Origin of the sequence: Pseudomonas caspiana, from assembly GCF_002158995.1 — a bacterium.
Lineage (GTDB): Bacteria > Pseudomonadota > Gammaproteobacteria > Pseudomonadales > Pseudomonadaceae > Aquipseudomonas > Aquipseudomonas caspiana.
Genome location: NZ_LOHF01000017.1, coordinates 18,996 through 76,666, shown reverse-complemented (window position 1 = coordinate 76,666; position 57,671 = coordinate 18,996). Strand labels below are relative to the sequence as shown.

The window sequence follows — 57,671 nt, the reverse complement described above, 5'->3', positions numbered from 1 at the left end:
GCGACATGCAGCTCGAGGACGTGGTGCGCATCGCTGACGAAGCGTCCGAGGTGCTGCAGTTCAACCGTGCGCTGCTACAGGGCGCCATCGAGAACATTACCCAAGGCATCAGCGTGGTCGATCAGTCGCTGAAACTGGTGGCGTGGAATCACCGTTATCTGGAGCTGTTCAATTATCCGGAGGGACTGATCAGCATTGGCCGCCCGATTGCCGACATTATTCGCTACAACGCCGAGCGTGGTCTGCTTGGCCCCGGCGAGGCGGAAGTTCACGTGGCCCGGCGACTGCACTGGATGCGTCAGGGCCGCGCCCACACGTCGGAGCGGATGTTCCCCAATGGCCGGGTGATCGAGCTGATCGGCAACCCGATGCCAGGCGGTGGTTTCGTGATGAGCTTCACTGACATTACCGCCTTCCGCGATGCCGAGCATGCACTCAAGGGCGCGAATGAAAGCCTTGAACAACGGGTCGCCGAACGAACCCATGAGCTGTCGCAACTGAACCTCGCCCTGACCGAAGCCAAGGGCACGGCCGAAGCGGCGAACCAGTCGAAAACCCGCTTTCTCGCCGCAGTCAGCCATGACCTGATGCAGCCGCTGAATGCCGCCCGATTGTTTTCTGCTGCGCTGTCCCATCAAAACGACGGCATGCCCGCCGAAGCCCAGCAGTTGGTACAACATCTGGACAGCTCGCTGCGCTCGGCCGAAGACCTGATCAGTGATTTGCTGGACATTTCCCGCCTGGAAAACGGCAAGATCACCCCGGACCGACAGCCTTTCGCGCTGAACACGTTGTTCGACACATTGGGCGCAGAGTTCAAGGCGTTGGCTCAGGAGCAAGGCCTGGAGTTCCGGGTAAGTGGTACTGCGCTGCGGGTCGACAGTGACGCCAAATTGCTGCGGCGCATCCTGCAGAACTTCCTGACCAATGCCTTCCGTTACGGCAAAGGCCCGATATTGTTGGGCGTGCGCCGCCGTGGCACCTACTTGAGTCTGGAGGTCTGGGATCGTGGGCCGGGTATTCCGGAAGACAAACGACGGGTGATTTTCGAAGAATTCAAACGTCTGGACAGCCACCAGACCCGCGCCGAAAAAGGCCTGGGACTGGGTCTGGCGATTGCTGATGGTCTGTGCCGTGTACTGGGCCACACCTTGCAAGTGCGTTCATGGCCGGGCAAAGGCAGTGTCTTCAGTGTATGCGTGCCGCTCGCCCAGCATCAGACAGTTCCGGCCAGCGTCGTGCCCGACGCGAACCGCACTGCGCTGACCGGGACGCAGGTGCTGTGCATTGATAACGAGGACAGCATTTTGATCGGCATGAACAGCTTGCTGACTCGCTGGGGGTGTCAGGTCTGGACTGCCCGCAGCCGTGAGGAATGTCAGGCACTGCTGGATGAAGGCGTACGCCCGCAACTGGCGCTGGTGGATTACCACCTGGACAACGGCGAAACAGGCACCGAGCTGATGGCCTGGTTACGCACGCGTCTGGGTAAACCGGTACCGGGCGTAGTAATCAGCGCCGACGGCCGCCCGGAGCTGATTGCCCAAGTGCATGCTGCCGGGCTGGATTACCTGCCCAAACCGGTCAAGCCCGCAGCGTTGCGGGCGCTATTAAGTCGGCATGTGGTGTTGGGGTGAGGTCTTAGGAACTCACGAGCACCGCGAGGCAGCGATGACGTCCTGTCTGATACACCGCTATCGCGGCCTCGCGGTGCTCGTGCGCTCCTACAGATCAACCGTTTTGCTTCGCGACAGCGTGGTATCCGGAACACCGGGGCGTCTGTATCAAAAAATACACTACTTGATCTGGAATACGTTTTTGTAGGAGCGCACGAGCAATGCGAGGCCGCGATGGCGGAGTATCAGGCAGGACGCCATCGCTGCCTCGCATTGCTCGTGAGCTCCTACAGATCAACCGTTTTGCTTCGCGATCGCGTTGCGTCGAGCGACAAAGGGCGGTATCCCAGAGGAGATCATCAACAATGAGAGTAACGGTTAAACCCTTTCCACCGCCGCTGCCAATGCCTTGGCAAACCGTCTTGCCACTTCGTCGATCTGCTCGGCGGTAATAATCAGCGGCGGCAGGAAGCGTACGACGCTGCCGTGGCGGCCACCCAATTCCAGGATCAGCCCGCGCTTGAGGCATTCGTTCTGCACCAGTGGCGCCAGCTTGCCAAATGCAGGTGGATGACCAAGACCATCGAGCGCGCCCGTCGGGTCCACCAGTTCAACGCCGAGCATCAAGCCACGCCCCCGAATATCGCCCAACTGCGGGAAATCCCGCTGCAGCACGCGCAGGTGCTCGGTCAGACGTGCGCCCATGGCCGTGGCGTGCGCGGCGATGCCGTGCTGCTTCAGATAAGCCATCACCGCCGAACCTGCGGCCATCGCCATTTGGTTGCCACGGAAGGTCCCGGCATGAGCGCCCGGCAGCCACTTGTCCAGCCACTCGCGATAAACCACCACCGCCAGCGGCAGGCTGCCGCCGATGGCTTTGGACAACACGACAACATCCGGCACGATGCCCGCGTGTTCGAAGGCAAACATTTTGCCGGTCCGGGCAAAGCCGCTCTGGATCTCATCGACAATCAACGCCACACCGGCGTTTGCAGTGATGCGCCGCAAGCCACGCAACCAGTCCAGATCGGCCGGGATCACCCCGCCCTCGCCCTGCACCACTTCAACAATGACAGCAGCCGGCAGTTGCACGCCTGCTTCCGGATCGTTGAGCAGGTTTTCCAGATAACGCAAATTGACCTTGATGCCGTCAGCGCCACCCAGCCCGAACGGGCAACGGTAGTCGTAAGGGTACGGCAGGAACTGCACGCCGCTGTTGAGCAAAGCGGCCATAGGCTTTTTCGGCCCGAGGCTGCCCATCAGGCTCAACGCCCCCATACTCATGCCGTGATAACCGCCCTGGAACGACAACACGGTGCTGCGTCCGGTGGCGGTGCGAACCAGTTTCAGAGCGGCTTCCACTGCGTCGGTGCCGGTCGGGCCGCAGAACTGGATTTTCGCGTCGCGTGCGAACTCTTCAGGCAGTAACCCGAACAGATCCTGAACGAATTGATCCTTGACCGGCGTGGTCAGGTCCAGCGTGTGCAGCGGCAGGCCTTCGTCAAGCACCTTGCGAATCGCCGCGATCACCACCGGATGGTTATGCCCCAAGGCCAGCGTCCCGGCACCGGCCAGGCAGTCGATAAACGTGCGTCCTTCGACGTCTTCCACGTAAATACCCTGAGCGCTTTTGAGCGCCAGCGGAATACGTCTTGGGTAACTGCGGGCGTTGGATTCCTGTTGCTTCTGACGTTCCAGCAACGGTGAATCTTCGAAGTGATAGAGCACTTCTTCCGGCTCAGTGTTGAGCCGTGCGGATGAGTTTTCATTGCGACTGATGGCGACTGACATCCTTCAAACCCTCGATAACAGGAAATGGACATCTGCCAAGCCATCCTGCGCTGGTAGATTCCTGTTTAAGGAAACGCACCAGCGCGGTCGGGATTTAATGCCGAATATTACATCCAGCCCAGCCATTTCCAGTACGTGGCGCCGAACAGCAGCATTAACAGATAGCCGATCACGGTGACTGGAATGCCAACCCGCGCGAACTGACGGGCGGTGAAGGTTTCGGTGCCCAGACAGACCATGTTCTGTGGCGCATTGATCGGCAGGATAAAACCGTAACTGACCGCAAAACCAAGCAGCATGGTCATGCCCAAACGATTGAAATCACCGGGCAAGGTTTGCAGCACAGCAATAAGGATGGGCAGCATCGCCGAGGTCAGCGCCGTGGCGCTGGCGAATCCCAGATGGATGAGAATCAGAAATCCGGCGAGGATCGCAAACACACTCAACGGCCCGACCTGATCCAGCCCGGTGCGACTCACGACTTGCACACCCAGCCATTGCCCCGCCTGAGTGGTGAGTAACGCGGTACCGAGGCTGATGCCGACACCGAAGACAATCACCGTGCCCCAGGGAATGCGTGACTGCACGTCCTTCCAGGTCATCACGCCCCAGCCGGGCAACAACAGCAGAACCAGACCGGCATAGGTGGTCGATGTGGTGTCGAAGCTGTGCAGTTTGCCTTCCGTGGCCCACAGCAACAGCAAGCCAATAGAAACCGCCATCAAGCGTTTCTGCGCGCTCGTCATGGGCCCGATATCAGCCAGTGATTGCGCCACCGCCTCCTTGCCACCCGGAATATTGTCGCTTTCCGGCGGCAGTAATTTGAGCACCAGCACGATCAACACGCCGGACATGATGATTGCCCAGGGCGCACCGGCGATCAGCCAGTCGAGCCAGGACACTCGGGCACCGAGCATCTTGTCCATGAAGCCTGCGGTCAGGAGGTTTTGCGCAGCGGCAGTCTGGATACCGACGTTCCAGATACTGGTGCCCTGGGCAACGATGATCATGATCGCGGCGGCGACATTGGAGCGTTTGTCCATGCCGAACGCAGCAATCACGCCCATCATGATCGGCACCACACAAGCACTGCGCGCGGTCGCACTGGGCACCACTAAGCTGAGCAGGATGGTGACGAAGATTGCACCGAGCATGATCCTTCGCGTGCTGGTGCCGATGCGTGACAGCGTTACCAGAGCGATACGCCGATCCAGCCCGGTATGGGTCATGGCAGCCGCAATGAACAACGCGCCCGCCACCAGCGCCAATGCCGAGTTTGAGAATCCGGTCAGGGCCATGGTGATTGCGGCAGACGAGCCATAGATCACAGAGGGGTCTTTCAGCGTCGGCGCAGTACCAATCAGAAACGCCATCAGCGAAGTGATCATGATCGCGCTGGCTTCATAGGACACCGCTTCAGTGATCCACACCACCACAGCAAACGCCAGAATCGCCAGCATGCGCTGCCCGGCGATGGGCAGGTCCTCCGGGAATGGCAGCAACAGCACAGCCACCATGACCGCGATACCGACCAGCAAGCCCATGGGTAATTTGATCTTGACGGGTGGTTGTTCGGGAACGGTTGAAGAGGCGTTCATTGGGTTTCCTTGATCCGGCACAGCGCGAATCGGGAGTTCGCACGACTTGCATCATGCGCCCCTCTATCACAGCTGGCATTGAGGTGGATCAACGAATGGCCAACGACCCTGTTCTACAACACGGATGCCAGCCAGGCAGGAGAGTTGTCCCGGGCGAGTCTCGTGAGGTATCCGCAACTCGTGGGGCTACAAGTACCTATTGAATTGAAAAGCCGTCCCCCTGTGGGAGCGAGGCTTGCCCGCGATACATAAGACGCAGCTAAAAGGCATACCGCGTTATCGTTTATCGTCGGAATGCCGCCCAGACCAAGCCTCGCTCCCACAGGTCGGCATTCCAAATCCGGAATTGCGGTTTCGGGGGCCCACCCTTGCTCTACACCCTCATCAATCCAACGCCTCCAGTTGCGCCATCAAGTCACTCAACCGATCCACCTTCTCCTCCGTCATCTCGCTGGACTCAAGCCCCTCGATGTAAGCGGCCAGTTGCTCCACGGTGCTGCACTCGAACATCGCTCTTAGCGGCACATTGCGTTGCAGCGTGTTTTGCACGCGGGAGGCTATTTGCGTAGCCAGCAATGAGTGGCCGCCCAGTTCGAAGAAGTTGTCGTGAATGCCAACCTGGTCCACCTTCAGCACCTCTGCCCAGATACCCGCCAGTGTCTGTTCAAGTTCATTGCGCGGGGCGATGTAGGCCTGGCTTTGCAACTGGCCGATGTCGATCCCAGGCAACGCCTTGCGATCCAGTTTGCCGTTGGCGTTACGCGGCAGGCGTTCGAGTATCAACCAATGCAGCGGCACCATGTAGTCCGGCAGCGAGGCCCGCAGGCGCGCCTTGATGATTTCCGGCAGTTCGCCTTCTTGCTCCTCCACGGGCACCAGATAGCCCACAAGATACTTGCCATTCGGTCCTTCCTGGACCGCCACTGCAGCATCGCGGACTTGCGGCTGTTCGTGCAGGCGCGCTTCGATTTCACCCAGTTCGATGCGGAAACCGCGAATCTTCACTTGATGGTCGATTCGGCCGACGTATTCCAGCACGCCGTCGGCCCGACGCCGCGCCAGGTCGCCGCTGCGATACAACCGCTCCCCCGGCGCGCCGAATGGATGCGGCACGAAGACTTGCGCCGTGCGTAACGGGTCCTGCACATAGCCACGGCCCACGCCGACGCCTGCGATGCACAACTCGCCCACCGCCCCCGATGGCACCAGATCAAGCGCGTCATCCAGCAGGTACAAACGGTTGTTATCGGTCGGCGTACCGATCGGCAAATAGCTGCCTTCAGTGGACGCCTGATCGACGCGGAAGAACGCCACGTCGTCGGAACACTCTGCTGGCCCGTAAGCATTGACGAGGCCGATGTGGGGATAAGTCTGCAGCCATTGATGCGCCAGTTCTGGCGGCATGGCTTCCCCGGTCGGCAGCATCCAGCGCAGGCGTTCAAGTGGAGGATGATCCTCGGTCAACATGCCCTGAATCAACGACGGCACGCTTTCCAGCACAGTGATCCCGCTACTCTCCACATGCTTGAGCAAGCCCACTGGATCATGAGCGATGGTGTTCGGCACGATGTCGACCCGCGCGCCGAACAACGGTGCAGCCAGGAACTGCCAGACCGAAATATCGAAGCTCTGCGATGCGGTCTGTGCGATCACGTCAAACTGATCCAGATTGAGATACGGCGCTTTGCTCAGTTGGTTATTGAGCATGCCGCGCTGCTCGACCATCACGCCTTTGGGCTGCCCGGTGGAACCGGAGGTGAAGATCACGTAAGCCAGGTTGTCCGGCCCGGAATAGATCCCGAGGTTATCCAAAGAATGCCCGCGCTCCTGTACGTCTTCCCAGACCAACAGCCGAGGCTTGCCCGCGCACGAGAAGCCTTCCAGCAAGCTCATGGCCTGTTCTTTGTAGGCGGCCGTGCACACCAGCAATGGCGTGCGGCTCTGTTCGATGATGCCGCTCAAACGTTGCGCAGGCAGGCCCGGATCCAGTGGCAGATACCCTGCCCCGGCCTTGAAGCTGCCAACCATCATGCCCAGCAGATCCAGCCCGCGTTCGGCCAGCAACGCGACAGGCTGATCAACCTGCACACCAGCGTCGCGCAAGGCATGGCCGAGACGGTTAGCGTGTTGGTTGAGGTCTTTGAAGCTCCACTTCTGCTCAAGACAGGTCGCGGCGATACGTTGCGGATGAGCCTCGACCTGCGCTTCGAACAAGCGCACATAGCCCTGCTCCAACGGATATTCCCGATCGCTCTGGTTGCAGCCTTCCAGCAGCCATTCACGCTCGGAATCCGCCAGCAAAGGTAGCTCGGCCATATCGCCCTGAATGCCGTCCGCCAAGGCCAGCAACAGGCGTTTGAACTCACCCAGCAAGCGCTCAACCGTTTCGCCATCGAAATAACGCTGGTCGAAAGACAGATGCAACCCGAGGTCGTCGCCTGGATAACACACCGCCGTCAGCGGGAAGTTGGTGTGGGTGCGGCCCGAGTCCGAGCTAGCGCTCAGGCTCTGGGCGCGGTCCAGTACCGACACTTCGACCGGGGCGTTTTCGAACACAAACAGACTGTCGAACAGCGGCTGGCCCTTAGGCAGTTCGCTGCATTCCTGAATCTGCACCAGCGGCATGTATTCGTGCTCGCGCAGTTGCAGGTTGCTATCCAGCAGACCGTGCAGCCAGTCCAGCACCGTGCAATGCTGATCGGCGCCGGGCAGGCTGACCCGTAACGGAATGCTGTTGATGAACAGGCCCACCGTGCGCTGCATCTGTGGCATGTCCACCGGACGCCCCGCCACTGTGACACCAAATACCACGTCCGCGTCGCCACTCAAACGCCGCAGCACCAGCGCCCACGCTGCCTGAGCGAACGTGTTGACCGTTAACTGGTGACGCTGGGCCAAATCCTTCAAGCGCTGGCCGTCAGTTGCATCAAGGCGTGTGTAACGGTCGCCGACGATCATGCCGCCACTGTGCCCGGCATGCTCGCGCAGCAAGGGTCGATCGGTCGGAATGTAAGTGGTGCGTTCATAACCTCGCAGGTTGCTGCGCCACCATTGTTTCGACTGAGCAATGTCCTGGCGTTGCAGCCAGCCGATGTAATCGCGATAACGCGGTGGCAGCGCTAATTGCGCTTCACGGCCTTCGCCCAGCGCGGTGTAGATTTCGAAGAAATCGCTCATCAGCAGGCCACGGCACCAGGCATCGATCAGGATGTGGTGGTTGCTCATCATGAACCAGTAACGGCCCTCGCCCACCCGGATCAGACGCAGGTGGAAAGGCGCTTCGTGAAGCAAATCGAAACCGGCTTCGCGCTCGCTCTTGAGCAAGGTTTGCAGACGTTCTTCGTGCTGCGCTTCTGGCTCGTTGCTCCAGTCGACGAACTCGATCCGCGTACTGCCCGGCTTGTGAATGATCTGCAGCATCTGCTCGCCGCTGTCCCAGCAGAACGATGCGCGCAAGGCTTCGTGACGCGCCACAACGGCTTGCCACGCCTGAGCAAAACGCTGCGGGTCCAGTTCGCTGTTGATGCGATAACGGTCCTGCATGAAATAAATACCGGTGCCGGGCTCCAGCAGCGTATGCAGCAGCAGACCTTCCTGCATCGGTGTCAGCGGATAGACATCTTCGATGGCTGAAACGGGAACTGGCAGTGCATCCAGTTGCGACTGAGTCAGGCGCGCCAGCGGGAAGTCCGAAGGAGTCAGGCCGCCTGCGCTGTCGTCCAGGCAATGGGCGATCACACCTTGCAACTCATCAATGTAGGCGTTAGCCAGCGCTTCAATCGTCGTGGCATTAAAGCGCTCGCGACTGAAGGTCCAGCGCAGCACCAGTTCGCCGCCGTACACCTGGCTGTCGATACTCAAGGCATTCGGCAGTGGCGCGTTTTCGTCGTGGGTCGGGCCGACTGAAGCGTCCAGCGGTTTGAACAATGCGTCGTCAGCGAAGCTCTGATCGAACTGCCCGAGGTAGTTGAAGGTGATCGACGCTTCGGGCAATGCGGCCATGCTTTGACGGCTGACCTCGTCTGCCAGATAGCGCAGCACACCGTAACCCAGACCTTTGTGCGGCACCTGGCGCAATTGCTCTTTGATGGCTTTGATCGATGCTGCCCGGCCGGTTTCGGCGTTGACGTCCAGCGGGGTCAGACGCAGCGGATAAGCGCTGGTGAACCAGCCGACGCTGCGGGTCAGATCGATGTCATCGAACAGGGTTTCGCGGCCATGGCCCTCCAGTTGAACCAGCGCCGAATCGTCCCCCGTCCAGCGGCACACCACCCGCGCCAACGCGGTCAGCAGCAGGTCGTTGACCTGGGTGCGATACGCCGCCGGAGCCTCTTGCAGCAATTGCCGGGTATGCCGTGAATCCAGACGCACGCTCAGGGTTTGCGCCTGTGCTTGTTGCTGACGTCCGTGAGGCTGATCGAACGGCAACTCGCCGCTGCCAACCAATTGGCTCTGCCACCACTGAAGTTCTTCGCGCAACGGCTCGCTACTGGCGTAAGCCTGCAAACGTTGAGTCCAGTCACGGAACGCGCTGGTCTTGGCGGGCAGCGGCTGCTCGCGGTAAGCCGCTTGCAAATCATCGAGCAGAATTCGCCACGAGACGCCATCCACCACCAAATGATGGATCGCCAACAGCAGCTGTTGCGGCTCGCTGCCGTTGCTGATCAGTACCCCACGCAGCAGCGGACCTCGTTGCAGATTGAGGCTGCGCTGGGCGTCGGCGAACAGTCCCGGCGATGCCTCTTCTGCACGCCAGAGAACCGCGCAATCTTCCAGCTGTACATGCTCGGCACGCCATTGACCGTCATGCTCGGTGAAGCGCAGGCGTAACGCATCGTGCTGCACCAGCACCTGACGCAACGCTTGCTCCAGTCGCGCCGGATCAAGCGGTTCGACAGGTTGTAGGAGCACCGCCTGGTTCCAGTGCCGACGCTGGGGAATATCGCTTTCGAAAAACCAGTGTTGAATCGGCGTCAGTTGCGCGCCGCCTAGCACCGGTCCTTGTTCGGCAAGGATCTGCTCGGTTCGGGTTGCGACGCTGGCCAGGGTCTGCACGGTCTGATGCTGGAACATGTCCCGCGGGCTGAAATGAATTCCGGCTTGCCGGGCGCGACTGACGACCTGAATCGACAGGATCGAATCGCCGCCCAGCTCGAAGAAGTTATCCAGCAGCCCCACGCGCTCGACATTCAGCACTTCACGCCAGATCGCCGCCAGCGCTTGCTCGAGCTCATTTTGCGGGGCCACAAATTGCTGGCGGTTATGTTCAAGGTCCGGCGCAGGTAAAGCGCGACGGTCGAGTTTGCCGTTGGCGGTCAGCGGCATACTGTCCAGTACGATGAGTTGTGCGGGCACCATGTATTCCGGGAGCTGGCTGAGCAAATGCGCTTTCAGGGCATCGCGCAATTGCAGCGGGTCACCCTCGCCGACCACATAACCCACCAGCTGTTTGCCGCTCGGCGCATCCAGCGCCAGCACGATGGCTTCGCGTACCGCAGCGTGCTCCAGCAGACGGTTTTCGATTTCGCCCAGCTCGATGCGGAAACCACGAATTTTCACCTGATGGTCGATCCGGCCCAGATACTCAACCAGCCCGTCGGCGCGTTGCCGGACCAGATCGCCGGTGCGATACATGCGTCCGCCATTGGCTGCAAACGGATCGACCACAAAGCGCTCGGCGGTCATGCCGGGCCGTTGATGATAACCACCGGCCAAACCTGCGCCGCCGATGTACAACTCGCCGGTTGCGCCCTGAGGGACGAGGGTCAGGTCAGCGTCAAGAATGTAGGCACTGCGAGCGCCCACGATGCTGCCGATGGGCACTGTGGCCAGACCTTCGTCCAGTGTTTCGGGCGCCAGACAGGCCAAAGGCATGACAACCGTTTCGGTGGGGCCGTAGGCATTGAAGAACTGCTGCGGCTGAAACACTGCGCGGATTCGCTGCAAATGCTCGCCGGTCAGCGCTTCGCCTCCAGTGATGCACATGCGGATGGGCAACGTTTCGTTGTGGCTGGCCAGCCATTGCGCCAATTGGCTGCCATAACTCGGGGTAAAGCCGAGAATGTTGACCTGCTGTTCACGAATCAACTCGCAGATTTCCTGCGCCCCCCACTGTCCTTGGGCACGCACGACCACTCGTGCACCGCAGAGCAATGGCACCAGCAGGCGCTCGGTAGCGGCGTCGAAGTTGATCGAATAAAAATGCAGTTCGCAGTCATCGTTGCGCATGCCGAACCGTTGAATCACCGCACGGCAATGCATCGCGATCTCGCCATGACTGACCGCTACACCTTTAGGCTTGCCGGTGGAGCCGGAGGTGTAGATCAGATAGGCCTGATGTTGCGGCAGGTTGAGGTTGGGTAAGTCGGAGTCATCGTGTGCAGCATTCTCCTGTAGGAGCTCACGAGCACCGCGAGGCAGCGATCGCGGTGTGTCAGGAGAATCGCTATCGCTGCCTCGCGTTGCTCGTGAGCTCCTACAGGTATTCGATGTCATCGGGAATCGCGATACGCCCTCCGGCAACTCACCCAACGCCTCAAACAACTGCGCATCACCCAGCAGCAACGCAATGCCGCTGTCTTCGATCATGTAATGCAAGCGGTCCAGCGGGTATTCGGGATCCAGCGGCACATAAGCGCCCCCCGCCTTGAGAATCGCCAGCAAACCAATGACCATTTCATGGGAGCGCTCAAGCGCCAGCCCGACGCGCACTTGCGGGCCGACGCCCTGTTCGCGCAGGGCTCGGGCCAACTGGTTAGCGCGGCGGTTGAGCTGGTCGTAGGTCAATGTCTGCCCGGCGAACGTCAGCGCGCCCGCGTCCGGCGTTTTGCGAGCCTGTTCAGCAAACAGCTGATGAATGGAGTACGACAGCTCATGTTCGCCCGCCTCTTGCGCCAGACCGGCCAACAACTGATCGCGCTCAGCCGGTTCAAACAACGGCAGCTCGCTCAAACGTTGTTCAGGATCAGCGAGCAACCCGCGCAACAACGTACGCCAATGCTCGGCCATGCGCGCGATGCGCGCTTCGTCGAACAGGTCGCAGCTGTACGTCAGGCAGCAACCCAGACGCTGATCAAGATCAGTGACTTCCAGGTTGAGATCGAACTTGGTCGCCAGTGCATCGTTGACCAGATAATCCACGGTCATCCCGGCCAGGGTTCGGCTTTGCTGGAATTCCCAGCGCTGCACGTTGCACATCACCTGGAACAGCGGGTTATACGCGGCGCTACGAGGAGGTTGTAGCGCTTCGACCAGATGATCGAACGGCAAGTCCTGATTCGACTGGCCTTCGATGACCGTCTGACGCACCTGATCGATCAACTCGGCAACACTCATCTGCCCATTGAGCTGGCAACGCAGCACTTGGGTATTGAGGAATGCGCCAATCAGACCCTCGCTTTCCGGGCGAATGCGGTTGGCCACTGGCGCGCCGATGCGCAAGTCCTGCTGACCGCTGTAGCGATAGAGCAAGACCGCCAGCGCTGCCGTCATGGTCATGAACAAGGTCAGGCCATGTTCAGCGTTGAACTGACGCACCTGAGCCGCCAGTTCGTCGCCGAGATCGAAGCGGTACAGCCCGCCCCGATGGCTTTGTACCGGTGGTCGCGGCCGGTCACTGGGTAACTCCAGCAGCGGGTGTTCGCTGCCCAGTTTCGCGGTCCAGTAATCCAGCTGACGCTGGCGCTCCCCCGACTCCAGCCATTGCCGCTGCCAGACGCTGTAATCCAGATACTGCACCGCCAACGGTTCGAGCGGCGACTGACGATCATCGACAAAGGCTTCGTACAGCGCGCTGAGTTCACGGGCAAAGATGTCCATGGCCCAGCCTTCAGTGACGATGTGATGCAGGGTCAGCACAAAAAAGTGCTCCTGCTCGCCAGCCTTGACCAGACAGGCGCGCAGCAGTGGGCCGCGCTCAAGATCAAACGGCTCGTGAGCCTGTGCATCAGCAAAGGCCTGCAAATGCTGCTGGCGAGTGCTGACATCCAGCGCGGAAAAGTCCTGCCACTGCATACGCAGATTCAAGTCACTGTGTACCTGCTGCCAGGCCACGCCATCGACACTCGGGAAGGTGGTGCGCAGGGTTTCGTGGCGGTCGATCAAAGCGTGCAGCGCTGCTTCGAAACGGCTGATATCCAGCACGCCGCGCAACCGCGCCATGCCGCCGACGTTGTAGGCAGGGCTGTCCGGCTCCAGTTGCCAGAGGAACCACATACGCTGCTGGGAATAGGACAACGGCACGCGCTGGCTGCGGTCGACACGTTCAATCGGCAATTGGCGATTGCTGTCGCCCGCCAGTTGAATCTGACGCACTTGTTCGGCAAACGCAGCCAGCTCGCTGGCGTCGAACAACACACGCAACGGCAGCTCGACATCGCACGCCTGACGGGTACGGGAAACAATCTGGGTTGCCAGCAAGGAATGCCCGCCGAGGGCAAAGAAGTCGTCGTTCAGACCGACGCATTCGAGGCCCAGCACTTCACGCCAGATCGCAGCGATTTGCTGTTCCAGCTCAGTGCGCGGGGCTACATGTTCGCGCTGTTGCCAGTGCGGATCGGGCAACGCCCGGCGATCCAGTTTGCCAGCAGGGCTTAGCGGCATGCTGTCCAGGCGCATCAATTGCGCGGGCACCATGTATTCCGGAAGCTCAGCCGCCAGTGCTGCCTTCAATTGTTCGGCTGAGACCTCGTTGTCAGCGGTGTACCAACTGATCAACTGCGCGCCGCCAGGGCCTTCGCGCACCAGTACCGCCGCCTGACGCACACCCGGTTGCGCCAACAGGCGGGCTTCGATTTCTTCGGGTTCAATCCGGAAACCGCGCAGTTTGACCTGCTGATCGAGACGCCCGAGGTATTCGATTACGCCCTCGGCCGACCAACGCGCCCGGTCACCGGTACGGTACAAACGCGTGCCCGCCTCGCCCAAAGGATCGGGGACAAAGCGCTCGGCGGTCAGGCCCGGACGCCCCAGATAGCCACGAGCCAGGCCAATACCGCCAATGCACAGTTCACCCGGCACACCGGCTGGCACCGGGTTCAGTTCGCTGTCGAGAATCCGGCAGAGCACATTGCCCAGCGGCCGACCAATCGGCGAGCGCTCGCCGTCTTCGCGACGACAATGCCAATGCGTAACGTTGATCGCGGTTTCGGTCGGTCCATAACGGTTATGCAGCTGCACGTTTGGCAGTTGCTCCAGCACCCGGTTACGCAGTTCGGCAGGCAAGGCTTCGCCACCAGAGAACAGCCGTTTGAGACTGCAGCATTGCGCGATGTCGGCCTCCTCAATGAACAACTGCAAGAGCGGCGGCACGAAGTGCAACGTGGTGACGCTGAATTGCTGGATCAGCTCGACAAGACGTCGCGGGTCACGATGCTCGCCCGGCGCGGCGATCAGCAATCGGCAGCCGGTGATCAGCGGCCAGAAACACTCCCAGACCGACACGTCGAAACTGACCGGGGCTTTTTGCATCAACACGTCGTCGGCGTTCAGGCCGTATGTCGCCTGCATCCATTGCAAGCGTTCAGCCAGGGCCGCGTGGGTGTTGCCAACACCTTTGGGCTGACCGGTCGAGCCAGAGGTGTAGATCACGTAAGCAAGGTTGTCGCCAGACAGGTGCAGACCCGGCGCGCTGCGTGGCCAGTTATCCAGATGCAGGTTATCAAGCGTGATCGCGGTGACGGCTTCGCTGACCGGCAGGCTCGTCAACAGATGGCTTTGGGTCAACAGCAACTCGACGCCGCTGTCGTGCAGCATGTAGCTCAAGCGCTCGCTAGGGTAATCCGGGTCCAGCGGCACATATGCGCCACCGGCCTTGATGATCGCCAGCAGGCCGATCAGCAATTGCGGCGAACGCTCGGCGCAGATGCCCACGCAAACGTCCGGGCCGACGCCTTTGTCGCGCAAGTAATGCGCCAGACGGTTGGACTGTGTATCCAGGCTGGCGTAATCCAGCTGACCGCCCTCCCACACCAGCGCGATGCGCTCCGGGGTTAGCGCGGCCTGCTCGGCCAGACGCTCCGGCAACCAGCGACTGGCAGCCACACAAGGAGCCTGACTCCAGTCCTGCTGCAGGGTTTGCTCCACCGGGCTGAGCAGGTTCAGGTCGCCAATACACTGGCTCGGCTGATCACTGATCTGTTGCAACAACGCCGTGAAATGCTCAGCCATGCGCCGTACGGTCTGTACGTCGAACAGTTCTGCGGCGTAGTCGAAATGCAGGGCCAGACGCCCGCGATGGTCTTCTTCGCTGTGCAGTTGCAGATCGAACTTGGCCTCGCGGCTGTGCCACGGCAGTTCGTCAGCAAGCAAACCCGGCAGGCGGCGCAAGGCGCTCAAGTCCCGCTGCTGATGGTTGAACATCACCTGAAACAGGCCCTGTTCCCTTGCTTGAGGGAAGGCTTCGAGCAACTGCTCGAACGGCAAGTCCTGATGAGCCTGAGCCCCCAGGGTCGCATGCAGGGCTTCGTCGAGGAGCTGTGCAAAAGGTTTGCGGGCATCAACTGTCCCGCGCAGCACCAGGGTGTTGATGAAGAAACCTACCAGTCCCTGAGTTTCAAGGCGTGGTCGGTTGGCACCCGGCACGCCGATACGAATATCGGTCTGCCCGCTGTAGCGATGCAGCAAGCTCTGGAACGCCGCCAGCAAGACCATGAACATTGTCGCGCCATGTTCCTGAGCGGTGTAACGCAAAGCACTGCTCAGGCCTTCATCAAGCAACACGCTGTAGCGCGCCGCCTGATGAGTGCGCAACGCACTGCGCGGATGATCGGTGGCCAGACTCAAGGTCGGGTGCTCGTCGCCCAGTTGCTGCGTCCAGTATTCAAGTTGGCGCTGCGCTTCGCCGGCTGCCAGCCAGTCGCGCTGCCATTGGGCGTAATCGGCGTAATGCATCGGCAACGGCACGAGAGCAATAGTTTGCCCCTGGCTGGCAGCGGCATAGAGTCGTGAGAACTCGTCGATCAGCAGGTTAAGCGACCAGCCATCGGCGATGATGTGATGCAACGTGACCCACAGTTGATGCTCTTGCTCGTCGAGTCGAACCAATGTCACCCGTAGCAGCGGACCTTGCTCAAGATCGAAAGCGGTTTGAGCTTCCTGCTCGCGGGCTTGCAGAACCTGAGCGTCGCGCTCGGCCGACGATAACTGACTGAAATCCAGATGCTGCAAGGCGAAGGTTGCAGTGGGCTCAATGCGTTGCAGTGCCTGCCCGTCACGCTCAAGGAAACGCGTGCGCAGGGATTCATGCCGCTCGATCAACTGCTCGAAGCTTTTGCTCAAGGCGCGCTGATCGAGGTCGCCGCGCAAACGCAGCGCGGCGGGAATGTTGTAAGCGGCGCTTTGCGGGTCCAGTTGCCAGACAATCCACAGGCGGTTTTGCGCCAGCGATTGCGGCAGATCACGATCACGCGGCAGCAATGCAATGCTGTTCTGGCGAGTTGCACCCGACGCTTGCTGACGTGCGACTTCAGCGCAGAATTCAGCCAGCGACGGCGCTTCGAACAACAACCGCAGGTTCAGCTCAAGGCTCAAGGCTTCACGCAAGCGCCCCATCACCTGTGTCGCAGCGATGGAGTTACCACCGAGCAAGAAGAAATTGTCATCGATGGCGATATGCTCGACGTTCAGCTGTTCGCGCCATATCGCGGCGATGCGTTTCTGCAAGTCATCGGCAACCGTTGCCTGTTCGCCGGCAGGCTCATCCGCATGCTTGGTAACAGGGAAAAGCGCATAACTGTCGAGCGTGCCATCGGCCAGACGGGTTCGGCAGGCCGAGCGTTGCAGCTTGCCGCTTGAGGTCTTCGGCAAAGCGCCGGGATTGAGCAGCGCCACGACGCTGGGGGCTTCCTGAAAGGCCTCGGCGACGGTTTGTCGGATGGCCTTGATCAGGGCGTCCGGGGGCAGGATTTTCTGCACGCTGCGGCTGATTTCAGCGGCGATCCCAATACCGTCCACGCCATTTTCAGTCACGGCAAATGCCGCGACCCGGCCTTTGCGAACCACATCGACTTCGCGCTCGATGGCCTGCTCGATGTCCTGCGGGTAAAGGTTATGACCACGCACGATCAACATGTCTTTCAGGCGGCCGGTGACGAACAGCTCGCCGTGGCGCAGGAAACCCAGGTCGCCGGTGCGCAGCCAGGTACGGCCGTCACGTTCAACAAAGGTCTTGGCGCTGGCTTCGGGATTGCGCCAGTAGCCGTGAGCAATGCTCGGCCCGGCCGCCCAGATTTCCCCCACCTGATTGTCAGCCAGCAGCTTCCCGGTTGGCGCATCGACAATGCACACCGCATGCTCCGGCTGACTGCCACCGCAACTCATCAATACACTGCCCACACCCGGTTCGGCGCGATGCTGTGCCAACGACTGATCGCACACCTCCAGATTGGGAATGCCACGCCCACGCTGCCCACCCGTGACGAATAGCGTGGCTTCGGCCAGGCCGTAACAGGCAAAGAAGCTGTCGGCGGTAAAACCTGCGGCAGCGAACTTGCTGCTGAACAGATCGAGGCTGTCCTGACGAATCGGCTCGGAGCCGGAAAACGCCACACGCCATTTACTCAGGTCAAGCTTGTCCAGCGCCGAGTCGCTGACCCGCTCGCTGCACAGGCGATAGGCGAAGTCCGGGCCACCACTGATGGTGCCGCCGTATTCGCTGATCGCTTCCAGCCAGCGTAATGGACGCCCGAGGAAGTAACCCGGTGACATCAGCACACACGGCACACCACTGAAAATCGGCTGCAACAGACCGCCGATCAGGCCCATGTCGTGGTACAGCGGCAACCAGCTGACGATCACATCGTCAGGGTTGAGATCAATGCCGAAACCGCGACGAATCAACAGCTCATTGGCCACCAGATTGCCGTGGCTGACCTGCACGCCTTTGGGCAACGCCGTTGAGCCGGAGGTGTATTGCAGGAAGGCGATGTCATCGGCCTGCAAGGTCGGCTCGCGCCAGTGATCAGCCAGTTGGCTGTCAAGGGTGTCGACGCACAGCAGCTTTGGCGCATCGGCGGCATTGAGCTGCTCGCTCATTTGCAGCAGGGGTTCGCGCAAACTGCTGCGGGTCAGGATCAGCCGTGGCTCGGCGTCGGCGATGATCGACAGCAAGCGCTCCTGATGATGACGACGCGCCGATTCAGGCGGGTAAGCGGGCACCGCAATTACACCGGCATACAGGCAACCGAAGAACGCCGCGACATAGTCCGGACCACTCGGGAACAACAACACCGCACGCTCGCCGGGTTCAACCTGAGCCTGCAAAGCAGCCGCAATGGTGCGGGCGCGCTGATCAAGCTGGCGATAACTGAGCACCGCGCCTTCGCTGGCATCCTCCGCCAGAAAACGCAGGGCAATGCGATCAGGCTGGCCATCTGCACGTTGTTGCAGGGCCTGCACCAGAGTGTTGGGGAGTTCGAACGCGTCGTTCATGGTTGTTCCTGCCTGAGTCCGGCTTGCAATCGGGAATTCACGAAGAGGGGCGCGCCTGACGCGCGCCGGGTATAGCGGTCTGAATCAGCTGGCCGCCGCAGCGGGTGAGCGCTGGCGATTGGCGCGTGCCAGGTGCTGCTCGGCATAGCGCCGCAAGCAGCGCAATAACGGGGCTTCCTGGCTTTGCAGGAAAAAGTGGTGGCCTTCAAACATGTCCAGCGAGAAACCGACGGTGGTTTCATCCTGCCAGTCGAGCAGTTCCTCGACGCGCACGCTGTCCTGCTTGCCGCCGAACACATGGACCGGCATCGGTAACGGTTCGCGCGGCAGGTATTCAAAGCTGCCGCACATCAGAAAATCCGCACGCAGGATCGGCAGCATCAGCGCCATCAGATCCGGATCCGCCAACGCCACTTCCGAGGTGCCCTTGAGTGTGCGCAGACGCTCGATCAGCTCAGCGTCGGTCTTGGCCTGACGGTATTCGCTGACGTCACGTCGAGCCGGACCGGCCGTGGCCGACGCGAACAGACACAGCGGCGGCGGAACATCCAGCGCCAACAAGGCGTGGGCCAGCTCATAACCGAGCAAACCGCCCAGACTGTGACCGAACAACGCATAAGGCTGGCCAGGGCTCTGTCGCAACTGGCGAGCAACCTCACTGGCCAACTGCGCGGCAAGCTGGCGCATATCGGTCTGCAACGGCTCGCTCATGCGCATGCCGCGTCCCGGCAGTTCAAGCGGATGAACTTCGAGCCATTGCGGCAAGGTGCGCCGCCAGCGGCTGTAGACCATGGCGCTGGCACCTGAGTACGGCAGGCAGAACAAGCGCAGGCTGTTAAAGGCGCTCACTTCAAGCCACCACTTTGTCCTGATCCATCTTCTGTCGCAGGCTCAACGGACGCATGTCAGTCCAGTGCTGCTCGATGTACTCCAGGCATTCCTTCTTCAGGCCTTTCATGCCGACGGCACGCCAGCCATTGGGGATTGCCTTGTAATCGGGCCAGATCGAGTACTGCTCTTCGTGGTTGCACACGACTTGAAAGGTGAGGTCTTCGCGATCAAATACCATGTCATTCTCCTGCTGCATGGGGGCCGGGCCGGTAGCCAAGGCTGTCACCAAAGAGAACGGATGGAGGAGAGAAATAATTAGTAACGGCTGAACGGGCTGATCGCCAGACAGGGCAAGCGATAAAGCAAAACGCTATGAGAAAGGAATACCGATAGATATATTTCTCATTTGACAATCATTATCATCAAGCCTAATTTGTTGCCCGGTGTGTAGGGGGCTTCCCTACGAAAGCTTCATCTGCCCAATTGCTGCAAGGTGATTTCCATGCCGGAACAACTATCCACAAGTACGTGCGATTCACCGCTTCTCCAGGCGTTCGTCGAAAACCGCCTGACTCTGGTCAAGATTGCAGCGCGGATTACCGGCTGCCGATCACGAGCCGAGGACGTTGTGCAGGATGCTTTCTTCAGATTGCAGTCTGCGCCGCAGATCACATCCTCGATCAAAGCCCAGCTCAGCTACCTGTTTCAGATCGTGCGCAACCTGGCGATCGATCACTACCGCAAACAGGCGCTGGAGCAGAAATACTCAGGCACCGAGGAAGAGGGACTCAATGTGGTTATCCACGGAGCGTCCCCCGAAACCTCGCACATCAATTTCACCACCCTGGAAACCATTGCCGACGCCCTGACCGAACTGCCTAGCCGCACCCGCTACGCGTTCGAGATGTACCGGCTGCACGGCGTCCCGCAGAAAGACATTGCCAAGGAGCTCGGTGTTTCGCCAACGCTGGTGAACTTCATGATCCGAGATGCGTTGGTGCATTGTCGCAAGGTCTCCCTTCAGGAAGCGCGCGCTGTAAGGCGCTGAACACTGATCCTGTAGAAGCCGCCGAAGGCTGCGAAGCTTTTTTACTGCCCCCCCCCCCCAATCGCAGCCTTCGGCAGCTCCTACAGGTAAGGTGATCGACGCAATCCCGCGTTAAAGCCAGTCACACCGCTCAAAAAAACGCTTCCGATCCAGGGTCATCAGCGCGGCTCGCTTGTGCGGGAAATCGAATTCCTTTTCCTTCTCGAACCCCTGCCCTTGCATGTAGGCAATCATCTTCCCGTTGTCGGCGCGCGGTTCTGACACCAGTCGCTGGGTGCGCTCGTCATCGAGAAAAAGGTAATGCACCAGTGCAGAAAGCCAACTGGCGACTTTATGCGGACCCCGATGGCTTTCTTCGCCAACCAGCATGTGGATCCCGCGGTCGTAATCGCCTGGATTGCAGAACGGAGCGATGCGATCTTCCAGCGCCCAATAGGCTTCGAAGTAGGTAAATGGCTGGTCGTCGAAGCAGCCAATCAAGGTCAACGTGTGAGGGTCGGCAGCCTGCTTTTCCAGGTACTCCCGATGCTGTTCCAAGGTTCCACCCTCCTGCCAGAACTGCAGAACACGAGGATTGTTTTGCCAGCGGTTGAAGCGCTCAAGATCCAGATCGACATCCAGAGCGCGCAGGGAAATCGAGGCGCCAAGGCTGGCATCGAAACGTCGATAAACTTCACCGACAGGCTTGGCCGGGCGAATCAACGGCATAGCCGTCGCGGGTAATGACTGAGGCATGCTTTGGGCTCACGAATAAGGGCTGATTCAATGAGAAAACGTGCCCCGGGCGGGAAAATTTAAGTCTTTGTGCCGTCCAAAAAATGTGACCTTCCACGTTGAATCCAGTCATGTAGGAGCTCACCGAGGTTACGAGGCCAGCGATGGCGGAGTATCAGACAAACCGTGATCGCTGGCCTCGTAACCTCGGTGAGCTCCTACAGGTCCGGCGTTGTCGCGCGACCGCTGAGGAAATTTACGATCCGCGCCCCCCTCATCCATGTAAAATGTCAATCAACATATCAAGGCCCAAAGTCTCAGGAGGATTGCATGCGGTACGCGCACGATCACAAAGCCCAGACTCACGAACGCATCCTTCACGAAGCATCCGCACGCTTTCGTCGTGACGGTATTGGTGCCACCGGGCTGCAGCCGCTGATGAAGGCCTTGGGGCTGACCCATGGCGGCTTTTACGCGCATTTCAAATCCAAGGATGATTTGGTGGAGAAAGCGATGCGCTGCGCTGCGGACGAAGCCAACGAGCGCACCAGACAAGCCTTCGAAGAAGAGAATGGTCTGAGCGCTTTTATCGATATGTATTTATCCGAAGGACATCGCAATGCGCCCGAGAAAGGCTGCCCAATGCCGACAATGGCGTCGGAGCTCGGTCAGCGCGGCCAGGCCAGCCCGATCGCCGATGAGCTGATCGAGTCGCGTCTGGCGTTGTTGCAACAGGCACTCGGCGGACCGGATGCCGACGCGCAAAGCGTGGTGATGCTGTCCACTCTGGTCGGCGCTTTGATGCTGTCGCGCAGCACGCAGGATCCGGCTCTATCAGAGCGAATCCTGCACACCACACGTGACTTTCTGAAACAGCAGAACAGCGAGTCCTGATCAGTCCTGCCAGCGCTTGAACAACACGCTGGCATTGACGCCACCGAAACCAAAACCATTCGACAGGGCGTATTCAATAGCCATGGCCCGCGCTGCGCCGTGGACAATGTCGAGACCGGCCGCGGCTTCATCCGGATTGTCGAAATTGAGGGTCGCCGGGGCGATTTGATCGCGAAGCGCCAACGCTGTGAAAATGGCCTCGATCCCACCCGCAGCGCCCAACAAATGCCCGGTCGCGGATTTGGTCGATGTCACCGCGATGGATTTTTGATCACCAAACAACGCCTTGATGGCTGCCATTTCCCCCTTGTCACCTACCGGCGTGGAGGTGGCATGGGCGTTCAAGTGCTGGATTTCCCCTGGCTTGATCCCCGCCTGACGTATCGCTGCGCCCATGGCTCGCTGCGCGCCGCTACCATCCTCAGGGCCAGCCGTGAGGTGATAAGCGTCTGCACTGGTGCCGTACCCAACCAGCTCGACAATCGGTTTAGCTCCCCTGGCAAGCGCATGCTCCAGCGATTCAATCACCAGAATCCCGGCGCCCTCACCCATCACAAAACCGTCTCGATCCCGATCAAAGGGACGCGAAGCTCTTTCGGGCGTCTCATTGAAACCGCTGGACAAGGCACGTGCTGCGGCGAAACCGCCCAGACTGACACGATCAATGGCCGCCTCTGCTCCACCGCAAATAGCGATATCCGCCTCGCCACAACGAATCAGCCTTGCAGCATCACCAATGGCTTGCACACCGGCCGCACACGCCGTCACCGGAGCGCCCAGCGGCCCTTTGAATCCATGCTGAATGGAAACGTGACCGGCCGCCAGATTGACCAGAAACGAGGGAATCGTGAACGGCGACAAACGCCGCGGTCCACGGCTGTCGGTGGTGCGTACAGCGTCGGCTATCGCCCCGAAACCACCAATGCCCGAGCCAATAATCGTCGCCGTACGCTCCTTTGCCTCTTCGCTATCGGCTACCCAGCCGGCCTGCACAATTGCCTCTTTGGCAGCCGCCAGCGCAAACAGGATGAAACGATCCATCTTCTTTTGCTCTTTGGCGGGCACCGCGCTATCGGCATCGAAGCCGGCCTCAGGATCATCAACCAGAAGCGGTACGCGACCGCCTACTTTGCCTGGCAGGTCAGCGACTGTTTCTTCACTGAGTCGAACAATGCCGGAGCGACCCGACAGCAAACGCTGCCAGACTGGTTCGACGCCAGTGCCCAAGGGCGTGACCAATCCCATTCCCGTCACAACAATTCGCGGACCATTCATGGTGTTCTGCGCCTCGGTTTTCACGACTTCAAGCCTCTCGCATCGGTGTTACTCATTTTTTTGAAATCCTCTGATCTGAATCGAGCTTTATATTACGAGTGAAATTTAAATCATTGTATGTCGACTTACATTTAATGTGTCAAGAGGTGCGGAGGGAGCGCGAGGGTTGTCATTTGACAGATCATCGATGTCGCGAGGATTTAGCGGGGATAAAAAGAAGGCCGGTGCTGGACCGGCCTGACCAACTGAGGTTAGAGAGTTTACTCGACTGCGATTCTGTCCCTGTTTTTGTCCAGAAGGGCTTTGCCAATCCCTTTGACTTCGATTAATTCATCCACTGAGGTGAATTCACCGTTGGCTTCGCGATAGGCGACGATGGCGTCAGCTTTACCTTTTCCGATGCCTGACAGTTGCTTCTGCAGGGTTTCCGCTTCGGCAGTATTGATGTTGACCTTGGGTGCCACTTGATCCTGCATGACGACCGCGGCTGTGGATGTGTTTTTTTCCGAGGGAGTAATCGGTGCGGCGGTTACAGCAACCGATGCACTGGTTAAAAACGCGAATACCAACGAGGAAAGAAAAGCTCTACGCATGTGGAACACTCCGTAACATCATGATTGAGTGCGACATTCCTTATGTCGCCACTCAAACTTAGTTCAGGGCGTTGAGGTGTCAATTGAGGCAAGGGTGACCAGTTATTTCATGAGTAAGTTGACAAGGTTTCATTACACCTACCGCGACTATCGGGTAACACGAGGCAACAAACTGCCTTTTCCAAACAAACCATAACTTAGCGGGTGATTGCGTTATCCACCAACAAGGCTGTCAACCCGATCAATCTTCAAGGTGTAACGAAACTCGCGCCAGACAAACTTTTTGCCGCCGCCAACAATATGTTCGACGGGAATTACTGCCGGTTTTCAGCAGTCTGCTAGTGTGCAGCCGGGCTTTGGGACGGTATTAACTATCTGGCTCAGGAAATGGTTCGTTTGCCGCAACGGATAGCACAATGAATACCCCGGTACGAGCCAGGAATATGAACCTCGAATAGTGATCGCCATTGCAGGCGCTTCAGACAGGTCTGGTGAGTCGCGCTACAACCGCATGCCTTTGCAATGAAAAAGGCATGCGGTTACCGGACTGATTACTCAAGGAGTTCGATGTCGCTGCTGATAACTCCAATCTACGATTTCGCCGTCAGGAGCATACCCGTTTACCGTTTCCACCAGTATTTTCCTGACCCGCGCATAGTCATCCTCCGCAACGGCAACTAGCAACTGATCCAGATAACCTTTCATTTTTTCCCATGAAAGATAATCTTCATTAGCACTCATGATCATTGGATGCTGCGTTGAAACAACGTTATCGCCAATAAGTAACTCTTCGTAAAGCTTCTCACCGGGGCGCAAACCCGTGAACTCGATGGAAATATCACCGTGCGGATTCTTTTCGGATCGAATGCTCAGACCGGACAGATGCACCATTTTTTCCGCCAGGTCGACAATTTTGACCGGCTCGCCCATGTCCAGCACAAATACATCACCGCCCATGCCCATCGAGCCGGCCTGAATGACCAGTTGTGCAGCTTCAGGAATGGTCATGAAGTACCGGGTAATTTTAGGGTGGGTAACGGTTAGCGGGCCGCCCGACTGAATCTGCTTATGGAATAACGGGATAACAGATCCGGACGAGCCCAGCACATTGCCAAACCGAACCATGATGAATCGGGTCTTGTTGACCTGACGAATATTTGACGTATCGCCAAACATGACCGGTGAAACCTCTCGACTCAACGCTTGCAGCGTCAGTTCGGCAAGACGCTTTGTTCCTCCCATGACGTTGGTAGGACGCACCGCCTTGTCAGTGGAAATCAGCACGAAGTTGGCCACCCCGGCCTGAAGCGCAGCTTGAGCAGTATTAACCGTGCCCAGAACATTATTGATCACACCTTCGGCAATATTGTGTTCAACCATTGGGACGTGTTTATACGCAGCTGCGTGGTAAACCGTGGTCACGTTCCAGGTTTTTAGCGTGTCGTATAGCTTGGATTGGCTGCGCACCGATCCAAGAATCGGCAGCAGCTTTACCGGCAATAACTTGCTTTGAACAAAGGCCTCTAATTCGGAAAAAATCGTGTAGAGGTTAAATTCGCTGTGATCGAACAATAAAAGCGTCGTGGGTTCCAGCAATACGATCTGGCGGCACAGTTCCGATCCAATTGATCCTCCAGCCCCTGTGACCAGAACCGTCTGCCTTTTGATGCAGCGCTCTAGCAAGTGATCCTGAGCAGGCACCGGATCACGCCCCAGAAGGTCAGCAATATCCACTTCCTGAAGATCATCGACTTTTACTCGCCCAGCCGCCAGATCCATGAAACCTGGAACGCTTCTGACGTGCAGAGGGAAGCCCTCGAGAAATCCTAGAATTTCACGCCGACGCCCACGTGTCGAAGATGGAATGGCGAGCAGGATTTCCTGAGCACCGGTCATTTCCATCATTCGTTGAATATGTTGAGGCTTGTAAACCTGGAGCCCGGAGATGATCCGATTGGTAATGGACGCGTCATCATCGATGAAGGCTACGGGCCGCATGAGACGTCCCATTCTTAAAGCCGCCACTAACTGATTGCCTGCTGAACCCGCACCGTAGATAGCGACTTTAAGAATGCCATCATCCCGATTAGCGAACGGTACATGCTGCGACGCTGCAAACCAGTCGCCGAGAAAGTACTGGCGCATGGCAAGACGCAAGCCGCCGATCATGACCAGACTCAACCACCAGTAGTTGAACATGATGGACCGTGGAACCAGCGGCTTATGATTGCTGTAGACATAAACCAGGCAGCCAAGAATCAACGCAGAGAGGCTGACCGCTTTGATGATAGCGATGAGGGCATCATTACCGAAGTAGCGCATGACAGCCCGGTAAAGGCCCATTCGAATGAAAAGCGGGATGGCGACAATAGGGGCGCTGATGAATAGCCAAGTGTGTGATTGCAGGGGGTTAATCAAATCGTCGGCGCCCAGCCGGACGAAAAATGCCATCCACAGCGCAGCCCACACCAGAACAATATCAGTGGCTACCTGAATGATTCGTTTTTGACGGCGAGGCAGCGCTAACAAGAACGCTCTAAGTTTTTCCATGATTCCTTCAGTCCCCTTGATCCGCATCCTGGGTCATCTACGCAACCTGCAGAACATCAGGCGAGGATGAAGTCATGACGAGTTATCTCAAAAACGATGCAACAACGCCATCGATTATAGAGTCACGCCGTTAAATTTACGTTGAGACAAGACTACTTGTTCAGTGGTTCGGCAACTGATACAGGCATAGCCTTAAGCCATGCTTGTCACGATCCAATACTCTCGCCAACAGGTGGCACGTATTGGGGATCAGCACGTGTCTCTAGGTAGTTCCAGTCAACAATGTCGCCCTCTGGGGCGTAACCCACAACCATCTCGCCTAATATGCGCCTGACATCGGGATAGTCATCTCTGGAAACAGCATCGAGCAACAACTCCAGTTGCTCCTTGAGCTGGCTCCAGGGCAAGAAATCTTCCTGAGCACTCATTATCATGGGGTGGCGTGTCGAGACGACGTTATCGCCGATCAACAACTCCTCATAGAGCTTCTCACCCGGCCGCAATCCGGTGAACTCAATAGCGATATCACCGTGGGGGTTCCGCTCGGATCGAATGCTGAGGCCGGAAAGATTGATCATTCGCTCGGCGAGTTCAATGATCCTCACCGGGGCGCCCATATCCAGCACAAAGACGTCCCCACCCCGCCCCATGGAACCTGCTTGTATCACCAACTGAGCGGCTTCAGGGATCGTCATGAAATAGCGGGTAATGGCTGGGTGCGTCACGGTCAACGGACCACCACTCTTGATCTGTTGATGAAACAGTGGAATGACCGAACCTGACGAGCCAAGTACGTTACCGAAGCGCACCATAGTGAATCGTGTCTTATTGACTTGGGAAACATTGCTGCTGCCACGAAACAGTACAGGCGCAACCTCACGACTGAGTGCTTGCAGGACCATCTCCGCAAGCCGCTTGGTACTGCCCATAACGTTGGTCGGACGCACGGCCTTGTCGGTAGAGATCAACACAAAGTTGGTAACCCCTGCCTGCAAGGCTGCCTGTGCCGTATGCAATGTGCCCATGACATTGTTGAGCACGCCTTCGGCGATGTTGTGCTCAACCATAGGCACATGTTTATAAGCCGCGGCGTGGTAAACCGTATCCACGCCCCACGTATGCATGACATCGACCATTTTGCCGAAGTACCGAACCGAGCCGAGGATAGGCAGCACTTCGACGTCCAGCGAACTCGTTTGAACCTGTTGTTTCAATTCGCCGAGTATCGTGTAGAGGTTGAACTCGCCGTGATCCAGCAGCAGAAGTTTGGTGGGCTTGAGCATCAGGATCTGGCGACACAACTCAGAGCCGATCGAGCCGCCTGCCCCGGTAACCATCACTACTTTGCCAGTGATGCAGTGTTCCAGCAGATCGTCCTGCGCAGGCACCGAATCACGACCGAGTAAATCTGCGATGTCGACTTCCTGGATGTCATCCACCTTCACCCGGCCACTGGCCAGGTCCATGAAGCCTGGAACGCTTCGAACATGCAGCGGGTAACCTTCAAGGTACTCGAGAATCTCTCGACGACGCGCACGGGTCGCCGACGGCAACGCCAGCAGAATCTCTTCAGCACCGGTCGCGTCGATCATCTGCTGAATGTGCCGGGGTTTATAAACCTGTAACCCTGCAATAGTGCGCTTGGTGATCGTCTCATCGTCGTCGATGAACGCCACGGGACGCATGGAACGCCCCATGCGTAAAGCAGCAACCAACTGGTTGCCCGCCGAACCCGCGCCGTAAATCGCAACTTTAGGCAGAGCATCACTACGTGAAGCAAAGGGCACATGCTGAACTGCCATGAACCAGTCGCCCATGAAGTACTGACGCATGAACAGGCGTAAACCGCCGACCATGACCAGGCTCAACCACCAATAATTGAACACGATGGAGCGCGGGACGATTATCTTGTGGTCGCTGTACCAGTACACAAAGAAGCCTACCAGCAACGCCGAAAGGGTTACCGCCTTGCATATGGTAATGAGCGCATCGTTGCCGAAAAAGCGCATGACCGCTCTGTACATGCCAAAGCGGATGAAGATGGGAATAGTCAGCAAGGGAGTCGCGATAAAAAGCCACAAATGGGCAGAGAGGGCCGAATAAGCAACCTCGAGCCCGAGCCGCACAAAAAACGCGAGAGCGAGAGCCGTCCAGATAATGACGACGTCAGCAGCGACCTGCAGCATTCGTTTGTTTTGGCGCGAAAGACCGAGCATTCGCGAGCGCAGTGACATCTTTATCCCTCAACCCAACTAATCCATACGCCATTGTACGGACTGTCGTGGGACAGCGCTTAGTTGAAAACGACCTTTGTAGCATTTTTATTACAGACGGTTGGCATCATTGGATTCAAGCGCCCCCGCCCCTAGCACTAAAGCCAGTAACAGCAACGGTACATATGCAATGACCAACAGGGTTGCACCGTCAAATCCCCAGACGCCTGTCGCCATGGCCAGCGGCAACAGCCAGAACACGTTGATGGCCATCACCCACATGGTGACCGGCAAATGCCGACCAAAACGCCGTGACGCAAACTGGTAGGCATGGGAGCGATGTGCCTCATACACCTTGTCACCGCGTACGAGCCGGCGAATGAGTGTTGCAGTTGCATCGACAATGAACACGCCCAGCAAAATCAGCCAACTCCATAACAAGGACGGCTCAGCCCATGCGGCTTGCAGCGAAAGCAGCCCGATGATGACGCCGAGAAAACCGCTACCGGCATCGCCCATGAAAATACGCGCGGGTGGGAAATTCCAGAACAGAAAGCCTGACACGGCAGCAGCCAGCAAGAGCGGTAAAGCGATCAACGACCCATGGCCTGAAAGCACATAGATCAGAGAGGCGCCCAAGCATGCGCAAATCGCCTCCACACTGGCGATGCCGTCGATGCCATCCATGAAGTTATAAAGGTTGAGCATCCAGACCAGATAGAGCAACGTCAGGACATGCCCTACCCAACCGAGGTCGAACGTGGCGCCGAACAGGCTGAACGGTGGCAGGCCGCCCAACCAGTAAAGCCCCCAGACAGCCGCACTGAAATGCCCAAGCAACCGCCAGCGCGCCGCAATGTGGCCGTGGTCATCAAGGAAACCCAAAATCGCAACGGCAAGGCCGGCACCGCTCAAGGCAAGCGTCGCATGCCAGGTTGCGGGGCTTTCAATCTGTATCACCAAGAGAGCCAATAAAAAGCTCAGGACAATGGCGACGCCTCCGCCCCGAGGCGTAGGCAAACTGTGGGAGCTTCGCGCGTTGGGAATGTCCATGAGGCTACGTGCCAATGCGTAACGCCGTAATACCCAGGTAAGCCCCACCGATAACATAACCATCGCAGGCCCCCACCAGAAACTCAAATCCATCAAACGCTTACATCCTTCGAAAAACGGCCATTCTATACGTTTCGGACTCAAGAACGGGACTGCAACCATTGCCTGGCACTGTCGCGCAATGCATCGGCCGCACTAATCTCAGGCTGCCACCCCAACAAGTTACGTGCCTTACTGGCGTCTACCTGCAATGAACCGCACAGTTGCTGACCCAGTCCTTTGCGGCCAAGCAAAGCGAGACCAGTACGCAACGCCGAAACAGGAACAGGAAGAAGCTTTGCGCGATGCCCCATGCCCTGCGCCAGAAACTCAACCAATTGGGTCGTCGAAACATCCTGCCCATCGGCGATCACAAACGTCTCATTGGCAGCCGCTGGATGCGTAAGGCAAAGCTCAAGAAACCCCACCAGATTTTGCAGAGCGATCATGCTCCGGGCATTGCGAACGCGGCCCAGGGGCAACGGAAGCCGCTTGCCAACGAGTCCCAACAGACGGGCGAAATTGCCGGGCGCATGACCCGCATAGACCAGCGGCGGACGAACTATTACCAACTCCATGGGTTGACCTGCCACCAGATCACGCAATGCCAGCTCGGCTTCAAGCTTCGATCGGGCATAAGCCTGTTGCGGGTTGGGAGTGGAAAGCTCACTGAAAGGCTGACCACGTGGGGTTTCAGGACCGTTAACACCAATGGAACTGATGAATACGAATCGTCGAACACCCGCGTCCATCGCCTGACGGGCCAAGGCCAGCGTGCCTTCGACGTTGACCTTGCGAAATTGCTCAAGCGGTTGCGCTTCTTGCTCGCGCAGGACGTGCGCTCTGCCTGCGGTGTGTACGACGACTTCGCAATTGGTAAGCGCTGCTGACCAATCGGTTAGGCTATCCAGGCCAGCAACCTGCACCCAGTCCCCTATAGCATTTGTTGACTGCCGCGAAGAGCCTCGCACTGGACGGCAGTGAGCATAAGCACGATCGAATAGTGCTCGCCCAATAAAGCCGGTTGCGCCGGTGATCAGGTATTTAGGAGTCGTTAACTGAGAGAACATGTCAGGTCGATACCGGTCTTGAAATAATTGAGCGTATGCGTTGCGTTACCGCGGTCGTCGCAAGCTAGAAAAGCTCACACCCTGATGGGCATGAAAAGACGATGAAAGTAGGCAGCTTAACCAATGGCAATACTGCGATGCACATACATATGCATGCTGAGAATATTCAGAGATTGCAGGTCGTTGCAGAGTGCAGACCCATTTCTGCCCCATACACAAAATCCGTTGCCATGTGACGGAGACCGCTGACAATGCGTAAAATGGTGGATTATCAAAACAAGGCTTCCCTAAGATGCGTATCACTGGAACGGGCATTGCAAATAGCGAAAGTGAGGTCTCGCACCTAGATACTCCTGCTACAGAGAATAATGCAAGCGCCCCATCCGTAGCGATCCTGATGTGCACCTATAACGGTGCACGGTACCTCCGGGACCAGCTCAATTCATTTTCAGAGCAGACCTGCACCCGCTGGACGGTATTCGCTTCTGATGATGCATCTACCGACGAGACGCTAGACATTCTGGCCGAGTTTCAACAAAAGTGGGGGGAAGACCGACTAGTCCTATTCAAAGGTCCCTGTGAAGGCTTCGCGCGAAACTTTATTTCGCTTGTTAAAAACACCGAGATCAAAGCTGACTTTTTCGCTTTCAGCGATCAGGACGATATCTGGTTTGCAGACAAGCTCGCGCGGAGCATTGACCGTCTCAAACACGTTCCCGAAAACAAGCCTGCGCTCTATTGCTCACGGACCCGATTGATTGACGCCGACAAACAGGTCATTGGCCTCTCCCCGCTTTTTTCAAAACCACCCACGTTCCAAAATGCGCTGGTTCAGAGTCTTGCAGGTGCAAACACCATGCTAATCAATCGTTCCGCTCGGGATCTTTTACTACAGTTGCCAGAGCAATCATCACCGGTCTCCCATGACTGGTTGACCTATCTAATAGTTAGCGGTTGCGACGGAGAGATCTTTTATGATGCCCAACCCACGCTCGACTATCGCCAGCACGACGGCAACTTGATTGGTGCAAAAACAACAGGCCTAGACAAACTAAAACGCTTGCGTGGAATGTTTTCCGGACGCTTCGCACAATGGAATGACAGAAACCTCGACATATTGAATAACATGAAGTCACGCCTCTCAGAAGAAAACCAGAAGGTTATGACGCGCTTTGAGGAGGGGCGAAAGGAAAAACTTTTCAAACGCCTTATCGCACTTAATAGTGCGGGTGTTTATAGGCAAACTTTACGCGAAAATTTGATCCTGCTTGTAGCCGTCCTTCTTGGAAGGATCTAAAAGTAACTCGTGAAAAGCAGGCCAGCGGGCACAGTCTGCAAGATGAGCCTTCTGGATGGGGAAGGCTTCTGCCAGCTTGCTGAAGCTCGTAGGATTGCGCCATTCAATCAGGCAGCAGGTGATGCTGCAGCTCAAAATCTCGCCCGCAAAGAACCATCAGCTTTCAATGACGGCGGTCTGTCAGGTAGCTTTTGGGCAATGCAAGGTTAAGAATCCAGCCACCCAGCAGCATCCGCTACACGCCTACTCGCTTTTTCTCCGGGGCCTCTTTATAATTATGCGCCTTGACTAAGTAGGTCTGACGCCAGTTGTATAATTTTTGGGGTAGGTATGAAGTTTGCGGAATGTGTCAGATTAGCGTGGGATTTAGCAAGGCGCGACCTGCAGGCTAAGTATAAACGGTCTTTTCTAGGTATTTTCTGGATGTTGTTGACACCGCTGTGCTTACTTTGCGTATACACGATCGTGTTTAGCGGTATATTAAAAATTAGCTGGAACGAACCCGGGTCTACAACTTCTGTAGGATTCGTTCTACCGTTTTTCATCGGATTATCTGTCTACCTGCTGCTCGCGGACATTGTTAACTCATCCACGACGCTATTTTCGAGCAAAAGAACATACGTCGTAAAATCCCCCTTTCCTCTATGGGTACTCTGGCTCGCCAACCTGATGCGCGCATATGTGCACGGTATAATCTATGCGGCGATTGTGTTGGTGTTGTGCCTCATCTACTCAGTTTTAAGCTGGCAAAGCATAGCCTGGTCGTTGGTTCTATTGATTCCGATAGTCGCTCTCATTTCCTCAACCTCTCTGATTTTGTCTGTTATCGGCCCCTTCATTGGGGACATTTCAGAAGCTGTCAGGCTACTGATGCGAGTTCTGTTCTACGCAGCGCCCATTTCTTATCCATTGAGCCTTGCACCCGAGACCTATCGATTTTTACTTTGGCTCAACCCCTTGACGGTGATTGTCGAACCCTTGAGAAACGCGCTGGTTTTTGGACATGGACCCTCTGTCATCGTGCTCTCGCTCCTCATGGCCGCTGCGGTTATTTTGATTGTGTTTTCTAAGTGGCTGTTCAATAGAATCAAAGGAGTGGTAGCCGATGTCGTCTGAGAATAAGCGCGATCAATTACTGCTCGAAGCGACAAATATCAGCAAGCGCTATGCTAGCTCCTTGCGACCGACGACTGTTTTCATGGATGCGCTGCTTAAGCGGACATCAAAAGCTGTGGGTGGAAAGAAGGTGCTGGACGGCATCAGCCTCTGCGTACAAAGCGGCGAAACCGTCGGGATCATCGGACGTAATGGGGCAGGCAAATCTACACTTCTGGGGATTCTGGGCAATGTAATAGAACCTACCGAAGGTGCTGTCGCGCGACACGGCCGAATCGCCACACTTCTCGGCCTGACCGCCGGCTTCAATATGAGCTTCAGCGGCAGAGAAAATGCTTACCTGTTTTGCAGCATCCAAGGGATCAACAAACAGGGAACCGACCGTCGCATCGCCGATATCATTGCCTTCGCAGATTTAGGGGATTATTTCGACCAACCTTTGCGGACCTACTCATCTGGCATGCAGTCACGCCTGGCCTTCGCTTGCGCAGTACACGTAGATGCCGACCTCATCATCATTGACGAAACACTTGCGGTAGGTGATGCCAGCTTCCGCATGAAATGTTATGACAAGATCCGCGATATGCGCGACTCCGGACAGACATTCTTGTTAGTCACGCATAATCAAAACCTGCTGGCGAATTTTTGCACCCGGGCAATCGTTATTGAAGGTGGTAAAAAAATTCACGACGGCTCGGTTTTTGAGGCGATTGAAGTCTATAAAAATGTGCGCAGTGATAACGAACCCGGCAGCCGTGCCAAGGGTAAATCGTCTTTGAATAACGCTGCGTCTGCGACAAAAATGATTCAGGATTTCGCCCTTGAGTATAAAGCCGACAGCCACCAGTATGTGCTCACGGGAATATTCAAAGCGGCGCAGTCTTCAGAATGCGTCGCGTTCAACTTTGGAATCCGTAACAGCTCAGGCATTAACGTTTGCGCCATTGACGGATCCGAAGTTGGGCCAATGCTCCATAACGTGGTAGAGGGTGAGGAATACAGCCTTGCTCTTTCGTTCTCTCACCACCTGCTCGGCGGAAAGTACTTCTTCAGCTACATCGTCAACGAGGTTGTTGGAGACGCAGCAGTGCCGTTAGAGATGTCACAAAACTTTTTCAATTTTGACATTGCCTCAGTGTCAGGTCAGACAGGTATTGTAAATCTTGGTCTGACCCTTTCCACGTCCAAGGTATGTAATCATGACCAGCAGTGAAGCAGTGAAACCAAAGAAACCAAAGAAACCCAAATTCAATGCGTCGCTTGAATTCCCCCATGTTCCGCCTTTTTCCGAGATTTTCTTTGAACGGATTCCTGTACTCCACGGCTTCCAGCTTGCAATAGCTAATTACCTGCGGAACGAACGCCAGAAAAAAAAGAAAAACCCATGGGGCGATTTTTTCTGGGGCTTGGGTATCCGCAGGCTTTCCAGGTTCAACGCCGTAGAATGTGGGGTGTTTACCGGAAGCAGCTTGATAGCCTGCTCGAAGCTGGCTCATGAATCTGGTATCCCGTTCAAGATGCTCGGGCTGGATACCTTCAGCGGCCTACCGCCCTTGTCCGAAGAGGACAAGCAGCATGCCCCGGCAGATGCTATATATCGAAATCAAACCCTATTCACTGAGACGTCTCTCTCAGGCGTACAGAAATTAGTCGACGAAGCGGGGTTGAGCACCCATGTTGAATTGCGCCAAGGACTCTTTAGCCAAACGTTGCCCACATTAAACGAAGAGCGCTATCACTACGTCAATATTGACTGCGATTTGTTCGAGCCACACATCGAATGTCTTGAGTATTTTTACTCGCGTATGGTGCGAGGCGGGGTCATTTTCTTCGACGATTATAACTCTATCAACTACCCCATGGCAGGCAAAGCAATCGACAAGTTCTTTGCAGACAAACCTGAGAAGCTTGCGCAAATCCGGTATGGCGATGATGGTGCAAATCGGACAAAGGCATACGTGGTGAAGTATTGATGGCTTCGCTGCTCTCCCAATTGAAACGGTTTTTCTACCCTAAGAAAGAGCCCACAGCGCCACTTGATTTTTCAATAGGAGAAGGGGCCCAAGTGTCCTCGGAAGCTCATTTTGAAGGTTATCTTGCGAATATCGTGCTGGGGAAAAAAGTCGTCATCAAGCCGGGTGCCAGGCTTATCTGCACCGATGTTAATGCAAGTATCGTCATCGGTGACGGTAGCATTATTCAGCACGGTGCTATTTTAGAGACCGGGCCAGGTGGAAAAATCGAGTTGGGTAAATCCAACTCTGTTAATCCCTACTGTGTCATCTATGGCCATGGCGGATTAAAAACCGGTAACTATGTACGCATCGCAGCGCACACCGTCATTATTCCCGCGAATCACATTTACGACGACTCGACTGTCCCCATAGCTAAACAAGGTCTTACTCGCCAGGGTATCAGCTTAGGCAACGACATCTGGATTGGCGCAGGCTGCCGGATACTCGATGGCGTTTGCATCAAAGACGGCGCAATCATCGCAGCAGGCGCGGTCGTGACCAAATCTGTCGAGCGGGGATCCATCATGGGAGGAGTGCCCGCGAAACTCATCAAGTATCGCCCTGGCTTCGAATACCCGGCTCTCGACGAAAAAAACGATTAGCTGCGGTAAAATGTTACCGCACGTCGAAATAAATAAAGGTATTTAATCAGTAATTGTTAATGTTTTGGGCAGGGGAGTGGCAACGGTGAGTAACGTTCAAGGGGATAAACCGCTAGTAATCGGATGGTGTGTCACGTCCCTTTCACTTGATGTGGCCAGTATTCGATACCGCGCGATTCTTCCCGCTGTAGCGCTTGAGGCGGCAGGCCACAAATGCGAGGTTTTCCACAGAAGCAACCCTCCACCGCTTGAGTCGCTAGATATCCTGATCGTCGTCAAGGATTTTTCCGTTGAATGTTACGGGCTCATGCAACGTGCCAGCCGTTTGAATATCCCGGTGATATTTGATCTATGTGACAATATATTTGTTCCCGGTTATGGAAAGTACTCGGCAAATGTCCCCCGTGACATGTTCAAGGCAATCGCCAAATTGGCTAGCGGCTTCGTCGTCACGACAACTCCTCTGGCAGCAGCCATCGAAAGTTACACTGGAGGCGTGCCAGTACACATCATTCCAGACGGTGTATTAAGTCCTGAAACCAATACTTCACTGGACCGATGCTTGCAGGTCGCGCTAGATGCAGCTAAAGAGCGTACGCCCCTACCCTCGCATCCGTTAGTTATTAAATTCAGAAAGCTGGCGAAGCTTTGCGGAGCCGTATCAATTTCCGGTGTTCTGAAGAAAATTGCACGGCGCTGGCGCTCGCTGCTCAGACCAGGATTCTACGTACGACAAACACGTAGAGTCGCCGGTTATCTGGTACTAAAGGCCCGCATGATACTGCAGCGCCGCATGGCCAAACGCGACGGCAACGGACTAAAGCAATCAAATCAGACGCCGCACATTGTCGCGCAGCCGTCGCCTACCGCCAAACAACTGCTGTGGTTCGGAAATCATGGCGCTGATTACGCAAACTTTGGAATTCGTGATGTTGTCCTGATCAAAAGTGCACTTGAGTCAATCGCCAAGGACTACGATGTAGAGTTGGTGATAGTTAGTAACGATCGGGTTAAATACGAAACCTATATACTTCCCCTGAACATACCTTCTCGCTATGTTCCTTGGTCGAAATCATCGATTGAGCTAGAGATGCAGCGAGCGCACGTGGTGTTGCTACCCAACTCACTGGATCCGTTCAGCATCTGCAAGTCTGCCAACCGTGCCGTTCAGGCACTTATTCATGGTCTGCCAGTAGTCGCTACCAATACGCCTGCGCTTGCTCCACTGCATGGCGCGATCGTAGTTGATGATTTTTTTGGCGGGCTCAAGCGTTATCTTTCATCCGCCAGCGAAGTATTGAGGGACGTAAAGCACGGCCAGGAACTAGCTGCTATGCATTTCAGTCCGGACAGAATTGCTCAATTATGGCTTGGTACCATCACGCAAACGACCGGGCGAGTGATTGCGGAGGAGCAAGTCCCGAAGGTCATTTTTGTACTTCATCTAATTCAGGATCTGGACATCCTGATGCCAGTTATCATGACGGCCCAGAAACGAACATTACCTTTTGAGGTTTGGTGCAGTGCCACCCTACTTAATAAGTCAAGTTTAACACTCCGCAGGCTCCACGGGATTAACGTTTTCCCGGTCGCAATCGTAGAAAATCAATCGGCTATTTTTCCTGCTATACACCGGGGGACGAAAGCGCTGCTCTCCGCAACTGAAACCAATCTGGCTCCCCACGCCTTTACACGCGCCATTACTGATCGTGCAAACAAGGCAGGGTTGAAGACTGCAACATTACAACACGGTTTCGAAAACGTAGGGTTAACCTACAATGATGAAATTCATAGTATTCAAAAAGTTAATTTCGCGTCCTCCAAAATATACATTTGGGGACCGCTTGAAACCCTGCACCCCGATGTAAACCTCTCAACCAGAGAGAAATGTGTCCCCATAGGATGTCCAAAACTGGTAAGTCAGGAAAACGTCGAACTAGATCAGTTCATCGCATCAGACAAAACCGTTGTCGGCGTTTTCGAGAACCTCCACTGGCACCGTTACAGCGACGAATATCGAAATTTCTTTCTTGATGGCGTGCAGAATTTAGCAGCGCGTTTTCCTGACTATATATTTTTAATTAAACCTCATAACGCGGGTTTATGGTTGACTCGGCGATACAAGGGTGATCGTCCAGCCGCGCCGAATATCGTGATCGTCGATCCTGAAAACAGAGAATGGCAGAACTACACAGCAGATCAGTTAATGGGAAGAATGGCAGCAGTCATTACCTCACCTTCTACAGTGGCTCTAGATGCCGCCCGTCGTGGGCTGCCTGTAGCTCTAGTCGCCCACGACTTGGCACTGAGTGCTTACACACCGCTACCTCAGATACGCAAGACTCAGGACTGGGCGGATTTCGTCCTTGGCCTCCAAAACAAAATCTACCCCGACCCTGAATCTTTAGATTTTGTAAGGCGCGCTATAATCGCGGGGCCAACGGCGTCTAAAATACTCGATGACTTGATTGCTTAGCTTTAATATGGAATTTGAAATGACTGAGAATGTTCTGGTGACAGGTGGTGCAGGTTTTATTGGTTCACGCCTGGTGGCCGCGCTTCTGAAGAAAAACCCTTCGTGCAAAATTTGGGTTTTTGACAACCTGCACCCGCAGGTACACGGTGATAAGCCAGTTGCGCCCAATTTTGGGGCCAATGTGACCTTCGTTCAAGGCGACGTTACCAATGCTGCCGCGCTGACAGAAACTGTTAAAGATTGCAATCCTAATATCGTTTACCACTTGGCAGCCGAAACCGGGACGGGGCAATCGTATGACGAGCCAACACGTTATTGCGCTGTTAACGTAATTGGTACCACCAACCTGATTGAAGCACTGCGCACTCAATCAGCGGTTAAAAAAGTTGTGTTGGCTGCATCACGAGCCGTTTATGGTGAAGGTGGATACAGGGATGCGAATGGCACCGAATTTGTAGGCCTCCCGCGTGAGCCGGAAACCATGAAAACAGGTGATTTTTCGGTTCCCGTTCCTTCTAATGCCGTGCTGCCTGTCGAGCCCATTCCGAGCCACGCAGGTCTGCCCCCTGCTCCCGCATCCATCTATGCCTCGACGAAGCTCATGCAGGAGTATCTGCTGTGTCAGGCCGGAGAAGGGGCAGATTGGGATGCCGTGATTCTAAGGTTCCAAAATGTGTACGGGCCAGGCCAGTCACTAAGAAATCCTTACACGGGTGTCCTGTCCATTTTCGCGCGCCAAATATTGTCCGGCGTCAAGCTGGCTATATATGAAGATGGCAATATTGCTCGAGACTTTGCCTATGTCGATGACATCGTGAGCGCACTTGTTCTAGCTGGAGGCTCCGCCGTGAAACACGGTACGATCCTCGATATCGGAAGCGGTGAGCCAGTATCGATTCTTGAGATGTCGAAAATGCTGATGCGTGCCTTAAGTAAACCCGACGACGGGTTTGAGGTAACAGGTGCGTTCCGGATCGGAGATATCCGCTACGCATGCGCCAACATTTCTGCTGCCAGCGAAGTGATGAATTGGCACCCGCAGATCAGCGTCCAGGAAGGCGTCACTCGGTTGGCTGAATGGGCAAAAATCGAATATAGCAACGTACAGAATTAAAGGAGCATCACGTGTCCAGTGACGAAGTCATCAGGGTTTATGTTGGCGTGGATCGGTCACAGCTGCTAGCCGTGCCGGTTCTCGAGTACTCGATCAAACGGCATACGACGGCGAAAGTCGAAGTGATCCCTATGCTCGATTTGCCAGTACCCGTGCCGACCGATCCCAGGAACGGTCAGCGGACAGGCTTCTCCTTTAGCCGATTTTGCATACCGAAGCTCAGTGGTTACAAGGGAAAGGCGATCTATATGGACGCCGATATGCTCGTGCTCCGCGATATCAGGGAGCTGTGGGACATCCCGTTTGATGGTGCAAAGATCATCATTCAGCAGGAAGTCAAACACACTGATGACACCACTCAAAAAGTGGGAGCTCCCAAAGAACGTAAGAAACAGTGTGCTGTAATGCTGCTTGATTGCGAACGACTGGACTGGGATGTGGAAGAGATCGTCCGAGGCATGGATGAAGGTCGCTATGACTACGATCAATTGATGTCCCAGCTAGTGATACTTGACGAAGAGCATGTCAAGTATGGTGTGCCGTTTGAATGGAACAGCCTTGAGCACTGGGACGAAGAGACAAGATTGATCCATTACACCGACGTATACACTCAACCATGGTCTGCTTGCGGCAATAAATTCGCATGGGTCTGGTTTAAAGAGGTTCGTCGAATGCTCGCTGACAAAACCTTGACCGAAGCGGCAATCGAAGCTGAAATCAAACTCGGGTATTTCAGACCGTCGCTGATCAATGACATCAAATACCGCCACTTTATACCTTCATTCCTGCATAAAGTGTGGGACAAGAAGAATGCTGCGTTCGATAGACTGTCGGGCTATGTACCACATAAAGCAGTTTATGAAGCTAAACGTGAAAGACAACGGGTAATTAAAGAGTACGAAGCGCAGCTAAAGGCCGCCGAAGCCAATGGCCATAGCGAGGCCGCTCGCTGATGCTCGCTTTTCTGAAGTCTTTGTTCGGTAAATCCTCCCAACCGGACCCGACCGGGTTCGACATCTACAAGGCAGGAAATCAGGGCGTCCCGAACGTGCTGATATTTACTGAGCACGTTAACGCTACCTACTACATAAGCTTTGATATTCCTCTGAATGAGGTGCATAAGCGAGGCGAAGTCAATTTCGCCGTCGCTTCGCAAAATCTGGTCAAGAAAAGTAAAGATAAAATCTGGGTCTCTTGGAATGCATCGTTTCGCCCTGACGTCGTGATCATGACGCGGTACGGACTCCCCTTTGGTCAAGAGATTCTGGATTACTTCAAGCAGCAAGGCGTGCCAGTCATTTACCACATTGACGATAACTTACTCGAAATCCCGCACTCCCTTGGGGCGGAGATTCAAAAAGTTCAGGGCGCAACCCAGGTTATTGAGCAGCGTAGATACCTTCTTGGGAGCTGCGATCTGATCTATGCATCAACACCTTACCTTGCTGAACATCTCCAGAAACTCTATCCGGAGCAAAAGGTATTCTTCGGCATGTATGCGCCATACATGGCGGCCCAGGTTGGCGAGATTCCAAAACGTCACCGCACCAGCCAAGTATTTGGTTACATGGGATCTAAAGGGCATCAGGAAGATCTTGAGCTTGTAAGTCCTTCCATTGCCCGGCTCCTGGAAGAGCGTGACGATTTGCGCTTCGAGGTTTTCGGCACTATTCAGATGCCTAGTGAACTACTACGTTTCGGTGATCGAGTAAAAAGCCACAAGGTAAACCAGGCCTATAGCGGGTTTCTTACTACTTTGGCTACTCTGAATTGGGATATCGGCTTGGCTCCTTTAGTCGACGAGCCATTCAACCTATGCAAAGCTCCAACCAAGTTTGTCGAATACACGGCTGCCGGTATTCCAGTCGTCGCCTCCAATATCGCCGTTTACCGCAATGTCATGCCGCCCAATGGCGGACTGTTGGTAGAGACTGATTGGTACCAGTCAATCAAGCAGATGCTTGATGATGATGAGCTACGAGCTTCTGCACTGCGAAGTGCCAGGGAGTACTGTGCGACTAAATTTTCTGAAGAGACACTGCAGAAACAGGTACTGCAGGTAGTTAATCAGGCAATGGGGCAACGCAAATGACGCTGTCGTGGCGCCAACAGTGGCATTCACAATGCGTAAAAGTTATACATTACAAGAGAATGAGTGCGAATGCTTTTTAACTCGATGGAATATATCGCGCTCTTGGCAGCGACGTTAGCTTGCTATTGGTTATGCCCTTCATTGAAAGGACGGCAGTGGATTGTTTTAATTGCAAGTCTCTACTTTTACTTTAGCTGGAGCAAAGCCTTCGGTTTGATGCTAGTCGGTGTCATCGCCGTAAATTGGATTATTGCTTCCAAGATCGCTTCAACTCGTGATCGCGCGTGGCTCGTGGCGTCGTGCGTATTGAATTTGTCGCTGTTATGTTACTTTAAGTACATGAATTTTTTCTTGGAAAATATTCAAGCAGTGGGTGAACTTTATGACCCTGACTATCAAATTGGCTTACTGAAGATCATCCTTCCGCTGGGGATCTCTTTCTACGTATTTGAGCTTATATCTTATCATGTAGATATATACACGGGAAAATTTGAGCACGTCAAAAGCCCGGTGGTGTTCGCAATATTTGTACTGTTCTTCCCTCATTTAATAGCAGGGCCGATATGTCGTGCTGCTCAGTTTCTACCGCAAATCCAGGTAAAACAGTCTTTTGACTCTGTTCAGATCTATAATGGCCTTTACTATTTCATAGCTGGCCTTGCTTTAAAATGTGGCATCGCAGATGGCTTATCGCCTTATGTGAACGTTATTTTCGAAGCCCCAGAGCATTATTCCGGGCTGGACAACCTAATGGCGGTCATTGGGTTCGGGGTACAAATACTATGTGATTTCTGGGGTTATTCATTAATGGCGCTCGGCGCCGCGCTACTATTCGGTTACGTGTTGCCATATAACTTCAATGCCCCCTACTCTTCTAGCTCTATCAAGGAGTTCTGGCGTCGTTGGCATATCACTTTGAGCAACTGGCTTCGTGACTACTTGTACATCGCAATGGGGGGATCCCGGACTACGGCCGAATGGAAAACCCATCGCAATTTATTCTTTACAATGCTTTTGGGCGGCCTTTGGCACGGCGCCAGTTGGAACTTCATTATATGGGGTGCCATTCATGGTGCGGCGCTTGTGGGCCAGCGCCTTCATGAAAAAATACACCCTGCCGCGCTCGCCCGCAGAGTTTTTATGATCCCTGGCTTGTCTTGGCTTTTAACCATGATGGTGGTATTTATCGCCTGGATATTTTTCCGCGCGACAGATACGCACACCGCCTTCAAGATTATTGCAAATATTGGAAATTTCTCAGCCGCATGGACACAAACCAAGATTGACTCAGTCTTTTATGAGCTGCTCTTGATCTATATTCCGCTGCAATGGCTTATTCATAGAACAACTTATCAAACTGATATAACCACCTTTAAAGCATTGAGTTGCGCGCTTACCTTCTCCGCGCTGGCGGTGTTCTCCTATATTTACTATGTAGACGGAAATGACTTCATATATTTTCAATTCTAAGGGCAAGCGGCGCACACGCGCAGGTCTGGCAAAGCTCTACCTGCTAACCTTACTAATGATTGTAATTTTGTTTTTGCTTGCAGAAACAGCAACTCGATTTCACTACCATGGTATTGAAAACCCTAAGCAATCAGTGCCAGATTTAATGGCTCGTCTGCCAGAGATGATCATTTCTGGTCGGGAAATAGGTAACCAGACTATTGGCCACAACGTGGCGCTCTTTAATCTCAATACCGAACCTGAAAAAATCGTGACCGGCTATGTGGGTACCTCTAGATCAAAGATTCTACAACCAAGTCATCTAGGACTGAATGGTACTGTCATCGGTGCAGGAAATTCTTACAGTGAAATATCCTACGGCTTGATCTTACAAGCGGAAATTCTACGGTTACGCTTCCCCAACCTTAATACCCTATACGTGGAATCTTCGTTGCTGTTGAGAAGACCCAGCCAGCTCATTATTGAACCCGATCATCTGAAATATATGCCATTGTTGCAGTCGCTGAGAGGGCTTTGTGCTGACTCAGAGGTGCGAGGCTGCGCAGAAATATTTGCCTCCACGGACAAACTGTTAGATCGCCATTCATTTAGCTGGAAGCCTGCTTTAAATCAGTACAGAGGACAATTGAGGCTCTCGACGTTGTTCACTCAGCGACAGGGAGAAATTCGCACAGCGGACGATCCCATGCTGAGAGGTTTGAACACTTTAGGCGAACGAAAAGATGATTTGCCCATACTAACTGCACGGGAAAAGCAAATTCCCGAGGTGAAGATTGACAACATCAAAGTTCAGCGTTTGAGGGACATCCCGAGCAGCGAGCCATGGGACGGAATGTTCGAGATGTTTGCCCGTTGGGGACAATTACATAATATAAATATTGTTTACTTTCAGCCACCAGTCCGCGCAGATCTGTACAGCTTTCAAAAACAGTTTGGCCTTAATAAGCATGTGGCTGACCTCAAACGCCTGTCGGCTAAGTATCAGGTACCGTTTATTGACTTGGATAAACCAGAGGTTGGATTGATTCAGGACTGGACGCTGTTTAGCGATGAAGATCATATGGGAACTTGTCGAGGCAGCGCGCTTTTAATGCTGGCTCTCGAGCAAGGCCATGAAGACTTCCGAAATGAACATATCCTGGAGCCATTAATTCAGCGTGCCAAGCTTGATCAAAAACTTGATGCCTCAGCCACTTGTAATGGACATTAGTCTTCAGGAGAACCAGCATGACAGCACCAATATCCATTCACGCTGATGATACTGACGCGGTACGGATTTTCGTTGCAGCTACCCCCGCCGAGTGGCTGCCAATGAAAGTTCTTGAGTTCTCAATTCGCGAACGCACGGCGCTGCCCGTGCAACTATCTGCTATTTACACCCATGCGCGCGCTATTCCCGTACCTAAAGACGCTGCTAATAGGGCTCGCACACCGTTTTCCTTCCAGCGCTTTCTAATCCCCGAGCTGTGCGGCTATAAGGGCAGAGCAATTTACATGGATGCCGACATGCAGGTGTTTCATGACATCGCCGCTGTCTGGAACAGTCCATTTAATGGCAGTGACTTGCAGACAGTGAGCAATGGCACGGAGCAACGGCGTCCCCAGTTCAGTGTTGTATTAATGGACTGCGCCCGATTGCAATGGAATATAGAGGATATAGTTAATAAGCTGGATAACGGCACATTGAGTTACACGAGGCTGATGTTCGATATGGAGATAGCGGAATCAGTAGCCTACTCCCTTCCGCAAGCCTGGAATTCATTAGAATATTATGAAGAAAACATTACTTGCTTACTTCACTATACAGACATGAACACTCAACCATGGGTTTCTATGAACAACGCAAACGGCAACCTATGGGTAGATTGTCTACTGCGGGCACTGTCATGTGGTTTCATATCACAACAGGAGCTGAGTAGGGAAATTGAGCAAGGCCATGTTCGACCTTCCTTGGCAAGTCAGCTCTCAAGTGGTTCGATCGCGACATGGAAACCATCTATCAAAGACATTTTATCGGATATAAAATTCATACCGCCCTTTTATACGATTATGGCGCCACGTGCTGGAAAGTTGAAAATTCTCCTGTCAAAAATGCTTCGTGCACAGCAAATACTAAAACTGGCATACCTCAAAGGTTAACCAAACCACATACCATCGCGTGCCTGCTCCACGACTACGTATTATGAATCGAATAACAGAAGCTTGAAATTTAGTTGTCTGTATTCGTAAAGCCCGCCGCAAGCGGGCTTTTTCGTTGAGGAACGTACGAGCAATCAAAAGTCATATTTAGAAGAACGCTTATTATTCCTCTACTTTTTTTCCATAATCATACGCAGCCTCCCCATTGATGGTTTCTCAATCAAAACATAGGAGATATATGAAAAAAGAATACAAATCAAGCACACTATCACCCCACTAACCAGACCATACTGCGACCATCCAGGGATGTGCCGATTGAAGAATGGATAATAGTACTCAACGACATAAATTATTTGGTAATGCCATATATAAATGCTGTAAGAGATCACGCCGAGAAATACAAGTGGCGACAAGAACCATGACACCGCTTGGCTACATTCTTTATTTTTTGTAAGTGTAATACAGGTCAATGCAAAGGCAATGGCTATGATGCGACCACTGTAAGCATGTAAGGTGCTACCGACACATGCATAAACTGCCACTGAAATTGCAGCTAAACATACTATCACCCTTGCCTTGTTACTTGCCTCGGCGATAAATACCCCAAGCGCAAAAGCATAGAAAATCTGAGAGAATTTAAAATAACTTAACCAGCCGCTGGCTAAGAACACCCAGTAAATTATAAATGATCCAGCCAAAATTACATATTTGTCGCGTATACCCGCAAGCAATATAACAGGGACTAAAATATAAAACATCACTTCATGGGTGAGCGTCCACAAAACAGGATTAATATCTCTCGCTACAGACGGATAAAGGTCTTGCGAAAAAATTAGATGCCTAAAGATGCTCCAAGCATCATAACTAGGCGTCCAACGACTGCCAATGTAACTCAGCAAAGTAGTTACAACGAGTATATTTATAAAATACAATGGCACTAGACGGGTGAAACGATGAATGGCGTAAAGCTTTAAGCCACCCGGCGTTCCAATAAGGCGTGTGCCCGACTGCCAAATCAAATACCCACTTAGGCAGAAGAAAACGTAGACTCCAAAATCGCCCATTAGCCCCTTATGAGCAGAGAACCAGGCATTAGTAGCAAGACCCGATGTATCTGAATGATCAAAGAACACCGCGGCTGCAGCAATTCCCCGCAGGGCATCAATCGTTTTTGAATGAAGGTTGTATCTCATGCGACGGAAACCACAGTTTTGTAGAAAGGCGGATATGATGGCATTTGCAAACCCATTAGTCTAAGCCCATCGTGGATCTTTTTTGCGCCAGGATGGAAGTACGTACGACTGGTCTTAGGCATTCCTGACCGCTAGGCAGTCAATTGGCCGTCGATAAACCCGGATAGAGATAGATTTTTGACCTTGGGGGGCAGAACGTCATGGCAAGGATGCCCAATCAGGAAATCGAGGGCATAGCATGCCGTTACTAGCTAAGTACCTAAGAGCGATAACGTTTGGCAGCCCCACATTCTCTGGCCATCCCGAAGTTCGTTGCTAATGGGGGTAGCCACTTTAATTACGTTAAGACTTTTGAAAAAGCCGTCCAATATTAAGCTAGTACTACTGCCCCACGGACAGATCCCAAATATGCAGCGTGCCAATCTCACCAGAAAACACCTCACTAAAAACAGACAATAAGCCACCAGCACATGAGATAGAGCAAATAGTTTGTTTTACCTATTATCACGGCAAGTCTGGAAAAAAACGCAGTTGCGAGAATGTAGTCCACCATTAATGTCGTTGCCGCATGCAGGGTATTTACTAACTCGGCAAACTCGGGAAACAGAGCGCTTTCGCTACTAAAGGTTAGATTAAAACTAGCCTAAGAAAAGGTGACCATCGATCTTAGCTTCCTCCTATTCCGATCACTGCTGCTGTCCAGCAAATCAAACAGAAAAAAAACTTGTCGCGACTCTTACGGCGATACTTTCCAGCACTAAAGGAGAGCTCTATTAGCTGCCACCGCCCCGGTGGAGATCGACCCGTGATGAGCGGATGACACTCTGGTTCGACCAATTCGACAATCGTCTGAACTTGGGAGAACCACCAGCCGCTCCGGATCATTCTGTACCGGGCAACAAACGACCTGATACCAGCGTTCGCACCAAACTGGTTGCAATCATGCTGGCGGTAGCGCATTGACGGCTGAGGATCAATAAACCATTTAAAATTATGGCTACGCGCAAATGCATAGCAATACCAATCGTGCAAGCTTACTTCTTGCAGCTTCTCCCAGTTAGCCAGGATTGAAGTCTTCAAACTCGCTACCAGCCCGCGGCTCATCACATAGGTGCAACCAGGGCCCGCGGCTTCAAACAGATAGTCCCACGTCACCTGAGGTTGCGCTTTGTCTACCAGCTTGACTCTGCCGTCGGGCCAGAAGGCGATAACATTGCTGGAGTAGGCGTCTAAATTACGGCTTAGGATTGCCTGCGTCGCGCGCGAAAGCTTGTCCAGATCCCAGACATCATCCTGATCGGCAAACGCCACGAAGTCATAGTCAATCAGGTCAACATCGCGGATAAGTCGGAAAAAGTTGCGTGAAGCCCCACCCAACCTACCAGCTGGAGGGAGCACTACCACAGCAGAATGCTTTTCAGAAAAATCCAGGCACCAAGCTTCTGTGTCATCTGTAGAAAGATCAACGCTGATGTAAACCGTCAGGTCGACATCTATTTGGGCCAGAATCGAAGCCAGCTGCTCCTCGATCCATTGCATACCGTTGTAGGCTGCCAGTAGAACAGCAATCTTGGGGTGCTTTACCGGCATGACGATTAGGCCAGCAGCTTCTGGAGATACTGGCCATAGCCAGTCTTCTTCAAAGCCTCAGCCTGAACACCGAGCTGCTCTGCGCTTATCCAGCCATTGTGGAAAGCGATCTCTTCAAGGCAAGCTACTTTCAAACCCTGGCGATGTTCAATGGTGTGCACGAAGTGACTGGCTTCCAGTAGAGACTCATGCGTCCCCGTATCCAGCCAGGCGAAACCACGGCCAAGCATTTCCACATTGAGGGTCTGCTGTTCGAGGTAAGCGAGATTGACGTCTGTGATTTCCAGCTCGCCGCGCTCGGAAGGCTTGATGTTCTTGGCTATCTCGACAACCTGGTTGTCGTAGAAGTACAAGCCGGTCACGGCATAGCTGGACTTCGGCTGCTGAGGCTTTTCTTCGATGCTCAGGGCTTTGCCACTGGCATCAAACTCGACTACACCAAAACGCTCCGGATCGGAAACGTGATAACCGAACACGGTAGCGCCATGCACCTGGGCGCTAGCAGAGCGCAGATTGTCAGTGAAGTGCTGACCGTAGAAAATGTTATCGCCCAGAATTAAGCAGCACGGATCGCTACCGATGAACTCTTCACCGATAATGAAAGCCTGCGCCAACCCATCAGGGCTTGGCTGCGCTGCATAGCTCAGGCTAACACCATACAGACTGCCATCTCCCAACAACTTTTGAAAACTCGGTAAATCCTGTGGTGTGGAGATAATCAGTATTTCACGCATGCCCGCGAGCATCAGCACCGAAAGCGGGTAAAAAATCATCGGTTTGTCGTAGATCGGCAGCATTTGCTTTGAGACACCCAAGGTCAAAGGGTGCAGGCGAGTGCCTGAGCCGCCAGCGAGAATGATGCCTTTACGATTTACCTGACTCATTTCTGAAAACTTCCCTAATAGTTCGGAGTTACTACACGCAGCAGATCCAGCAACGTGTTGAGAAAGCTGTCATCGCATCAGACAGGATCTAATACATCGCTCGACAAATTAAGATGCGAAAACTTTATGGTCCATCACAATCAACAGCTCTTATACCCAGAATAGCTATGAGCCTAGTAGCTAAAGGCGCGTAGGATAACCTCCGCCTTGATATGCGACAACAAGGCTCCGTTAGAAGCAAAGACAGCGATAGTGCAAATCGCTGCCTTGCACACCTGTTATTGCGGAACCGACAGCTTGAGAGCTCTCTTTTTCAACGAATACTTCCTTTCCAGCACGTCACCCAGCGTCTTTTTCGCGTTCGCGTCTCCGTGAACGAGGGTTATCTGCTCAGGCCACTCCTCCATTCCAGTCACAAAGCTGACGAGCTCAGACTGATCAGCATGGGCCGAGTAGCCACCGACCGTGGTAGTGCCAGCCTTTATCTTGAACCGCTCTTTGTCCAGTTCTACATAACCCTCTACCGGCCCGTATTTCTGTATCGCGGCGCCGGGCGTCCCTTTGGCCTGATAACCGACGAATACGACATTGTGACGAGGGTCGCCGAGCATGGCTTTCAGGTAGTTGACGATCCGGCCACCCGAGCACATTCCGCTGCCTGCGATAACGATTGCCGGTCGGCCTGTGCTGGACAGGTAGTTCACCACCATCTGGTGCTTGTCATGACTATCAACTGTGATGAGTTGCTTGAACCCCAGAGGGTTGCGGCCCTCATTCAAGCGCTCTTGAGCTGCGGTATTCCAGTAGCCATTGAAATCCTGGTAGACCTTGGTAAACCGGCTGGCCAACGGCGAGTCGAGGATGACAGGCAATTGCGGCCAATCAATGGGCAGGCCATCAGCATCAACGGCGTCAAACGCGGGATCGCGGTCTTCGATCAGTGACTTGCGGCGCAAGATGTCTTCTATCTCAAATAGCAGCTCCTGTGTACGACCGATGCTGAACGCTGGAATCAGGATCGTGCCGTGATCAGCTAACGCCTTGTCGATGATCTTTTCCAGCCGCGTCTGACGGCTATCGCGATCCTCGTGCAGGCGATCACCATAGGTACTTTCAAGAACCAACAGGTCTGCCCGCTCGGGTGACTCAGGACTGATTAGCAGGGGGTTGAGACGAGATCCCAGATCGCCGGAGAACACGATGCGCTTCTGTTGTGACTCAGCGGGGTACTGAACATCGCACTCGACATAAGCGGAGCCGAGTATGTGACCCGCGCGCTGCAGCCTGATCCTCACAACCAGATCGGGGGTATCGATCAGTGCATGCCAGGTGTTGAAGGGCAATGCGATGGTCCGCTTTTGAACAATAGCCAGATACCGCTCAATCTGTTTGCTGTCATGAGCAAACTGATACTTCCAGGCATCCTCAAGAGTGAGCGGCAACATTTTTGCCGAGGGCTCGCTGCAGATTATCGGACCCGTGTAACCCGCAGCCAGCAGGTCAGGGATACGCCCAACGTGATCCACATGGACATGAGTCAGCAACAAGGCCTTTATTGTGTCTATGGGGAAATCAATTTCCGCCTCCCGCCCCGGCTCGACGACCTCCGAAGATTCGACACGCAAACCGCAGTCAACCAGCACACTGTGATGCTCGTCAAAGCTCACTTGATGACACGAACCCGTCACACTCTGGACGCCGCCATGATGGACAACTTTTGGATAACTCATAAATACCCTCTGACTCAAACGCAGCTAATGCTCGAACTCGAACTGCATGCGTTCCGGCATGTAATATCGAATCCCAACCGTTTAAACGGCCGCATTCTGCCGCGCAGAGAGTCCTTTGCAAGGGCGCAGGTGGGTGACGGTTTGGCGTGAAAATATCCTCAGCAGCCTGCAGCGCGAGACCATTACCTAGCAAACGCGGGCTTTAGAGCTTGAGCGACTGCAATCAGTAGATTTTTCCGACGGCACTGGGTAACGACTCCCACAAAACTTGATGGGGAGGACTACGAGCAGTGTCAGCAGGAATAAGCGGAATGAGCAAAGCTTTCAGCTGAGTACTACGTTCACAGGTTCAGCGCTGAAGAGCTTTGTTAATGATGATCAAGAGTAGCTGCACGGTTGCAGATAGCCCTGGATCAGATTGAGCGACGGTCCAGTTTCCGCTTTTTACGCAGTACAACGACCCATCCCAGGAAGGGACCGATCAACATGCCCGCAAGCAGCGCGATAATGACGGGTACTGCGAGAAACAGCTCGGGCGAAGACCACCCCAAAAAGACCAGTGAGACTTTCTGCTGGTTCTCCAGAATAAAGACGATCGTCGACACGATAAGCGCCAGCGCGACCAAGGCCGCAATTACTCGTGTAAACATCCGCATCTGTTACTCCTATCGGGAGGCCAGGAGGCCCTCTTCTTCGTCTTCGTTTACACGATCACGCAGTTCTTTGCCCGGCTTGAAATGCGGTACGAACTTGCCGTCAAGGCTGACCGACTGGCCGGTCTTGGGGTTGCGTCCTACTCGCGGAGCACGGTAATGCAGGGAGAAGCTGCCAAAGCCCCGTATCTCAATGCGATCACCTGTCGCCAGGCACTGGGACATTTGCTCAAGCATGGTCTTGATAGCCAACTCGACATCCTTGGATGAGAGCAGCCCTTGATGGGTGACAATTCGTTCGATCAACTCCGACTTCGTCATATTTTTCCCTTCTTTTTCAAGCAGCTAGATAAGCGCTCCGAAGGTTTTAGCATGACCAGATGAATTTGAACAGCCCGTGTATTGACTTTTCTGAGTCGGTCACTTTAGAGACATATTGACTCCAATGCGCCAGGCCGCGTATTGCAAGCAGTTCAGCACATACGTGCAAAATCTTACTGGAGCCGCCTAGAGGGCAATTCAGGATCAGTAACAGTCAAATCACGGCCACCACACGATAAAAAGATAACGGCAAGCGACGGAGCCTTGGGAGCCTCTGGAACCGACTGCCACTCAACTACAGGAATAGCGCCCACAAAAAAGGGCGACCTAAGTCGCCCTTTTCCTAATGGCCAGTCAGAACTTAGTTCTGCTTTTCCATTTGAGCACGCAACAGGTCACCAAGAGTGGTAGGACCAGTGTTCTCAGCGGTCTCTGGCTTACTACGCAGGCTTTGGATCGCTTCTTTCTCGTCTTCAACGTCTTTCGACTTGATGGACAAGCTGATCACGCGGCTCTTGCGGTCAACGCTGATGATCTTGGCTTCGATCTCTTCGCCTTCTTTCAGAACGTTACGCGCGTCTTCAACGCGGTCACGGCTGATTTCGGAGGCTTTCAGGGAAGCTTCGATGTCGTCGGCCAGAGTGATGATGGCGCCTTTGGCGTCAACTTCTTTAACGATACCGCGAACGATTGCGCCTTTGTCATTGACAGTGACGTACTCGGAGAACGGATCGCTTTCCAGTTGCTTGATACCCAGCGAGATACGCTCACGCTCTGGATCAACAGACAGGATCACTGTGTCGAGCTCGTCGCCCTTCTTGAAGCGACGTACGGCTTCTTCGCCCACTTCGTTCCAGGAGATGTCGGACAGGTGAACCAGGCCGTCGATGCCGCCGTCCAGACCAATGAAGATACCGAAATCGGTGATCGACTTGATGGTGCCGGAGATCTTATCGCCCTTGTTGAACTGGCCAGAGAAATCTTCCCATGGGTTAGATTTGCACTGTTTGATGCCGAGGGAGATACGACGACGCTCTTCGTCGATGTCCAGAACCATAACTTCCACTTCGTCGCCGACTTGTACGACTTTCGAAGGGTGGATGTTTTTGTTGGTCCAGTCCATTTCGGAAACGTGTACCAGGCCTTCCACGCCTTCTTCCAGCTCTGCGAAGCAGCCGTAGTCGGTCAGGTTGGTAACACGCGCAGTTACGCGAGTGCTTTCCGGGTAACGAGCTTTGATAGCAACCCATGGGTCTTCGCCCAGTTGCTTCAGACCCAGGGAAACACGATTGCGCTCGCGATCGTACTTCAGCACTTTTACATCGATCTCATCGCCAACATTGACGATTTCCGATGGATGCTTGATGCGCTTCCAGGCCATGTCGGTGATGTGCAGCAGGCCATCGACGCCACCCAGATCGACGAATGCGCCGTAATCGGTGAGGTTCTTGACGATACCTTTGACTTGTTGACCTTCCTGCAGGGACTCGAGCAGAGCTTCGCGCTCGGCACTGTTCTCGGCTTCCAGCACGCTGCGACGCGAAACAACAACGTTGTTGCGCTTCTGGTCCAGCTTGATGACCTTGAACTCGAGCTCTTTGCCTTCCAGGTGAGTCGTGTCGCGCACTGGGCGGACGTCGACCAAAGAACCAGGCAGGAACGCACGGATGCCGTTAACGTCGACAGTGAAGCCGCCTTTAACCTTACCGTTGATAACGCCCTTGACCACTTCTTCAGCTGCGAAAGCCGCTTCCAGAACAATCCAGCACTCGGCACGCTTGGCTTTCTCGCGGGACAGCTTGGTTTCGCCAAAGCCGTCTTCTACCGCGTCCAGAGCAACGTGAACTTCGTCGCCGATCTTGATAGTCAGATCGCCAGCGTCGTTGTGGAACTGTTCCAGCGGGATCAGGCCTTCAGATTTCAGACCGGCGTGAACCGTCACCCAGCCTGCCTGGTAATCGATATCAACGATGATAGCGGTGATGATCGAACCGGCCTGAAGGTTGAGGGTCTTTAGGCTTTCTTCAAAAAGTTCTGCAAAGCTTTCGCTCATTTTAATTCCTGTTGATCAAGGGCGAAGGATACGCCCATCTGCCACGTTCCAGACAACGTGGGTTACGTTCAAGTAAAAGAAAGCCTGCGGGACTATTTCTGGTCTCCCACATGCTTCTTTGTCACCCGGCAATATCGCGAAGCGCGATTTCACTCAGAATGCGTTCCAGCACCTGCTCGATGGACAATTCGGTGGAATCCAGCTGAATAGCGTCGTGCGCTGGCTTGAGCGGGGCTACCGCTCGCTGGGTGTCACGCTCGTCGCGTGCACTTATCTCATCTAGCAGACTCGACAGACTAACATCATCGCCCTTGGCCTTCAACTGCAAGTAACGTCGACGGGCACGTTCCTCGGCGCTGGCGGTCAGAAAAATCTTCAGCGGCGCGTCCGGAAACACGACGGTTCCCATGTCGCGACCGTCTGCGACGAGGCCTGGCTCTTCCTGAAAAGCACGTTGGCGTTGCAGCAATGCGTCACGCACCGCAGGCAATGAAGCCACTTGCGAAGCGCCGCTGCCGATCTGCTCATTACGAATCGAGTGAGTAACGTCCTCACCCTCCAGAATAATCCGCTGCTCCTGCCCTTCAATGCCAGTTTCGAACTGCACATCCAGATGCGCAGCCAGCAATTTCAGGGCCTCCTCATTGGTCAGGTCCACGCCATGATTGCGGGCGGCGAACGCCAGCAGGCGATACAGCGCGCCTGAATCGAGCAGACACCAGCCGAGGCGTTTAGCCAACAGCCCTGCAACTGTGCCCTTCCCGGAACCGCTAGGTCCGTCAATGGTAATAACCGGTGCTTGAATTTTCACAACTGCCCCTCTTGCGCTACACGCATGCCGACTTGAGCGCTAAGCGCGAGAAAATTTGGGAACGACGTAGCGACGTTCGCACAATCATGGATCTGAATCGGCGCTTGCGCACGCAACGCCGCAACACTGAAAGCCATGGCAATACGGTGATCGCCCTGGGCATCAACCACACCACCAGCTATCTGACCGCCGTCAATGATAATGCCGTCCGGCGTAGGCTCGACACTGACGCCCAGCTTTAACAGACCGTCGGCCATGGCTTGAATACGATCCGACTCCTTGACGCGCAACTCCTGCGCGCCCCGCAACACCGTGCGACCTTGAGCACAAGCAGCGGCCACGAAGATCGCCGGAAACTCATCAATCGCCAGCGGTACCAGCTCCTGCGGGATTTCGATTCCGTTGAGTGAGGCCGAGCGCACACGCAAGTCGGCAACAGGTTCACCACCCGCCTCACGCTGATTTTCCAACGTGATGTCGGCCCCCATCAGACGCAGGATATCGATGACACCCGTGCGCGTCGGGTTAATGCCGACATGTTCAAGCAACAGGTTGGAACCCTCGGCAATGGACGCGGCCACCATAAAGAATGCTGCTGACGAAATGTCCGCGGGCACTTCGATACGCGCAGCCCTCAATCCAGACCCAGACTCCAGCGAAACCTTTGCACCATCAACCTTCACCGAGTGACCGAAGCCTCGCAGCATACGCTCCGTGTGGTCTCGCGTAGGTGCCGGCTCGATCACCGTCGTGGTGCCTTGGGCATAAAGACCGGCCAACAACAGCGACGATTTAACCTGTGCGCTGGCCACTGGCATTTCATAGGTCAAGCCATTGAGCGTCTGCCCGCCTTTGATCTTCAAAGGCGGGCGCGCCTCGGCAGCGGTTTCAATCACTGCGCCCATTGCCCGCAACGGCTCAGCCACTCGGCCCATTGGACGTCGCGACAGCGAAGCATCGCCGGTCAGGGTACTGTCGAAACTCTGCGCAGCCAGCAAGCCTGCCAGCAGGCGCATTGACGTACCCGAGTTACCCAGATAAATCGGCCCAGGCGCAGACTTGAGACCATGCAGCCCAACACCGTGAATAGTCAGACGACCGTGATGCGGCCCTTCAATCACCACCCCCATATCGCGGAACGCTTGCAGCGTCGCCAGTGCATCCTCGCCTTCGAGGAAGCCCTCAACTTCAGTAGTGCCCTCGGCCAACGAGCCCAGCATGATCGAGCGATGGGAGATGGACTTGTCCCCCGGGACACGGACCTGACCTGAAACCCGACCACCAGGACTGGCGATAAAGACCAGATCCTCGGCCGCCACTGGCTCTACGTAAGCACGCTGGGCAAGGATCTTGCCGAAATGCTCACGGGCAACCCGGGCGCGAGTAAATACACCCAGCAACTGATGACCATCACCCGCCACCATCGCGTCACGCAGCGCGTCCAAATCCGTTCGAAAGGTATCCAGAGTGCGCAACACAGCCTCGCGATTGGCCAGAAAGATGTCGTGCCACATCACCGGATCGCTGCCGGCAATGCGCGTGAAATCGCGAAAGCCACCGGCTGCATATCTGAAAATGTCGAGATTTTCGTTACGTTTGGCCAACGAGTCCACCAGACCAAATGCCAACAGGTGAGGCAAATGACTGGTTGCGGCCAACACCTCATCGTGACGCTCGACCTCCATGTGTTCCACGTCAGCACCCAGTTCGGACCAGAGTCGATCAACCACTCCCAGAGCTTTCGGATCAGTCTCGGGCAATGGCGTGAGTATTACTTTGTGCCGCTTGAACAACTGCGCGTTGGACGCTTCGACTCCACTCTGCTCAGAACCAGCAATCGGGTGTCCTGGCACAAATCGCGACGGCATCCCGCCAAACGCCATACGCGCAGCGTTGACTACGTTGCCCTTGGCACTGCCAACATCCGTCAGCACTGCATCGCCCAGATCGAAAGTCGCCAGCAGCGCCAGCACTTTTTCCATCGCGAGAATAGGCACGGCGAGCTGAATCACATCAGCATCGCGACAGGCCGCCGCCAGATCGACTTCGCAGCGATCCACAACGCCCAGCTCAACAGCTAACTTGCGCGATTGGGGGTCGAGATCAACGCCGACCACCTCACCGCACAAACCACTTTCGCGAATGCCTTTGGCGAAAGACCCGCCAATCAGACCGAGACCCACAACCACCAAGCGCCGCATAATAGGCTGGTTTGGTTTCACTGAGATGACATCAATCACGCGCCAGAACCTTGGCCAACGCTTCAAGGAAACGAGTGTTTTCTTCCAACAAACCGATACTCACACGAAGATGATTGGGCATACCGTAGCCGGCGACCGGGCGAACAATCACACCCTCGCGGAGCAGCCCTTGATAAACCGCAGCACTGTCACGCCCAAGGTCGACGGCAATGAAATTGCCTTTGGATGGAATCCAGCTCAGCCCAAGCAAGCGCAAGCCACCCTCAAGCTGCTCCATGCCGACTTCGTTCAACTGGCGGCTTTGAGTCAGGTATTCAGCGTCATCCAGCGCGGCGCAAGCGGCGGCCAAGGCAAGGCTGTTGACGTTGAAAGGCTGGCGCACGCGGTTCAGCACATCCGCCACTGCAGCGGACGATAAGCCATAACCGACACGCAACGATGCCAAGCCATAGGCCTTGGAGAAGGTGCGCGAAACGAGCAGATTCGGATAAGCAGCCAGATAATCGAGGCCGTCGGGGAGATCGCCGCCCTGGGCGTATTCGATGTAGGCCTCGTCCAGCACCACCAGCACATGCTCTGGGACTGCGGCGAGGAACTGGCTCAGCGCGTCCGGCCCGAACCAGGTTCCGGTCGGGTTGTTCGGGTTGGCGATAAATACCACTCGGGTATCGTCATCAATCGCCGCCAACATTGCGTGCAGATCATGCCCCCAATCCTTGGCGGGCGTGACGCGAGCCGTGGCACCGATCGCCTGAGTAACAATCGGGTAAACCGCGAAAGCGAATTCGCTGAACACTGCATTAAGGCCCGGAGCCAGGTACGCACGGGCGACCAACTCAAGGATATCGTTGGAACCGTTGCCCAGCGTTACTTGATCAATCTGCACACCACAGCGTTCTGCGAGGCGCTTTTTCAGCTCGAAGCCATTGCCATCCGGATAACGCGTCAGCTCGGCCAATTCGTCGCGAATCGCGATCAGCGCCTTCGGGCTTGGGCCTAACGGGTTTTCGTTGCTCGCCAGCTTGGTGATCTTTGCGGGATCAATGCCCAACTCGCGTGCCAGCTCGTTCACAGGCTTACCTGGAACATAAGGCGAAAGTTTTTGCACGCCCGGCTGAGCCAGTGCGAGGAAGTCGCCAGTCATGTGTCGCTAACCTCTTATAAACAAAATGCAATCTACTGAATTGGAACAATTATCTGT

38 protein-coding genes and 1 pseudogene (1 of these 39 only partly in view) are annotated in these 57,671 nt (G+C 54.9%); 17 read left to right on the top strand and 22 right to left on the bottom strand.

Features of this window, described 5'->3' with window-relative positions; genetic code table 11:
• On the top strand, positions 1-1,637 hold the 3' end of the coding sequence (locus AUC60_RS18790; protein WP_087271087.1) for a hybrid sensor histidine kinase/response regulator. It extends 1,837 nt beyond the left edge of the window; 1,637 of the gene's 3,474 nt are visible here — the last part of the coding sequence; the start codon falls outside the window, past its left edge; it ends in the stop codon at positions 1,635-1,637.
• A 357-nt stretch (positions 1,638-1,994) separates the two neighbouring features.
• Here the strand turns inward: AUC60_RS18790 and AUC60_RS18785 are convergent, their stop codons facing one another.
• The 5 genes from AUC60_RS18785 to AUC60_RS18765 all read right to left on the bottom strand — a co-directional run bounded on the left by AUC60_RS18785 (position 1,995) and on the right by AUC60_RS18765 (position 19,502).
• On the bottom strand, positions 1,995-3,407 hold the full coding sequence (locus AUC60_RS18785; RefSeq protein WP_144443274.1) for an aspartate aminotransferase family protein: 1,413 nt from the start codon (positions 3,405-3,407) through the stop codon (positions 1,995-1,997).
• Between the two features lie 107 nt (positions 3,408-3,514).
• Positions 3,515-5,005: a DASS family sodium-coupled anion symporter gene (locus AUC60_RS18780; protein ID WP_087270936.1), complete on the bottom strand. Its 1,491-nt coding sequence runs from the start codon at positions 5,003-5,005 to the stop codon at positions 3,515-3,517.
• A 384-nt stretch (positions 5,006-5,389) separates the two neighbouring features.
• The gene (locus AUC60_RS18775; RefSeq protein WP_087270933.1) at positions 5,390-18,433 is read right to left on the bottom strand and encodes a non-ribosomal peptide synthetase; all 13,044 of its coding nucleotides are present in this window, start codon (positions 18,431-18,433) and stop codon (positions 5,390-5,392) included.
• Between the two features lie 84 nt (positions 18,434-18,517).
• On the bottom strand, positions 18,518-19,282 hold the full coding sequence (locus tag AUC60_RS18770; RefSeq protein ID WP_087270930.1) for a thioesterase II family protein: 765 nt from the start codon (positions 19,280-19,282) through the stop codon (positions 18,518-18,520).
• Position 19,283: 1 nt separating this feature from the next.
• Positions 19,284-19,502: an MbtH family protein gene (locus AUC60_RS18765; RefSeq protein WP_020289209.1), complete on the bottom strand. Its 219-nt coding sequence runs from the start codon at positions 19,500-19,502 to the stop codon at positions 19,284-19,286.
• 264 nt (positions 19,503-19,766) lie between these two features.
• On the opposite strand from AUC60_RS18765, the gene AUC60_RS18760 reads away from it, so the two are divergent.
• Positions 19,767-20,312: an RNA polymerase factor sigma-70 gene (locus tag AUC60_RS18760; RefSeq protein ID WP_087270927.1), complete on the top strand. Its 546-nt coding sequence runs from the start codon at positions 19,767-19,769 to the stop codon at positions 20,310-20,312.
• 111 nt (positions 20,313-20,423) lie between these two features.
• On the opposite strand, the pseudogene AUC60_RS18755 reads toward AUC60_RS18760, so the two are convergent.
• A pseudogene (locus AUC60_RS18755) lies at positions 20,424-21,011 on the bottom strand (GNAT family N-acetyltransferase); the annotation flags it as partial.
• Positions 21,012-21,356: 345 nt separating this feature from the next.
• Between AUC60_RS18755 and AUC60_RS18750 the strand changes: the two are divergent.
• Positions 21,357-21,920 carry a TetR/AcrR family transcriptional regulator gene (locus AUC60_RS18750; protein WP_087270921.1) on the top strand — a complete coding sequence of 188 codons (564 nt, stop codon included), beginning with the start codon at positions 21,357-21,359 and terminating at the stop codon, positions 21,918-21,920.
• On the opposite strand, the gene fabF is transcribed toward AUC60_RS18750, so the two are convergent.
• On the bottom strand, positions 21,921-23,195 hold the full coding sequence (gene fabF, locus AUC60_RS18745; protein WP_087271082.1) for a beta-ketoacyl-ACP synthase II: 1,275 nt from the start codon (positions 23,193-23,195) through the stop codon (positions 21,921-21,923).
• Positions 23,196-23,455: 260 nt separating this feature from the next.
• A complete protein-coding gene (locus tag AUC60_RS18740) occupies positions 23,456-23,788 on the bottom strand; it encodes a ComEA family DNA-binding protein (RefSeq protein WP_087270919.1) in 333 nt (110 codons plus the stop codon).
• Between the two features lie 204 nt (positions 23,789-23,992).
• Between AUC60_RS18740 and AUC60_RS18735 the strand changes: the two genes are divergently transcribed.
• Complete coding sequence (locus tag AUC60_RS18735) at positions 23,993-24,130, top strand: polysaccharide biosynthesis protein (protein ID WP_087270916.1); 138 nt, start codon at positions 23,993-23,995, stop codon at positions 24,128-24,130.
• Between the two features lie 213 nt (positions 24,131-24,343).
• On the opposite strand, the gene AUC60_RS18730 is transcribed toward AUC60_RS18735, so the two are convergent.
• From AUC60_RS18730 to AUC60_RS18715, 4 genes are all read right to left on the bottom strand, one after another.
• A complete protein-coding gene (locus AUC60_RS18730) occupies positions 24,344-26,338 on the bottom strand; it encodes a polysaccharide biosynthesis protein (protein ID WP_087270913.1) in 1,995 nt (664 codons plus the stop codon).
• 206 nt (positions 26,339-26,544) lie between these two features.
• A complete protein-coding gene (locus AUC60_RS18725; protein WP_087270910.1) occupies positions 26,545-28,572 on the bottom strand; it encodes a polysaccharide biosynthesis protein in 2,028 nt (675 codons plus the stop codon).
• Positions 28,573-28,662: 90 nt separating this feature from the next.
• The gene (locus AUC60_RS18720) at positions 28,663-29,667 is read right to left on the bottom strand and encodes an MraY family glycosyltransferase (RefSeq protein ID WP_238599605.1); all 1,005 of its coding nucleotides are present in this window, start codon (positions 29,665-29,667) and stop codon (positions 28,663-28,665) included.
• A 77-nt stretch (positions 29,668-29,744) separates the two neighbouring features.
• Entirely contained in the window at positions 29,745-30,713 is a 969-nt protein-coding gene (locus tag AUC60_RS18715; RefSeq protein ID WP_087270905.1) for an NAD-dependent epimerase/dehydratase family protein, read from the bottom strand.
• A gap of 397 nt (positions 30,714-31,110) precedes the next feature.
• Here AUC60_RS18715 and AUC60_RS18710 point away from each other — a divergent pair, with 397 nt between their 5' ends.
• From AUC60_RS18710 to AUC60_RS18650, 13 genes are all read left to right on the top strand, one after another.
• A complete protein-coding gene (locus AUC60_RS18710) occupies positions 31,111-32,010 on the top strand; it encodes a glycosyltransferase family 2 protein (protein WP_087271078.1) in 900 nt (299 codons plus the stop codon).
• A 42-nt stretch (positions 32,011-32,052) separates the two neighbouring features.
• A complete protein-coding gene (locus AUC60_RS28170) occupies positions 32,053-32,220 on the top strand; it encodes a hypothetical protein (protein WP_238599603.1) in 168 nt (55 codons plus the stop codon).
• A 120-nt stretch (positions 32,221-32,340) separates the two neighbouring features.
• Complete coding sequence (locus AUC60_RS18700; protein ID WP_087270899.1) at positions 32,341-33,126, top strand: ABC transporter permease; 786 nt, start codon at positions 32,341-32,343, stop codon at positions 33,124-33,126.
• A complete protein-coding gene (locus AUC60_RS18695; RefSeq protein ID WP_087270897.1) occupies positions 33,116-34,339 on the top strand; it encodes an ABC transporter ATP-binding protein in 1,224 nt (407 codons plus the stop codon). Before AUC60_RS18700 ends, AUC60_RS18695 begins: the two co-directional genes overlap by 11 nt.
• Positions 34,326-35,099, top strand: a complete 774-nt coding sequence (locus AUC60_RS18690) for a TylF/MycF/NovP-related O-methyltransferase (protein ID WP_087270894.1) — start codon at positions 34,326-34,328, stop codon at positions 35,097-35,099. The genes AUC60_RS18695 and AUC60_RS18690 overlap by 14 nt, the downstream gene beginning before the upstream one ends.
• Entirely contained in the window at positions 35,099-35,743 is a 645-nt protein-coding gene (locus AUC60_RS18685) for an acyltransferase (RefSeq protein WP_087270891.1), read from the top strand. The genes AUC60_RS18690 and AUC60_RS18685 overlap by 1 nt, the downstream gene beginning before the upstream one ends.
• 85 nt (positions 35,744-35,828) lie before the next feature.
• Positions 35,829-38,219, top strand: a complete 2,391-nt coding sequence (locus AUC60_RS18680) for a glycosyltransferase (RefSeq protein WP_087270888.1) — start codon at positions 35,829-35,831, stop codon at positions 38,217-38,219.
• 19 nt (positions 38,220-38,238) lie between these two features.
• Positions 38,239-39,333 (top strand): NAD-dependent epimerase/dehydratase family protein, encoded by a 1,095-nt coding sequence (locus AUC60_RS18675; protein WP_202973076.1) that lies wholly within the window; start codon positions 38,239-38,241, stop codon positions 39,331-39,333.
• 11 nt (positions 39,334-39,344) lie between these two features.
• Positions 39,345-40,286: a glycosyltransferase gene (locus AUC60_RS18670; RefSeq protein ID WP_087270882.1), complete on the top strand. Its 942-nt coding sequence runs from the start codon at positions 39,345-39,347 to the stop codon at positions 40,284-40,286.
• A complete protein-coding gene (locus tag AUC60_RS18665; RefSeq protein WP_087270879.1) occupies positions 40,286-41,425 on the top strand; it encodes a glycosyltransferase in 1,140 nt (379 codons plus the stop codon). Before AUC60_RS18670 ends, AUC60_RS18665 begins: the two co-directional genes overlap by 1 nt.
• A 69-nt stretch (positions 41,426-41,494) precedes the next feature.
• Positions 41,495-42,895 (top strand): MBOAT family O-acyltransferase, encoded by a 1,401-nt coding sequence (locus AUC60_RS18660; protein WP_087270876.1) that lies wholly within the window; start codon positions 41,495-41,497, stop codon positions 42,893-42,895.
• Positions 42,870-44,105 (top strand): hypothetical protein, encoded by a 1,236-nt coding sequence (locus AUC60_RS18655; protein ID WP_144443273.1) that lies wholly within the window; start codon positions 42,870-42,872, stop codon positions 44,103-44,105. Before AUC60_RS18660 ends, AUC60_RS18655 begins: the two co-directional genes overlap by 26 nt.
• 17 nt (positions 44,106-44,122) lie before the next feature.
• Positions 44,123-45,034 carry a glycosyltransferase family protein gene (locus AUC60_RS18650; RefSeq protein WP_087270869.1) on the top strand — a complete coding sequence of 304 codons (912 nt, stop codon included), beginning with the start codon at positions 44,123-44,125 and terminating at the stop codon, positions 45,032-45,034.
• A 170-nt stretch (positions 45,035-45,204) separates the two neighbouring features.
• Here the strand turns inward: AUC60_RS18650 and AUC60_RS18645 are convergent, their stop codons facing one another.
• From AUC60_RS18645 to hisC, 10 genes are all read right to left on the bottom strand, one after another.
• Positions 45,205-46,227 (bottom strand): acyltransferase family protein, encoded by a 1,023-nt coding sequence (locus AUC60_RS18645; RefSeq protein WP_087270866.1) that lies wholly within the window; start codon positions 46,225-46,227, stop codon positions 45,205-45,207.
• A 666-nt stretch (positions 46,228-46,893) separates the two neighbouring features.
• Positions 46,894-47,817, bottom strand: a complete 924-nt coding sequence (locus AUC60_RS18640; protein ID WP_087270861.1) for a glycosyltransferase — start codon at positions 47,815-47,817, stop codon at positions 46,894-46,896.
• Positions 47,818-47,822: 5 nt separating this feature from the next.
• Positions 47,823-48,701, bottom strand: a complete 879-nt coding sequence (rfbA, locus tag AUC60_RS18635; RefSeq protein ID WP_087270858.1) for a glucose-1-phosphate thymidylyltransferase RfbA — start codon at positions 48,699-48,701, stop codon at positions 47,823-47,825.
• A gap of 278 nt (positions 48,702-48,979) precedes the next feature.
• Positions 48,980-50,431: an MBL fold metallo-hydrolase gene (locus AUC60_RS18630; protein ID WP_087270855.1), complete on the bottom strand. Its 1,452-nt coding sequence runs from the start codon at positions 50,429-50,431 to the stop codon at positions 48,980-48,982.
• A 413-nt stretch (positions 50,432-50,844) separates the two neighbouring features.
• Complete coding sequence (locus AUC60_RS18625; RefSeq protein WP_087270852.1) at positions 50,845-51,087, bottom strand: lipopolysaccharide assembly protein LapA domain-containing protein; 243 nt, start codon at positions 51,085-51,087, stop codon at positions 50,845-50,847.
• Between the two features lie 9 nt (positions 51,088-51,096).
• Positions 51,097-51,405 carry an integration host factor subunit beta gene (gene ihfB / locus AUC60_RS18620; protein WP_087270849.1) on the bottom strand — a complete coding sequence of 103 codons (309 nt, stop codon included), beginning with the start codon at positions 51,403-51,405 and terminating at the stop codon, positions 51,097-51,099.
• A 361-nt stretch (positions 51,406-51,766) separates the two neighbouring features.
• Positions 51,767-53,458, bottom strand: coding sequence for a 30S ribosomal protein S1 (gene rpsA / locus AUC60_RS18615; protein WP_027902857.1), 1,692 nt, complete (start codon positions 53,456-53,458; stop codon positions 51,767-51,769).
• Between the two features lie 121 nt (positions 53,459-53,579).
• Positions 53,580-54,269 (bottom strand): (d)CMP kinase, encoded by a 690-nt coding sequence (gene cmk, locus AUC60_RS18610; protein ID WP_087270846.1) that lies wholly within the window; start codon positions 54,267-54,269, stop codon positions 53,580-53,582.
• Entirely contained in the window at positions 54,266-56,473 is a 2,208-nt protein-coding gene (locus AUC60_RS18605; RefSeq protein WP_158099140.1) for a bifunctional prephenate dehydrogenase/3-phosphoshikimate 1-carboxyvinyltransferase, read from the bottom strand. Before AUC60_RS18605 ends, cmk begins: the two co-directional genes overlap by 4 nt.
• A 28-nt stretch (positions 56,474-56,501) precedes the next feature.
• Complete coding sequence (gene hisC, locus AUC60_RS18600) at positions 56,502-57,614, bottom strand: histidinol-phosphate transaminase (protein ID WP_087270839.1); 1,113 nt, start codon at positions 57,612-57,614, stop codon at positions 56,502-56,504.
• Between the last annotated feature and the right edge of the window lie 57 nt (positions 57,615-57,671).

Bases quoted from the DNA above. Each gene is read 5' to 3' on its own strand.
- AUC60_RS18785 (WP_144443274.1), bottom strand. From the start codon at position 3,407: ATGTCAGTCGCCATCAGTCGCAATGAAAACTCATCCGCACGGCTCAAC.
- AUC60_RS18780 (WP_087270936.1), bottom strand. From the start codon at position 5,005: ATGAACGCCTCTTCAACCGTTCCCGAACAACCACCCGTCAAGATCAAA.
- AUC60_RS18775 (WP_087270933.1), bottom strand. From the start codon at position 18,433: ATGAACGACGCGTTCGAACTCCCCAACACTCTGGTGCAGGCCCTGCAA.
- AUC60_RS18765 (WP_020289209.1), bottom strand. From the start codon at position 19,502: ATGGTATTTGATCGCGAAGACCTCACCTTTCAAGTCGTGTGCAACCAC.
- AUC60_RS18760 (WP_087270927.1), top strand. From the start codon at position 19,767: ATGCCGGAACAACTATCCACAAGTACGTGCGATTCACCGCTTCTCCAG.
- AUC60_RS18750 (WP_087270921.1), top strand. From the start codon at position 21,357: ATGCGGTACGCGCACGATCACAAAGCCCAGACTCACGAACGCATCCTT.
- fabF (WP_087271082.1), bottom strand. From the start codon at position 23,195: ATGAATGGTCCGCGAATTGTTGTGACGGGAATGGGATTGGTCACGCCC.
- AUC60_RS18740 (WP_087270919.1), bottom strand. From the start codon at position 23,788: ATGCGTAGAGCTTTTCTTTCCTCGTTGGTATTCGCGTTTTTAACCAGT.
- AUC60_RS18730 (WP_087270913.1), bottom strand. From the start codon at position 26,338: ATGGAAAAACTTAGAGCGTTCTTGTTAGCGCTGCCTCGCCGTCAAAAA.
- AUC60_RS18725 (WP_087270910.1), bottom strand. From the start codon at position 28,572: ATGTCACTGCGCTCGCGAATGCTCGGTCTTTCGCGCCAAAACAAACGA.
- AUC60_RS18720 (WP_238599605.1), bottom strand. From the start codon at position 29,667: ATGGTTATGTTATCGGTGGGGCTTACCTGGGTATTACGGCGTTACGCA.
- AUC60_RS18715 (WP_087270905.1), bottom strand. From the start codon at position 30,713: ATGTTCTCTCAGTTAACGACTCCTAAATACCTGATCACCGGCGCAACC.
- AUC60_RS18710 (WP_087271078.1), top strand. From the start codon at position 31,111: ATGTGCACCTATAACGGTGCACGGTACCTCCGGGACCAGCTCAATTCA.
- AUC60_RS28170 (WP_238599603.1), top strand. From the start codon at position 32,053: ATGAGCCTTCTGGATGGGGAAGGCTTCTGCCAGCTTGCTGAAGCTCGT.
- AUC60_RS18700 (WP_087270899.1), top strand. From the start codon at position 32,341: ATGAAGTTTGCGGAATGTGTCAGATTAGCGTGGGATTTAGCAAGGCGC.
- AUC60_RS18695 (WP_087270897.1), top strand. From the start codon at position 33,116: ATGTCGTCTGAGAATAAGCGCGATCAATTACTGCTCGAAGCGACAAAT.
- AUC60_RS18690 (WP_087270894.1), top strand. From the start codon at position 34,326: ATGACCAGCAGTGAAGCAGTGAAACCAAAGAAACCAAAGAAACCCAAA.
- AUC60_RS18685 (WP_087270891.1), top strand. From the start codon at position 35,099: ATGGCTTCGCTGCTCTCCCAATTGAAACGGTTTTTCTACCCTAAGAAA.
- AUC60_RS18675 (WP_202973076.1), top strand. From the start codon at position 38,239: ATGACTGAGAATGTTCTGGTGACAGGTGGTGCAGGTTTTATTGGTTCA.
- AUC60_RS18665 (WP_087270879.1), top strand. From the start codon at position 40,286: ATGCTCGCTTTTCTGAAGTCTTTGTTCGGTAAATCCTCCCAACCGGAC.
- AUC60_RS18660 (WP_087270876.1), top strand. From the start codon at position 41,495: ATGCTTTTTAACTCGATGGAATATATCGCGCTCTTGGCAGCGACGTTA.
- AUC60_RS18655 (WP_144443273.1), top strand. From the start codon at position 42,870: ATGACTTCATATATTTTCAATTCTAAGGGCAAGCGGCGCACACGCGCA.
- AUC60_RS18650 (WP_087270869.1), top strand. From the start codon at position 44,123: ATGACAGCACCAATATCCATTCACGCTGATGATACTGACGCGGTACGG.
- AUC60_RS18645 (WP_087270866.1), bottom strand. From the start codon at position 46,227: ATGAGATACAACCTTCATTCAAAAACGATTGATGCCCTGCGGGGAATT.
- AUC60_RS18640 (WP_087270861.1), bottom strand. From the start codon at position 47,817: ATGCCGGTAAAGCACCCCAAGATTGCTGTTCTACTGGCAGCCTACAAC.
- rfbA (WP_087270858.1), bottom strand. From the start codon at position 48,701: ATGAGTCAGGTAAATCGTAAAGGCATCATTCTCGCTGGCGGCTCAGGC.
- AUC60_RS18630 (WP_087270855.1), bottom strand. From the start codon at position 50,431: ATGAGTTATCCAAAAGTTGTCCATCATGGCGGCGTCCAGAGTGTGACG.
- AUC60_RS18625 (WP_087270852.1), bottom strand. From the start codon at position 51,087: ATGCGGATGTTTACACGAGTAATTGCGGCCTTGGTCGCGCTGGCGCTT.
- ihfB (WP_087270849.1), bottom strand. From the start codon at position 51,405: ATGACGAAGTCGGAGTTGATCGAACGAATTGTCACCCATCAAGGGCTG.
- rpsA (WP_027902857.1), bottom strand. From the start codon at position 53,458: ATGAGCGAAAGCTTTGCAGAACTTTTTGAAGAAAGCCTAAAGACCCTC.
- hisC (WP_087270839.1), bottom strand. From the start codon at position 57,614: ATGACTGGCGACTTCCTCGCACTGGCTCAGCCGGGCGTGCAAAAACTT.